Below are 55812 nucleotides of genomic sequence, written 5' to 3'. Positions count from 1 at the left end.
CTGCGACGCCCATGCCGACGGCGGCGATCCAGTTGCCGCGCACCGCGGTCTTCGGCCCGGTCAGGCCGGACAGACCGTAGATGAACAGCGCGAACGCCGCGATATAGAGCACATCGACGGCGTAGTCGACGTTCTGAGCGCTCACTTCGCGGCCTCCCTATCCGCTGCGGGTTTGCGCGACTTGAACATGCCCAGCATCCGGTCGGTCACCAGGAACCCACCGATGACGTTCAGCGTGCCGAAGACCAAGGCGACGAACGCGATGGCACGCACGCCCCAGCTGGCGTCGGCCGGCAACTCACCGAGAACCAGCAGCGCACCCAGCACCACGATGCCGTGGATGGCGTTGGTGCCCGACATCAGCGGCGTGTGCAAGGTGTTGGGCACCTTGGAGATCACCGCAAACCCGACGAACCCGGCGAGCACCAGGATCGCCAGGTTGGCCAACAGTTGGTCGTACATCTAGGAGTCCTCTCCGGGCTGATCACGCGTCACGCAGGACCCCGCAACGACCTCGTCGGAGAAGTCCGGTGCCAGCTTGCCGTCGGTGAGTAACAGGTCGAGCAGCGCGGTGATGTTCTTGCTGTACAGCTCGCTGGCGTGCTCGGGCATGGTGGCCGGCAGGTTCAGTGGCGAGGCGATCGTGACGTCATAGCGGACGACCGTCTGTCCCGGCTCGGTCAGCTCGCAGTTACCGCCGGTCTCGCCGGCCAGGTCGACGACCACGCTGCCGGGCTTCATGGCCTCGACCGCGGCGGCGGTCACCAGCTTGGGGGCCGGGCGGCCCGGGACCAGCGCGGTGGTGATGACGACATCGAAACCGCTGATCGCTTTCTCGAGCGCCTTCTGCTGCTGGGCGCGCTCTTCTTCGGTGAGCTCGCGCGCGTAACCACCCTCACCTGCGGCGTCGATACCCACGTCGAGCCACTGAGCGCCCACCGAGCGGACCTGGTCAGCCACCTCGGGGCGCACGTCGTAGCCGGTGGTCTTGCCGCCAAGGCGCTTGGCCGTCGCCAACGCCTGCAGACCCGCCACACCGACACCGAGCACCAGCACCGTCGCGGGCTTCACGGTGCCCGCCGCGGTGGTCAGCATCGGGAAAAACCGGGTCGACTCCGAAGCGGCCAACAACACCGCCTTGTAGCCCGCAACGTTGCCCTGCGACGACAACGCGTCCATGGCCTGCGCCCGGGAGATGCGTGGGATCGCTTCCAGCGCGAACGCCTGCACACCGGCGGCCTTGAGCGCGCCGATGGAGTTCTCGGCGTTTCGGGGCGCCAGGAAACCGATCAGCGTCTGCCCGCTTTTGAGTTTGCTCACCTCGTCGGCGGTGGGCGGCGCGACCTTGACGACGATGTCGGCCGACCAGGCATCTCCGATGGTCGCTCCGGCGTCGGTGTAGAGCGCGTCGGGAAGCAGCGCCCGCTCACCGGCGCCGGCTTCCACGACCACCGACACACCACTCTTGACCAGCGGCGCAATAGCCTTCGGAACCAAGGCAACCCGTCGTTCGTCGACGCCCGACTCGGCCACCACGCCGACCGTCGTCTGCGTATCTGTCATTTCCTACTCTCCGTAAGTCGGCAACAACCCTAGCCTGAGGCTGCGTGCCCGCTACCGCCGCTCCGCGCGGGCACGGGCTGCCGGTTACCAGAGCGGGAAGTCCTGCCCGTGCTCCTCGGCTGGTCTCGGGCCGAAGTAGCGGCGGTCGGACTCCTCGATCGCGACGTCGTTGATGCTTGCCTCGCGACGGGCCATCAAGCCATGCGCGTCGAATTCCCACAACTCGTTGCCGTAGCTGCGCCACCACTGGCCGTCGGCGTCGCGGCTTTCGTATTGGAATCGGACGGCAATGCGGTTGCCGTCGAAACTCCACAGGCCCTTGCGCAAGGAGTAGTCGAGTTCGCGTTCCCACTTGCGCGTCAGGAACGCCACGATCGCCTCGCGGCCGACGATGTGCTCGCCGCGGTTACGCCATTGCGAGTCAACGGTGTACGCCCGGCTCACCTTCTCGGGATCGCGAGTGTTCCAGGCGTCTTCGGCGGCCTGGACCTTCGTTAGAGCGGTCTCGAGCGTGAAGGGCGGCAAAGGCGGACGGGTCTCAGTCATGGCGTTCATCCTGCGCGCCACGACGGCCGGCGGCCACATCGCCCACACGTAAACTACGCACACTCACCTCGGCGAGTCGTGTGCGTGTTTCAAGTGTCGCAAGCGGGGTCGGATGGCGGTGGCCTAACGCCCTGCACGCGGGTGGCTTATCGTGACGGTCATGGACTTCGCAATGTCAGCCAAAGCCAGTGACTACCACAAGCGGCTGAGCGAGTTCATCACCGATTACGTCTTCCCCGCCGAAGCCGAGTACGACAAGTACCGCGAGGAGGCCGGGCCAAACGATCACACCGTTCCGCCGGTGATCGAGGAGTTGAAGACCAAGGCCAAGGCGGCCGGCCTGTGGAACCTGTTCCTGCCGTCGGAGTCCGGACTTAGCAACTTGGACTACGCGTCGCTCGCCGAGCTGACCGGCTGGAGCCTGGAGATCGCACCCGAGGCCACCAACTGCGCCGCGCCGGACACCGGGAACATGGAGACGCTGCACCTCTTCGCTACCGACGAGCAGCGCGAGAAGTGGCTCAAGCCGCTCCTCAACGGCGAGATCCGCAGCGGTTTCTCGATGACCGAGCCCGCCGTCGCCAGCAGCGACGCGCGCAACATCGAGACGTCGATCGTGCGGGACGGCAGCGACTACGTCATCAATGGCCGTAAGTGGTGGACGTCCGGCGCGGCCGACCCGCGCTGCAAGATCCTGATCGTCATGGGCCGCACCAACCCCGAGGCGGCCAGCCACCAGCAGCAGTCGATGGTGCTGGTCCCGATCGACACACCCGGTGTCACCGTCGTCCGCTCCACCACCGTGTTCGGCTACCAGGACCAGCCCGGGCACTGCGAGATCATCTACGACAACGTCCGCGTACCGGTGACCAACCTGCTCGGCGAAGAAGGTGGCGGCTTCGCGATCGCGCAGGCGCGACTCGGCCCGGGCCGTATCCACCACTGCATGCGTGCCCTCGGCGGCGCCGAGCGCGCGCTGGCGCTGATGGTGGACCGGGCCAACACCCGCATCGCATTCGGCAAGCCGCTCGCCGAGCAGGGGATGGTTCAGAACGCAATTGCGTTGTCGCGCAACGAGCTCGACCAGGCCCGGTTACTCTGCGAGAAGGCGGCGTGGACCATCGACCAGCACGGGAACCGGGCCGCCCATCTGCTGGTCTCCCAGATCAAGGCCGTGGCCCCGCAGATGGCATGCAACGTCATCGACCGTGCCATCCAGGTGCACGGTGCCGCCGGCGTCAGCGAGGACACGGTGCTGGCCCGGATGTACGCCTGGCAACGCGCGATGCGCATCTTCGACGGACCCGACGAGGTCCACTTGCGGACCGTCGCCCGGTACGAACTCGGCCGGGAGAAGAGCGCCTTCGCGGCGGCGGTCACTTAGCGTGGCGACCGGCGTACGGAATCTACAGGGCGCCTGGAATTTTCGCGACGTCGCCGACACCACTGGCGTGCTGCGGCCGGGTCGGCTGTTTCGGTCGGGTGAACTCAGTGGGCTTGCCGACGAAGGCCGAGACGAGTTGCGCCGGTTGGGTATCACCGATGTCGCCGATCTGCGTTCCCGCAGCGAAGTTCAGCGCCACGGGCCCGGGCTGGTTCCCGACGGCGTCGACATCCACCTGCTGCCGATCCCCGATCTGCCGCCCAGCGACGTCAACCCGGACGACGTGGCCCCGCACGAGCACGCGTTCAAGCGGCTGTTCGAGGAGAAGCCGGACGGTGAGTCGATCAGCGACGCCGCCAGTCGCTACATGGTTGAGGAATACAGCCGCTTCCCCACCTATCCCGGAGCCCGCGAGGCGCTGCACCGCATGGTGACCCTGCTTGGCGACGGGCGCACGATGCTGGCGCATTGTTTCGCCGGCAAGGACCGCACCGGCTTCACTGTCGCACTGGTGCTGGAGGCTGCGGGCGTCGACCGCGACGCGATCGTGGCGGACTTCCTGACCAGCAATCAAGCGGTGCCGTTGTTGCGCGAGCGCATCCTCGACGCACTTCGAGAGCGGGCCGACGTCGAGGTCACGCCGGAGTTGATCTCGACCACCGAGGCGAGACTCTCCGAAGAGGTGCTCGGCGTCCGCGCCGAATACCTCGACGCCGCGAGGCGGACGATCGACGAGAGCTTCGGCTCCCTCGACGACTACTTCCGCAGCGCCGGAATCACAGCCACCGACGTCCACCGGCTCCGCGACTCATTGATCGCCTGATTCGCGTCGTCTCCTAGACCGGACGTGCCGCGCCGGTGACACCTGAGATTCATGAGGTATCTGGGGCGACTCCGGAATCTTGGATGTGAAACTGAATTTTCACCTACGAAAACCTATGGATTTCTCAGACAAGCGCGCGGAAGAGGAGTAGAACATACGTCGAATACCTCCGCCGTCGCTGTCGTGAAAGGTCGCATAATGTCTGGTCGCAAGCTTCGTTTCACGGGTCTGGGAATGGTCGCGACGGCCGGCGCGGGGTTTCTCAGCTTGGCGGCGATGTTTAACCCCACTTCTGCGCATGCGGACGATATCGGCTTGGTGGTCGGCGGCAGCGGCACACCGATTCCCGGCTCGGACTACGTGGAGTCCGCAGCGCTGCACTACCTCTTCCCGACCTACGGCCCAGGCATCACGTTCTACCAAGCAACCCCGGAGAACCCTTTCGGCGAGGGCGTGTACACCCCGGAGGGTCTGTACCCGCTGACCGGCGTGCACACCCTGCCGTTCAACTACCCGTCCGGCGCCGACGGTTTCCCCGACCAAAGCACCTCGGTGGGCCAGGGCGACACCATTCTGCTCAACACCATCGAGTCCGAGATCCACAACGGCAACACCGCGACGGTGTTCGGCTACTCGCAGAGTTCCGTGATCGCCGGCAATGTCATGGAGCTGCTGAAGGCTGACGGCGTCCCCAACAACGAGGTGAACTTCCTCCTCGTCGCCGACGAGACCGCGCCGAACGGTGGATTGCTCTCCCGCTTCGACGGTTTCACCGATGTCGCGGGCAATACCCATTCGTTGCCGTTGAACCTGCCTAGCCTCGGCGTGGCCTTCGACGGCGCGACCCCAGCCAGCGACTACCCCACCCAGATCTACACGATCGAGTACGACGGGTTCGCCGACTTCCCGAAATACCCGATCAACCTGCTGTCCGACCTGAACGCGTTCCTGGGCATCGAGACGCTGCACGGCACATACCTGAATGGCGGCAACGGAACCGGTGGGCTCGGCGACGGCCCGTCGCTCGGTGACATCCAGAACGCGACGCCACTGCCCGTCTCCGACGCGGACACGATGACCAACTACTACATGATCACCACGCTCGGCGGCACCGACAGCGCGGCGGGAGAGCAGATCACCGCTCCGCTGGTGGCGATCCTGCCCAAGCCGCTGCAGGAATTGCTGGGCCCGGATCTGACCTACCTGATCAACCTGGGCTACGGCGACGGATCACAGGGTTGGGCGGACGGTCCCGCCGACGTGAACACCCCATTCGGCCTGTTCCCCGACGTCAGCATGTCCGATGTCTTCAGCCAGCTCTCCACCCTGACTCAGCAAGGCATCCAAAACCTGGCGACCGACACCGATCCCTACACGTCGGCGACGGCTTCTTCGGGGCAGAGCCTCGCCGAACTCGCGGCGGCGCTCCAGGCGGACCTCGCCAACCCGGCGGCGTCGTTCACCGATTTCGTCAACGCGATCACGACGGCTTCCTCGGCGGCATACTCCGCGCTTCTGCCAACGGCCGACATCATCAACGCGTTGGTGACCAGCATGCCGGCCTACGACCTGTCGCTGTTCTCGGCGAACATCGCGACGGGCGACTTGTCCGACGCGTTCGGCTTGCCGATCGCCGCCGACACGGCGCTGCTCACGCTGGCCGGCGGTTTCGAACTCGAGGTCGTCACCCAAGCGGTGTCGCAGATTCAGGACGCGTTCTCGGGTCTCTTCTAACGGGTTGGACAGGAAAGGCGCCGTCACCGCTAGCGCGGTACGGCGCCTTTCCTGTTGGTTAGGGCTCTAGTACGACTTTGCCGAACACTGCGCCGTCGGCCAGCGACTGCAACGCGTCACGGCCCTGCGACAGCGAATACCGTTGCGGTGGAGGCGGCTTCAATCCGGCTGCGACCAACTGGTTGAGGCCGAAGGAGAACAGCGACGCCGAACCGGGCACCTGGCGCAGATACTCGCCCCAGGCGACACCGAGCACGCCGGCATTGCGCAGCAGCAACCGGTTGACCTTCACGGTGGGAATCGAGCCGGCCGCGAAGCCGATCACCAGGAGTCTCCCGTCGACGGCCAACACTCGCACCGCATCGTCGAAAGCCTGTCCGCCGATCGGGTCGACAACGATGTCGACCCCGCGCCCACCCGTGTGCGCACGTACTTCCTGAGCCCAGCCGTCGGTCAACGGCAGCACTACGTCGGCACCCAGTGACTCGACGAAATCCATTGCGCCGGTGCGGTGCACGACCGCGATCACCGTGCCGGCCCCCGTCGCCCGCGCCACCTGGATGGCCGCGGTGCCCACGCCGCCTGCCGAGCCCAACACCAGCACGCTCTCACCTGGGCGCATTGCCGCCCGGCGGGTCAGCGCGAAATACATGGTGTTGTAGTTCACTAGCAGTGAGACCGCTTCTGCGTCGTCCAGTTCGGCGGGACTACGGGTCACATTGGCCGGCGGAGCCACCACCTGCTCTGCCCATCCACCGAGAATCCCGAATGCCGAAACCCGTTCGCCGACCCTGAATTCGGAGTCCTCCGGCGCCCACTCGACCATGCCGGAGGCCTCCATACCGGGGATGAACGGCGGTGGCAGCTTGAGCTGGTATTCGCCCCGGCTCATCAGCAGGTCGGGAAAGCAGACCCCGGCGGCGCGCACGTTGATGACCAGGACGTGCTCGTTGCCGGTAACGTCCTGGACATCGGTGTACTCGAGACCGTCTGGGCCTGAAAGCTCCTGTACTACACAGGCTTTCATGCGGCCGCGATCAGCGGATCGAGAAGTTCGCCGCCTTGGCGCCGGACAGGTCGTCGATTTCGCCCCAATGCGAGGCGATGTCGTCGACCGACGGTGGCTCTTTGAATGTGACGCCCTCATTCTGGAACAGCGCGGTGCGTTGCACCTTGCCGCCGCCGACGATGAAGATCGAGCCGCTGTCCGGCACCTCTTCGGTGACCAGGTAAGCCACCACCGGCGCCACGTACTCCGGCGTCAGGTTCTTCAGCACCTCGGGCGGCAGGATGTCCTCGGTCATCCGGGTGGCGGCGATCGGTGCCAGCGCGTTGGCCTTGATGTTGTACTTGGCGCCTTCCTGGGCCAGCGTGTTGATCAACCCGACCAGGCCGAGCTTCGCGGCGCCGTAGTTGGCTTGACCAAAGTTGCCGAATAGTCCGCTCGTCGAGGTAGCGACCAGAACACGGCCGAAGCTCTGCTCGCGGAAGTGCGGCCAGGCGGCGCGGATGACGTTGTACCCGCCGTAGAGGTGCACCTTGAGCACGGAATCCCAGTTCTCGAACGACATTTTGTGGAAGGTGCCGTCGCGCAGGATGCCGGCGTTGCTCACCACGCCGTCGATTTTCCCGAACTCGTCGAGCGCGGTCTTGACGATGTTCTCGGCGCCTTCGGGCTCGGCCACGCTGTCGTAGTTGGCGACCGCGCGTCCGCCGGCGTCCTTGATCTCTTTGACGACCTCGTCGGCCATGTTGTGTCCGGCGCCGGTCCCGTCGCGCGCACCACCGAGGTCGTTGACGACGACGCTGGCGCCTTCCTTGGCAAGGGTCAGCGCGTACTCGCGCCCCAACCCACCACCGGCTCCGGTGACGACGACAACGCGATCCTGCACTCCGGGCATGAACTTCCTATCTCTCGATCTTCGTTGACCTGCAAGGGAATTAGGCGAAGCTAGAATAGCCGCCGGGCCAGCTTCCACGCCTTCTCGGTGTACGGCGGGTAGATGAAGCTGGCGATGTCCGGGCGGGTCGGTTTGGTCAGCACCGACTTGCGGTGACTGAACTCTTCGAATCCGAACTTGCCATGGTAGGCACCCAGACCCGACGGCCCAACGCCACCGAACGGCAGCTTGTGGGTGGCGAAGTGGAACAGCAGGTGGTTGATCACCATGCCGCCGGCCGGTACTTCTTTGATCACCCGTTCGCGAACGGCTTTGGCCTTGGTGAACAGGTAGGCGGCCAGTGGCTTGGGCCGCGAGTTCACGAAGGTGATTGCCTCGTCGAGGTTTTGGACGGTCAGCACCGGCAGGATCGGACCGAAGATCTCGTCGGTCATCAGCGGCTCGTCGGTCGCGGGATCCACGACGACGGTCGGCTGGATGTTCAGCTTCGACGGATCCGAACCACCACCGATCGCGACCTTGCCCTGCGTCGCGGCGAGCGCGGTGGTGAGCCGGTTGAAGTGCCGCTCGTTGACGATTCGCTTTCCGCCACTTGCGTTTTGGGATTCGAAGGTAGTGACCGCCTTGCGGATCTCGTCGACCAACTGGTCGCGGATCGGCGCCTCGGCCAGCACGTAGTCCGGGGCGATGCAGATCTGGCCGGAGTTGATCAGCTTGGTCCAGGCGATCCGCTTCGCTGCGACCTTGATGTCGGCGTCCTTCGACACGATCACCGGGCTCTTGCCGCCCAATTCGAGGGTCACCGGCGTCAGATGCTTGGCAGCGCCCTCGTAGACCTTGCGGCCGATCTCGGTGCCGCCGGTGAAGATCAAGTGATCGAAGCCCTGCGCGATCAATTCCTGACTGACCGGACCGTCACCCTCAATGACCGCGATCGCGTCGTTGTCCAGGTAGCGCGGCACCAGCTCGGCCATCAACGCCGACGACGCCGGGGCCACTTCAGAAGGCTTGAGCACCACTGTGTTTCCGGCGGCGATCGCACCGGCGGCCGGGCCAAGGGTCAACGCGAACGGGAAGTTCCAGGCGCCGATGATCAGCACCGTGCCGTACGGCTCGTACTCGACGAAGCCGCGACCGGGCAGCTGCGACATCTCCAACAGCCGGTGCTTGCGCTTGGCCCACTTGCCGACGTTCTTCGCGGCGTAGGCGGCCTCACCGGCGGTGCTGGCGACGTCGGCCAGCCACGCCTCGAACGGTGAACGGCCCAGGTCTTTTTCCAGCGCCGCGGCGACCTTGTCCTCGTTTTCCGTCATCAGTCGCTCGAGCGCGCGCAATTGAAGTTTGCGCCACTCCACACTTCGCGTGCGCCCGGTTGCGAACGTCTGACGCAACCGCGCGACGGTCTGGGCAATGTCCGGACCGGATGATGGCGTCGTAGGCGCAACTGGAGCAGTGATCTCGGTGGTCATCGGGATTCCCTTCCTCGACCGGCAGGATCACAATCCTAATCAACCGCTGGGTTGGGCAACAGGGTCCCCTGACTGGGCCCGATTGCTGCGCTCGCCCCTCGCCGTTACGCGGCGGCGAGGTACCCCTACCTCATCGCCCTACGGGCTCTGCATCGTCGTCCGGGCGGGCCCGACTGCCCGGCTCCTCCTCATCGCCCTGCGGGCTCTGCATCGTCGCCCGGGCGGCCCCTAGACGCGTTCGGCGGTCACGAACTGCGAGAACGCTTGCTTGTCGTCTGCCAACGGCACGCCTTCGACCCAGCGGTTCAGCCGCCGCATCTCGTCGTCGCAGCTTTGCGCGGTCGCCCGCCAGCCGTGCTCGTTGAGCCAGGTGGCCACGTCCGCGCGCGCGTCGTCGCGATACATCAGGTCCTGAATGTCGACGTTCCGCTCGATGCCGAGCTGCTCCGCCACCCGGTCAAGGCGCTCTCGCATTTCCTGACGGCGCTCGTCGGCGTGGTTAGCCGCGGTCTCGGCGGCGACTCGGCTGCCGGTGGCGCTCAGCTCGGTGATCTGAGTGAACAGCCGGTCCTGGGCATCGGCGGGCAGGTACATCAGCAGCCCCTCGGCCAGCCACGCGGTGGGCGCCTTCGGGTCGAAGCCTTCGGCGATCAAGGCCGCCGGCCAGTCCTGACGAAGGTCGACGGCCACCTCGTGGCGGTCGGCCGACGGCGTGGCGTCGTGCGCAGCCAACGTCGCCGACTTGTATTCCAGCACCTTGGGCTGATCAATCTCGTAGACCGTGGTGCCGGTCGGCCAATTCAGACGGTACGCCCGCGAGTCGAGACCGGAGGCCAGGATCACCACCTGCCGGATGCCCGCGGCTGCGGCCGCGGTGAAGTAGGCGTCGAAGAAGTGGGTGCGCACCGCCTGGTAACCGCGCATGTGCTCGAAGATCGCCGCGGCCTCGGCGTCGATCTCGGCCACCTTGTCCACCAGCGAGCTGTCCAGCATCTTTTCCCAGACGCCGGTGCCCGCCTCGCTGACCAGGATCCTCGCGAACGGATCGCGGATCAGCGGGTCCGGCTTGTCGGTTTCAGCGGCCCGGGCGGCGGCGACCATCACCGCGGTGCTTCCGACGCTTTCGGTGATGTCCCAGGTGTCGTCTTGAGTACGCAGGGCGCTCATCGCAGCTCCTCATCGTTGTCGTTGTGCTCGCCACCGAGTTCGGCGCGAAGCAGGGTGGTGGTTAAGGCCTCGTGGGTCAGGTCGGCCGGGATTTCGCGGCCCAGCCGCGCCATCTCATCGGCGTTGCTAATGGCCTCGACGTGCCAGCCGTGCTCGGTCAGCCAGTCCGCGGCGTCGGCGCGGCCGCCTTCCTGGTAAGTCAAGGTTTCGACGTTGATGTCCAGGCCGAGCCGCTGACGCATCCGGTCGAACCGGGCCCGGCGCGCGACGCGACGGGCTTCGGCGTCGGCCGCGCCGAGGCTGAACGCCTCGACCGCGACGCGGCTGCCCGGGGCGCTCAATCCAGTCAGGATCTCGAACAGCCGGTCCTGGGCTTCGGCCGGCAGGTAGGGCAGCAGCCCCTCCGCCAGCCAGGCAGTCGGCTGGCCGGCGTCGAAGCCGGCCGCGGTCAGGGCCGCCGCCCAGTCGTCACGCAGGTCGACCTGAACGGTCCGCCGCTGTGCGGTGGGCGCCGCGCCAGCCGCCTCCAACGTCTTGGTTTTGTACGCGACCACTTGCGGCTGGTCGATCTCGTAGACCGTGGTACCGGCCGGCCAGTCCAGCCGGAACGCCCGGGAATCGAGCCCGGCGGCGAGAATGACCGCCTGCCGGATACCGCCGGCGACGGCGTCGGCGAAGTACGAGTCGAAGAAGTGCGTGCGCACGGCCTGATAGTCGACGGCCAGACGGTGGGCCCGTCGCCCGTGCTCGTCGTCGCCGATCCAGTCCAACGAACTGGCCAAACGCTCCCACGGTTGCCCCGCCGTGGACACCAACAGGTAGGCGAACTGGTCGCGAATCAGCGGGCTTTCGGAAGCGGTTTCGACGGCGCGGGCTGCGGCCACGCTCAGGGCGGTGGCACCAACGCTTTCGGTGATGTCCCAGCTATCGCCTTCGGAACGAACGGAAGTCACGTCGGATACATCAGACATAGCAGAGTCATATTACCCAATAACTTAGGCAATCTATGTGCTCGTGTGCGCTACATCACTCCATCGAGGGCTGGGCCAAGCTGCGGGCCAGCAACACGTGCAACTGGTCGGTGATGACGTCGAATTCGTCGCGGCTACCGACAAATCCGGCGTAGAAGCCCACTCCCAAGAGCACGGCGAGCAACATTTCGGTGAGCGCCGAGGCATTGGTGTCGGGGGAGAGCTCGCCGCTGTGGATGCCGTCGTTGATCGCCCACAGCAGAAATGCCCGAGTGGTGTTCACCGAGTCGCTACCCGGCCGGCCCAGTTCAGGGTGGCGCTGCGACTCCAGCGTCGCCGCGATCAAGAACGCCGACGCGGCATGGTTTTCGAGTTCTGCCTCGGCGGCACCCTGGATGAAGGCCGATACCCGGGCGGTCAGCGTGGTCTCGTTCCGCGCCCGCTGAGCGCTGGCGACGACCATGGCGTTGTTGGTCTCCTCCAGCACCTGCCAGTACAGCACCCGTTTATTTGCGAAGTAGTGGTTGATAGCGGGGCGGGTCAGGTCGGCGCGTATTGCGATCGCCTGGAAGGTAGCGGCGTCGTATCCGCGTTCGCTGAAGACTTCTCGAGCAGCACGCAAGATGCGTTTACGTGTTTCGGCCGCCTTTGCCGCGGGTGGGCGACCCGGTCCGCGACTCGCTGGCTGAACCACTCCGTAATTGTGCCATAGATCACACCTAACGCCGCTATAAAATTGACCGAAGTGTTAGCTGGCGGGTCGGTGCGGCATCAAGCCGTCGGGCGGGACGCTGCCGAATTTGCCGGCCTGGAAGTCCTCCAGCGCCTGGACCACTTCGGCCTTCGTGTTCATTACGAACGGGCCGTAGTGGAACACCGGCTCGCGGATCGGCTGCCCACCCAGGATCAAGACCTCCATCGCCGGGATCCGTGAATCCTGCGACGGTGCGGCATCGACGGTGATCCGGTCACCGGGGCCCAGGACCACCAGCTGACCCTGTTGGATCGGATGGGATACCGGCCCGACCGAGCCGCGACCGGCCAACACGTACACCAACGCGTTGTAGTCACGGTTCCATGGCATGTTCAGCCGAGCACCCGGTTGAATCGTCGCATGCGCCATGGTGATTGGCGTATGCGTGACGCCGGGACCGCGGTGGCCGTCGAGTTCGCCGGCGATGATGCGGATCAATGCGCCGCCGTCGTCGGACGACAGCAGCGCGACGTCGTTGCCCTCGATGGCCTGGTAGCGGGGAGTAGCGAATTTGTCTGCCTTCGGCAGGTTGACCCACAGCTGAATGCCGTGGAACAGCCCGCCGCTCTCGACCAGTTCCGCCGGTGGGGTCTCGATGTGCAGGATGCCCGCGCCGGCGGTCATCCATTGCGTGGCGCCGTCGGCGATCAAACCTCCGCCGCCGTGCGAGTCCTGGTGGGCAAAGCGGCCGTCGATAATGTAGGTGACCGTCTCGAATCCGCGATGGGGATGCCAGTCGGTGCCTCGTGGCTCGCCGGGTTGGTACTCAACTTCGCCCATCTGGTCCATATGGATGAACGGGTCGAGTGCGGCGCTGCTCACCCCGGCGAACGCGCGGACCACGGGGAAGCCTTCTCCCTCGAAGCCGCGCGGGCCGGTGGTGATCGAACGGACTGGCCGTTCGGTGTCGGTCGGCCCTGCCGCGGCTACCCGCGGCAAGGTCAGGGTGTCTGCGGTGATCGCGGGCATCTCGGGCCTCCTTGAATCGGATACCCGCTATAACCGGACCGCGGTCCGATTATTCCTGCCCGCGATCACCCCCGACTCAGCGTGCGGTGTCGGCCGCACCCTTCTCGGTCGAGTTGCCCTCGTGAGCCAAGCTGCCGCCGGCGTTCTCGAGATGCGCTCGCACGAACCACTGGAACTTCTCCAACTCGGCGGCGTGCGCAATGAGGATGTCCTGGGTGACCGGGTCGAGTTCTTCGGTTTCGCGGATGCCCTTGCGGGTGTCCTCGATGACGCCGTTGTAGACCAGGTCGAGAGCTGCGAGGTGTGCCTGCACCGTGTCCCGGCCGAGCGAATAGTCGTCCCAGGTGCGGTCTTTCAGAATGGCGCCGGGTGTGCCCTGCGGCGATCCGCCGAGGGTGGCGATTCGCTCGGCCACTTCGTCGGCGTAGCCACGGACCAGTTCGACTTGCGGGTCGATCATCTCGTGCACCCCAATGAAGTTGGGGCCGACGACATTCCAGTGGACGTGCTTGAGTGTCAGGTGGACGTCGTTGTATGTGCTCAGTTGCTTTTGCAGCAGGTCAGCTAGCTTGGCGCCTTGCTGGTCAGTCAGTCCGGGAACAGTGAATTGAGTCATGGGCGGCGCATACCCGATGGCTGCGGGCCGTAACCCAGGGTTGCGTCACAGCCCCCGGATGTCCTGTAACGGCAGCCGTGCGCCTCGCCGCGGCTCGTACGCCAGTCCGCTGGCTTCCAGCAGACGCACCACCCGGTGGCGGTGCGGTCGCATGGGCTCGAGGAGTTCGACCATCTCCTCATCGTTGCCCGGGCGCCCCAAGAAGGTCCAGCCAATCATCTTGGGGACGTGGTAATCGCCCACCGACAGCGCGTCGGGATCACCGAACGCTCGCTGCGCCGTCTCGGCCGCTGTCCAGATCCCCACTCCCGGCAGCGACATCAGCGCCTCCCGGGCCTTCTCGGTCGGCCAGGACGTCAACCGCTCCAGCGACGAAGCCCGCTGGGCGCACCCGACGATGGTGCGTGCCCGACCCGGATCGACGTTGGCGCGATGGAACTCCCACGACGGGATACGCCGCCAGACCTCGGCCGGCGGCGGGACCCGCATCCGCGCCGGGGCTGGTCCCGGGGCCGGGGTTCCGTATTTGGTCACCAGCAGGCGCCAAGCCCGGAACGCATCTTTACCTGGCACGCGCTGCTCGAGCACGGCGGGAATCAACGCCTCCAGCACCCGACCGGTGCGGCCCAGCCGCAAATGGGGCACGCGCCGATGCGCCTCGACGACGATCGGGTCGATCGGCTCGAACCCAGACAGGTCGTCATGGGCACCGAGGAGGGCTGGGAGCCCGTCGAGAAACTCGTCGGCGCCGGGTCCCCACGCCGTGGCGTCGACCGCGTCGACGGCGGCGCGGCTGATCCGCGCGGTGACGGATCCGCTAGGTAACAAGCTGGTTCGCCAGATGGCGCCGTCGACGTCGACGCGGAAGCACGGGTCTCCGGGCCCGCGTCGAAGCGGAAACAAGGTGCTTCGAGGGCTGACCGCACCGGGGAATGTCACCGTGCGAGCGCTACCGTCCATGTGCTCCCACCGCTGCTCGACCGAATCGATCATAGGGCCGGCCCGCGACGGGCGTGGGGATCGGCGACGTCATTGACCGCCGACTGGCTCTCGCGTCAGGATGGCGGGATGACTACGCCGTTCGACGATCCGTCTGCGGAATTGGCGTGGATGTTCCTTCAGTGCCTGTCGGAGGACGCCGATGTCGACGAATGCTTCGACCTGCTCAGCGACGACTTCACCTACTGGAACATCGCGACCCGCCACTCGGTCGACAAGGCGCAGTTTCGTACCGAGGTCGAACGACGTAAGCAGCACCTCGAATTGAACTTGGACTTTCTGCAGTGCTTCAACGACGGCGAAAGCGTGGTCATCGAGGCCGAAGCCGACGGCGAGACACGTGACGGCGTCCACTACAACAGCCCGGCCGTCTTCATCGTCGAAACGCGCGATGGCCTGATCACCTCGCTACGCGAATACAGCGACACCCGGCTCACCGCGCACGTCTTCGGACTTGCTACCGCCTAGCCGACCGCTATCGCCGCCTTGTCGGGGTAGAACGCCACGTGCCCGGCGATGGCAGCCACGGCCGGATAAGGCTTTTCGTAGAACCAGATCGCGTCGTCGACGGTCCGGCCGCCGGTCGTCACGCTGTAATATCCGGCCTCGCCCTTGAACGGGCAATAGGTGCTCGTGTCGGTCCGCGTAAGCGTCTCCTGCTTGACATCCGCAATCGGAATGTATTGCACGGCAGGATAAGCCGCTTCCTGGAGTTGCAGAGCGTCGTTGGTGTCGGCGACGATCTCGCCGTTGACGCGGACGACGACCCGTTTACCGGTCGGGCCGATGGTGATCGGATGCTCGGCGGTGGGCTCCAAAACGGGACGATTGGTCATGACGAGGTCTCCTCACGTACGAATAGCTTTTTCAACACTGCCGGTCGCACAAGATTCCCGAGCCGCTTCAGCCCGCCGGGGCGAGCATGTCCTTCCAGCCGTTGTCACCGGTGTGGCGGGAGTCCTCCAGTAGGTACTTGGCGCCGTCCGGACCCACCACTTCGCCGCTCGACGGCAAGTAGATCGCGCTGGGACCGGCCGGTGTGTAGGTGCACGGATTGGGTTGCTGCCCGTTACAGCGGACCGAGCCCGAGCCCGGCCGCTGCAGCGGATCGGTCACCGGAGGCGCGGGCGGCGGCAGCCGGTCGGCCGGCACCGGGTTCATGCCATTGTTCACCGACGGCGCCGGTATCACCCTGCCGGGGTCGACCGGCTGATCGCAGCGCGCGCCCGGCGCCGGGCAATTCCGGATCTGGTTCGGGTCGCCGTACCAAGGGTTGGTGCCCAGTGGAACGTACGGCTTGTCGTCCCGACATTCCCGCGGCGTCGCCCTGCGCTTGCCCGGCACGTCGACGCAGGGATAGTTGCGTGCGCCACGCACGTCGTTGGCCTGAGTGTCTTGCGGGATCTTGCAATAGGTGCCGGTCGGCAGCGGCGCGACGCTGGTGTCCGCGGGTGAGCGCCATTCGGAGGCGGGCAGGAAACCGGTCAGACACGGTGGAGGATTGTTCAGCGAGAGATTCAGGGTCAACAGCACCGCGCCCGGTGCCGACGCGATCAACGTCTGTGCGACCGAGCCGATCTCGGGCAAAAACACCAGTAACTGCTCGAGTCCGGCGTTGTATCGCTTCAGCATGTCCGCGACGACTTCGAGATTGGCGACGGTCTGCGGCAGGGATTCGCGGACATCGCCGAACACCCTGTCGACTTGCTCGGCGGTCGGGCCTCCGTTGGTCAGGAGGTTCTGTAGGTGCGGATCGTTTTTCGCGATCTGCGCGGTGAGGTCTTTGAGGTTCCGCGACCACTGCGCGATGGAGTCACCCGAATCCACCTGGCTGTCCAAGATCGATGCCGCGTTGTCGATGATGTCGTCGACATCGGACAGGTTGGCTTCGAAGTCGCCGACGATGGACTGGGTCGAGTCGACGAGCCGTTGCAGCGCGGGACCCAATCCGCCGACGGCGAGCGACGTTTCGTCGAGCAGCGATGCGATCTTGTGTTTGGGCAGCACTGACAGCGCCCGGTTGGCGGCGTCGAGCGCGGGACCTATCTCGCTGGGCACAGTGCCTTTGGTGATCGTCTGGCCGGGCGAGAAGAATTGGCCGGGGTCGCCGGTGGAGACCAGGTCGACGTATTGCTCACCGATCGCCGACACCGAGTGCACGTTTGCCGATGCGTCGATAGGAATCTTGTAGCGGTCGTCGATGCTGAGGGTCGCCCGGACACCGTGTTTCGTCGGCTCTACCTTGGTGACCTTGCCGATCTGGATACCCCGGTAGGTGACGTTCGACGTGCGGTAAAGGCCGCCCGACGCCGGCAACTCGGCGATCAAACGATATTGGCCGACCCCGAGTTGGCTCGGGATGCGCAAGTAGAACCAGCCGAGCGCGACGAGCGCGGTCAGGGTCAACGCGGCGAACACGATCAGCTGAGTGCGGATGAAGCGGGTCAGCATCACTCGCCCCGCTCCACCGGCGCGTCGGCCGGGTTGGGTGTGAATCGAATATCGGGAACCATCGTCGAGAGATCGCGACCCCAGGATTGTTCGAGGGCGCGCAGCGCTCCGGAGAATCCGGTCCCGGTGAAGATCGCGTTGTCGACGGTGCTCAGCGTGAGGTCCAGTGCACCCGAGACGTTGATGTAGTCGCCGCGAACGATTTTCGGCACGCTGTCGATGGAGAATGGCGGTGACAGCAGGAGTGTCAGGGCATCGACCAGATACGGTGCGGCGCGTCCGAGCTGTTTGAGCGGACGCTGCAGGTCTTGCAGATCTTGGTGCAGGTCGCCCCGCGAGGTGGTGAACGTCTGGTCGGTGACGTTGCTGATCCGGCCCACCGCTTCGACGGTGTCCGCGAATAGATTGCGTTGCCTGTCGAAATGCTCGACCAGTGGCGGAAATTCAGTCAGCGCGCGGTCGAGCGTGCCTGCCCGTCTCGCCGCGTGGCCCAGCAAGCGACCGGTGGACTCGATCGCCTGGTGGATGTCTTCGCGCTGGCTATTCACCTCGCGGGCGAAGGTGTCGAGCTTGCCCAAGAAGTCGCGGATCTGTTGAGCCCGACCGGCGAGGATGTTGTACACCTCGTTCTGGATAACCTCGAGGTTGGGCACTCCTCCGCCGCGCAGCACCATGGCCAAACTGGCCAGGGTCTGCTCGGTCGACGGATAGGTCGAGGCGCTGTTGAGCCCAATGGTGTCGCCGGCGTTGAGTAGTTGCGGGGACGGGTTGGGTGGCGCGGCCAACTCCACGTGCTGTGAACCGAGCAGGCTGGTCTGGCCGATCTTCGCGGTCGCGTTCTTCGGGAGGCGGACACCCTTGTCCAGGTCGACGGTCAGCGTGGCGATCCAGTTCTTCAGGTCGATGGATCGCACCGTGCCGACGAAGACGTCGGCCACCAGGACTCGGCTGTTTCCGTTGAGCGCCATGGTGTTCGGCATCTGGACGAAGATCTGGTACGAGCCTTGCCCGCTGCCGGGACCACCGGGCAACGGCACATTGGCGATGCCCCGCCAGCTTGCGCACGAGCTCAACACCACGACGGCGGTCACGGTGGCCAGTACCTGCGATAGCCTTCGGCCGATCGGCCGCGCCGCCCTCATCGGTGCGGCTCCGGCGCACCGAATTCCGCGGCGCCGAGCGGCGGACCGGATGTCGGTGGGGGCGGCCCCGGTGATGGCAGCGGTTGCGGATACCACGGCGGTGGCAGCGGATTGTTCTCGTCGTAGGCATTGGGCGGACCGGTCATGGTGTGTCCGGCAGGCGGTGGCGCAACGTCGGGTCCGCCCATCAATTCCGCGAGCGATGCCGCGGTCAGCAGGTTCCGGGTGGCCGGCTGGACCTGAATCCCCTGCATGCCGGGCGCGACGACCCAGCCAGGCTCCGAATTACGATGTGACCATTGGGTATCCGGCGAGAAGATGCCCGGGACGGTGGTGTCTTTATAGCCGGGTGGTGGCTGCAGTCGCGGCTCGGAGTAGGCGACGTTCTTGGGTAGCGTGTCGGCGGTACTGAACAAGTTGATGCCGTACGGGAAATAGTTGAACTTGATCGCATCCAAGATCGGCGCCAGGTACTGCGCGCAGAGTTCCGCCGAGTCTTGATACCCGAGTCGACTGCCGGCCTGAATTACGCTGCAAATGAACTCCATTGGGTTCGCGAAGTTGGTGAACGCCGCGACGCCGCTGAGACTGCCATGCGCGGGTTCGTAGATGCCCAGCACGTTTGCCGCCATGTTGGGCAGGATGTGCAGCGCGGTCTCCAAGCCGTCGCGCGGCTCCGGTTGCATGATCGTCGTGGTCAGCTCGCCCAGGTTGTTCACATCGTGAGTCAGGGCGTCGCGGTTCTCGGCGAGGAATTTCTGGGCGGTGGACAGCAGGCTGTCGGTGTCGCGAATGGCGTTGGCCGCGGACTGATCCGAGCTGACGAGGCTGTCGGAAAGTTGTTCGAGGTCCTTGTTTAGCGCGACGAACTGTTGATCGTCTTGGTGCAGGGCATTGACGAACATCGCCAGGCTCTTCAATACCGCGAAGAAATCGCCGCGACCGTCGTCGAGGGTGCTCAGCGCATTGGACAGGCTGTTGAGCGTGGTGTTGATCTGTTGACCCTTGCCTTCGAGCCCGTTGGCGAACGCTTCGATGACCTCTCCGAAAGGTCCCGCGGGTTGGTCTTTGCTCGGCCCGAATTTGTCGATGATGTGAGTCACGCTGTTGCGCAGCTCATCCCACTCGACCGGCACCTGGGTGCGCTCGATGGGGATCACCGCGCCGTCAGCTAACACCGGCCCGCCTTTGTAGGGTGGCTCCAGCTGAATGCTGCGCGACGCCACCAGTGTCGGGTTGAGTACTACCGCCGACGCGTTGGCGGGAACCTTGTAGGTGTTGCGGTAGTGGAATGTCACCTTCATCCGGTCGCCGGTGGGCTCGATCTTGTCGATCGCTCCGACTTGGATTCCCATGATCTGAACCTTGTCCCCGGTGTAGAGGGCGTTGACGGCAGGGAAGTACGCCACGACCGTGTTGTTGGTCAGTTTCTGATAGAGCTGCCAACCCGCCAGTCCCGCAACGATACTCAACGCCAAGCCAAGTGAGCCGAGAATCACCGCGGCCTTCGACAGGTACGGCAACCGCGGCTTGCGGATATCGAAGATGGTGCTCATCTACCCGCTATCCCCCGTCCCCGCCAGGTGTGAGGAACGGAGCCGGCAATTGCGGCCCTGGCCCCGGTGGTGGCGGTGGTGCGGGCGGGACCGGCGGCGGGAGCGCTGGCGCCCCAGGGGCAATCAGGCTCTCTCGTCGCGCGCCGGGCGGAGGGTTCGCCGGCAATGGCACCGGTGTTCCGGGCGCGTTGGGTGCCGGCTGACCAGGGACGCCGGCGTCGGGCACGCCGGGTGACGGTGGCGGTCCGTGCGGATTGGGCGGTGACGAAAGCACATCGGGCAGGGCCGGATACGGCCCGTTCGGACCGAATGGGCCCTGAGTCTGGTCGACACCGGCGCAGGGCATCGGGTTGCCGGGGCGCGGTGACATCTCGGGCGGCGGCGCGTAGGAGCATGGCGAGCCGGGCGCGACGGCCGGACCGGGATGATCCGGAGTTCCTTCGAGCACTCGTGGCGCCGGGGGCGGCGCACCGTTGGCGAATCGGGTGCCATTGGGATCGGGATATCGGAAAGCCGGTAATCCCGCGCTGCGCCAGAAGCTTTCGGGATCGATGCCGCGCTTCTTGAACGCCGCATCGACCCAGGGCTGCAGGATCTGGTACGGCAGCAGGTTCCCGATCATCACTTTGAAGTAGGGCCCGGAACCCACCGCTTCGCTGAGCGCCGCGGTGTAGCTGCGCAGCGTATTCAGAACGGAGGCAAGGTCGTTCTTGTGCTGGGTCAGAACGTCGGTGACCCCGCGCAGCTGCTCGAGCAGATGATGCAGGTTCGGGTTGTCGTTGATGAGGCCCGTCACCTGGTTGGAGAATGCGGACACGTTCCTCAGTAGCGCCGCGATTGCCCGGCCGCGTTCGTTGAACGCCGCGAGCAGGGTCTGGGTATTGCGGAGCAGCGCGTTGATCTGCTTGCTGCGGTCACCGAGAACACCGGCCACCTTGCGCGCCTCGGCCAGCAGGTGTTTGAGATCGTCGTCGCGTTTGCCGATGATGTCGGAGAACTTGGCCACCCCGTCGAGCGCGGCGCTCAGGTGTGGATAGGTCTGGTTGATGGTGCGCGACAACACCGTCAGCGATTCCTTGACGGTGTCGATGTTCCACCCGGCGGCGGCCTTGGTGACGTCGAAGAAGGCGTCGTACACCTGATACGGGGTGGTGCTTTGCCCGAGCGGCAGCACGCCGTTGGGACGCAGTATTTTTGTCCCCCGCGGTTCGACCTCGAGTACCTTTTTCCCGAGCAGCGTGTCGGTGCGGATGGACACCCGGCTCTCCGTGCCGATGGTGTGAGTGCCGGTGGTGAACTTCACCAGGATGTGGTCGCCGTCGATCGACATGTCCTGCACGGTGCCGACATCGAGGCCGACGATGCGCACCTTGTCGCCCTTGCTCATGCCGGCGGAGTCGGTGAACTGCGCGTAGTAGCTTGCGGTCGCGAAGAGCACGGGTAGGCTGCTGAAACTCTGTCCCACACCGACGACGAGCGCCACGACGGCGATAGCCAGGGCTCCGACTCGTACCCGGTTGGGCGGTTGCAACGTTCTCATTGCAGGGTGCACCTACCCGATGGCTGGGTGAGGAGTTTGACCGACCGAACCGGCCCGCCCGGCTGAAGGCCGTTGACTTTCAGCGAGAGGTCGCACAGGTAGAAGTTGAAGAAGTCGCCGTAGATACCACTCGCGCGGCCGATGATGTTGAACGCGGCGGGCACCTTGCCGACCAGATCGCCGACCCGGTCGCCTTGATCGTTGAGCGGACCGGCCAGGGTCTCCAGGTGGGTGACCGCGTTACGCACCAGGGCCCGGTTGTCGGCCAGTAGGTCTGCGATCGTCCCGGCCGCGTTGCTGATGTGTGCGGATCCGTCGGCAAGGGGGCCGGCTCGGTCCTTCAGCCCGGTGATCAGCCCTTCGAATTTATCGATGGTGGAGTCGAGTTGGTCGTGATGACGTTCGGTGGTGTCCAGCACGACATTCAGGTTGTGGACGACCTCGCCGATGGTCTGGTCACTCTCGGCCAGCCGGTCGGTGAGCTGCGCGGTTTGGTCGAGGATGTCGCTGATGGTCCCGCCTTCGCCCTGGAAGACGGTGATGATCGAGGAGGCAATCGAGTTCACCTTCTGGGGGTCCAGCGCGCGGAACAGCGGCTTGAAGCCACCGATGAGCGCGTCCAGGTCCAGGGCCGGCCGGGTGCGTGACAAGGGAATGAATCCACCTGGCGGCAAGGTGGTTTCGGCGTTCTGGCCATTGCCTCGGCTGATCTCGAGGTAGCGGTTGCCGATCAGATCCTGGTAGCGGATCTGTGCGGTCGTCGATTGGTACAACCGCACCGAGCGGTCGACCGCGAACTGCACCTGGATCCGCTTGTCTCCGTCGACGAGGTCCACTTTCTTGACCTTGCCGACTTCCACGCCCGATGCGCGGACGAACTGTCCCGCCCGCAATCCGCTGGCGTTGCTGAATTCCGCGAAATACGTGTTGGTGCGGTCGAATCTGATCTGGCCGAAAACGATGACAATCACTGCGGTGAAGAACAATTGGACAGACACGACGGCGGCAAGCCGGGTCACGGTTCCGGTGATTCTCATGGATTGATCGTGTACTCCCCGTACTGGCGGCCCCACACGTATTCGTTGGCCAGCGGCTGCCCCAACTCGAAGTGGTTGTACGGGGCGATGCTGTTACCGGAGTCCATCACCAGATACGGCGCCGGCCACAGCTCGCGCGTAATCGGCTGCCAGCAGCCCGGTTTGCCGTATGGTCCGCCCCGGCCGTTGATCCTCGGCAAGTTGTCCGGGTAGACGTACGGGTTTTCCGCGCCGGTGATCGCGACACCGAGTTGGGCCGCGTAGTGGTTGCCGCTCTCCAGCTGGGCAACTTTGGGGGCGACATCGGCGAAGTTACGGATGGTGCAGAAGGCTTGCGGGCTGTACGTGTCGAGCAGGTGTGCCGTCGGCTTCAGGTCGGCGAGCAGGCGCTGCAGAAACGGCTTCGCACGGGTGAAGATGTCGTTGCCGGTGTTGGCGAACCCGAGCGCGGCCAGTAGGGCCGCGTCCAGTTGGGCCTGGTGGCGGTTGAGGGTGTGCGCGATGGTGACGGCGTTGTCGATCGCATCGAACAGATCGGGGGCCGCGTTGGCGTAGACCTCGCTGAGCGCCGCGAGTTGGTGAATGTCGTGGCGGATCGTCGGCATTCGCGGGTTGACGCGGTCCAGGATCCGGTTGCCGTTGAGAATCGACTGGCCGAACTTGTCGCCCAACCCGGTCAGCGCCTGCGCGGCCGCACTGAGGGTGAGGTTCACCTTGACCGGGTCGACGTTGTCGGCCAGTTCCACCAGCGTTTGGAATACAGTGTTGAATTCGGTCGTGACCGACGTGGCGTCGATCACGGCTGCCGGTGTAATCGACTGTGGCGAAGCATTTTTCGGCGACGTCAGCGACACGTATTTGTTGCCGAATACCGTGGTCGCCTGGATTTTGGCGATCACGTTGCTGGGAATCAAGTCGACATACCGCGGGTCGACGTCGAGGGTGAAACGCGCCGCCGGTGTGCCGTGATGGTCGACCTCGGTGATCCCGGCGACTCGGCCGATGCTGACCCCGTTGTAGGTGACTTTCGAACCGCGATCCATCACCAGGCCTGCCCGAGCGGCCAGCATCGTCAGCGTGGTCTTGGGGGTGAAGGCACCGCGAAACTGGCCGTATATCAACGCAAGAACCACCGCGCAGGCGAGAATCAGGCCAAGGCCCGCGGCGGTGTCCGGCCACGTCCGGGTCGTGCGTTCCTTCGGCGTCGTCACCGGCTAGACCGTCAGGTTGAAGTTCGGGTCGACACCGTAGAGCGCCAGCGACGTCAACAGGACGACGATCACCGTGGACACCAGGGAGAAGCGCATCGACCGGCCGACCGCTTCGCCGACTCCGACCGGTCCGCCGCTGGCGGTGTAGCCGTAGTAGCAGTGGGTGATCATCACGATCACCGCCATCACGATGACCTCGCCGCCGGACCAGAACACGTCCTCGGTGCGCAGGAACGTCCGAAAGTAGTGCTCGTAGGTGCCCGCCGACTGTCCGTAGAACAGCGTGGTGACGACCTGCCCGGACAGGAACGACATCACCAGCGCCATGGCGTAGAGCGGGACGACCACCACCAGACCGGCCATCAAGCGCGTCGACACCAGGAAAGCCACCGATTTGATGCCCATCACCTCGAGTGCGTCGATCTCCTCGCTGATCCGCATCGCCCCGAGTTCGGCTGTCGCACCGGCGCCGACCGTCGCTGCCAGCGCAACGCCCGTCACCACCGCGGTGACTACCCGGACGTTGGCCAACGCGGCGAAGAAGCCGGTGAACGCCTCAACCCCGATGTTGCCTAACGAGGCGAATCCCTGGATGGCGATCAGGGAGCCGCCGGACAGCGTCACGAAACCGACAATCGCGGCGGTTCCACCGACTACGGCCATCGCGCCGGTGCCCATGCCGATCTGGGCGATCAGTCGCAGTGTCTCCCTGCGGTATCGGCGGATCGCCCAGCCGGTCGACCACGCGCTGCTGAGCGAGAATCTGGTGAGTTGCCCCGCCCGGTTGATGCTCCGGACAGCGCTGCCGCCATAGTGATTGACGCCGGCAACCGCTCGCGGAAAGCGCGCTCGAACGACGGCGGCGGTCGACATCTCAACGACCCGTTCCGAACCGGACGCCGATCGTCGTCAGCACCACGTTGACCGCGAACAGCGACAGCACACAGAGCACCAGCGTCTCGTTGACAGCCACCCCGACTCCCTTCGGGCCACCCTTGGTGGTCAGACCCCGGTAGCACCCCACCAGGCCCGCGATGGTTCCGAAGATGGCCGCCTTGACCGTCGCGATGACCACCTCGGGCAGGCCGGTGACCAACGTCAGCGTCGCCAGATATGCCCCGCCCGAGACGTTTTGCAGCTTGACGCCGAACAGGAAGCCGCCCACCAGCCCGATCGTGATCACCGTCCCGTTGAGCAGGGTGGCCACCACCGTCGCTGCAGCCACCCGCGGTACCACCAATCGATGGACGGGGTCGATGCCGAGCACCTCGAGGGCGTCGATCTCTTCACGGATCGTACGGGCGCCCAGATCGGCGCAGATTGCGGTCGATCCAGCACCGGCCACCACCAGCACGGTGGTCAACGGTCCGAGTTGGGTGACAGCCCCCAGTGCCGCCCCCGCACCCGAAATGTCCGCCGCACCAAAGGCGGCCAGCAGAGTGTTGAGGGTGAACACGATCAGCACGGTCAGCGGGATCGACACCGCGATCGTCGGCAGCAGGGCCACCCTGGTGATGAACCACGTTTGGACGATGAACTCGGTCCAATGAAAAGGCCTTCGGAACAACGCTTTTCCGGCCAGTACACACATCTGGGCGAAACCGCCGACCGTCGCCAACGGCGGCCCGATCTGGTCACGCAGATAGCCGAGGAGTCCGACCGGCGTTGTCGTCGTCATCGCGGTCTCGTCCGCTCACGCAGCACGGGCGCGCGCCGGACACGGTGACAAGCGTCAGCGCAATGGCACCACGACTTCACCATGGGTCACACTATGTAACAAAAGTTACTTCAGTTACATGAGACACGCGGATAACCGGTACCGGAAGTTACGGGCGATTCTGGGTCATTCCGACGACGCGGTCTTGCTGTTTCGCTTGGCATTCTTGATGTCGGCCCAGAAACGCGCGGCCTCTCGGATCGATTCTTCGACCGGCCTTGGCTCCCAGCCTAATTCGCGAGTTGCTTTGCTGTGGTCGACCGGAGCTTCGGCGCGCATCATTCGCACCGACTGCATGCTGAGCTCGGCATCCTTGCCGGTCAACCGTGCTCGGAGGCTGCCCAGCGCGCCCATCGCGTACAGCACGGGCACCGAGATGGCCCGCCGCGGCGCCGGCACACCGGCCTCGTCGGCGGCGATCTTGACCACGTCTTTGAGCGAGATCATCCGCTCGGAAACGATGTATCGCTCGCCGTTGCGGCCCCGCTCGGCGGCTAACAACATCGCCTTCGCCGCGTCGTCGACACCGACGACCTCGAGCTCGATGCCGTTCATCAGGAACGGCAATTTCCCGAAAACGGCGCCCGCGATGAATGCGCCGTGCGGGGTGCGGCCCCAGTCGCCGTCGCCGTAAGTGGTCGACACGCACATGGCGACGGCAGGCAGGCCCTTGTCCGCCGCGTACTTCAACACCAAATCCTCTGCCTGCACCCGTGATTCGACGTAGGGCGTTAGGTTACGGCGATCGATCTGCTCGTCCTCGGTCGCGACGTGTCCGTGCCGGCGAGCCATGGTCGCGTAGGTGCTGGTGAACACGAACCGCTGCAGCGTCGACGAAATCGGTTCGCTGACAGCAACATCAAGTACGCTGCGCAGCCCTTCGACGTTGGTGCGAAACAGCGGAGACGGATCCTGCAGCCAGGCTCGGGTGTCGACCACACAGTAGTACACCTGGTCGCAACCCTGCATTGCGTCGCGGACGGTCGCGGTGTCGAAGACGTCGCCACGAAAGCGGGTGACGTCGAGATCGTCGATGCTGCGGGTGTTCGCATTCGGCCGAACCATGACGCGGACGTCGGCGCCCGTCGCGACGAGTTGCTTGGTGACGTGCGAACCGAGAAATCCGTTGCCGCCGATGACCAGTTTCGGAACGCTCATTGCCTGCCCCCGTAGGTCTGCAGCCAGCGAGCCGCGTCATCATCAATGGTGCCAAGCTCTTTCGCCTTCTTGCACCACTTGACACCGGCCTGCAGGAAGCGCAGCGGATTGTAGATGTCCTCTTGGCGCGACCACGTGCCGTCCCCAGCGTAAGTGACGATCGAGATGTTGGTCGCGCTGATGATGGTGCCGTCACCTGGATCGCGCATCGGGTTGTCGAGCTCGCAGATGACCCGACCGGTCGACTCGTCGATCACCGACCACAGCGACGAAAACGCCGTCATGTGACTGCCCGGAAAGGTGGACATCGTCTCGCGGATCCAGGTGCGTACCTCGTCACGGCCCTTCATGGTGCCGGCGGCGTGCTCGATGTAGTCGACGTCGGGGGTGTAGTGCTCCACCCATTCGTCCCAGTTCTTGGTCTCGGCGGCATGCGCGACGGTCCGCTCGAACGTGGCGAATGCAGCCGCCAGTTCGTCACGGGTAAAAAGCTGCTTCACGCAAGAAACTAGAACACGTTCTACTGCGATTTGTCGAGCATATGGATAATCGAAGAGATGACGGACTACAGCAAGGCAATCCTGGCCGGCGGCTGCTTCTGGGGCATGCAGGACCTGATCCGCAAGCAGCCCGGCGTGGTATCGACCCGGGTCGGCTATACCGGCGATCCAAGCGTCCCCAACGCCACCTACCGTAATCACGGCAACCACGCCGAGGCCATCGAGATCATCTACGACCCAGCGAAGACGGACTTCCGCAACATCCTGGAGTTCTTCTTCCAGATCCACGACCCCACCACCAAGAACCGCCAGGGCAACGACATCGGGCCCAGCTACCGGTCAGCGATCTTCTACACCGACGAAGAGCAGCGTCGCGTCGCGCTGGACACCATCGCCGACGTCGAGGCGTCCGGTTTGTGGCCCGGCAAGGTCGTCACCGAGGTGAGCCCGGCGGGCGATTTCTGGCAGGCCGAACCCGAGCACCAGGACTACCTGCAGCGCTATCCGAACGGCTACACCTGCCACTTCATTCGGCCCGGCTGGAAGTTGCCGCGCCGGGCCGCCGTCGAGAGTTAGGCGCTCGAGCAGCAACGCGGTCGGCTATTTTCCGATGGCGCGTAGCTGATAGAGGCCGCGGGTGGTCGCAACGGTCTTGCCGTCGGCGTCGACGACCGTCGCCTCGAGCTCGAAGTCGACCTTGCCGCGATCGGCGGCCTCGGCATCGATCCGGGCGATCGTCTCGTCGTCCAGACTGGCCTCGGCCCGCAACTCGGACTTGGCCATCGCGACGAATGAGATGTCGATGTTTTTGACCAAGGGGAAGTATTTGGAACTGTCGAATGTGGTCAAACTGATGATGCCGCCGAGAATTTCCGCCACGGTGAACTGCACACCGGCGTAGATGACGCCGAAGTGGTTGCCGTTGCCCTCGACCGGGACGGTGGCCGCGGCGTAACCGCGCCGGGCCTCCACGACTTGCACGCCCATGTTCTTCGCGGTCGGGATCGTCGATCCCAGCGTCGCGTTCATCATCTCGACCAGCTCGTCAGCCACGATCGCAGATCTTAGCGCCGGCGGACCACGATCTTGCCGCCGTCCTTCGGGGTGTAGGCCACACCGCGGGCATGGATCTTCTCCCCTGGCGCGTCCGTGGCTTCGATCGTGAAGTGGCGCAATACCGTTCGCAACACGATATCCATCTCGACATTGGCGAAGACCGCCCCCACACAGCGCCGGGTGCCGCCACCGTAGGGGATCCACGCGAAGCTGGGCGGCTTGGTCCCGACAAAGCGCTGGGGGTCGAAGCGGTCCGGCTCGGGGAACAGCTCCGGGTCGTTGTGCAGCCGCGAAATGCTGACGATGATGGTGTGCCCGGTCGGGACCGACCAGGCGCCGAGGGCATATGCCGGCGCGTAGACGTGCCGACCGACGGCGTCGATAACCGTTCTGCTGCGCTGACTCTCGAGGATCGTGGCCTGGCGCAGCTCGTTGTCGTCGGTGTCCGCCTCGGCAGCCAGCCCAGTCAGAACCTCTGGATGCCGGCTGACCCGTTCGAAAGTCCACGCCAGCGTGGAGGCGGTGGTCTCGTGACCGGCCGCCAGTAGGGTGAGCAACTCGTCGCCGATGTCTTCGCGCGACATGACAGACCCGTCTTCATAGGTGCTGCGGAGCATCAGCGCCAGCACGTCGGTGCGGTCGTCGAAGCCCGGGTCGCGGCGCTCGTCGTCGATGAGCTTGTCGACGATCGCGTCATAGCGGGCTCGCCACTCGATCAGCCGTCCCCACGGCGTGTAACGGCCATACGTGCGAGGCGGTTTGGGCAGGGTGGCCAGCCGCGATCCCAACGTGACCCACGGCGGGATAATCCTGCGGAGCTCGTCGAGTTCGGCTCCCTCGGCACCGAATACGGCACGCAGAATCGCGTTGAGCGTGATGCGCATGGTCGACGGAAGCGTGGCCATCGGAGTTCCCTGCGGCCAGTTGGCAATCTCGCGCAGCGTCTCCTCTTCGATGATCGTCTCGTAGTTCTTGACGCTCTTGCCGTGGAAAGGCGGCGCCAGAAGGCGGCGACGCTGACGGTGGTCCTCACGGTCCAGCGCGAACACCGATCCCGCACCGAGCAGCCGGCTCAGGTTGGGCTGGATGTTGCCGAGCACGTCCGGACTGGTGGTGAACACCTGTTTCGCCAGCTGCGAGTTGGCCACCACCACCATCGGACCGTAGATCGGCACGTGACAGGAGAAGACGTCACCGTAGCGGTGCGCCATCTGGTCCACGAACTGGCGCCGAAATAGCGCAAAAGTCAAGCCCTGCAACGCTTTCGGCATCCGCGGACCCGGCGGCAGCCTGACGACGGATGCGGGCGAGGCCAGCCCCGATTCGACGGTGCTCATAGGCGTTGCACTCCCAACGTCGCTGCGGTACTGCTACGTACCACGGTTCTGTCCGGTACGGTACCTTCCGGTACCAAAGGCTGGCAAGGGTGAAGTCGAAGGAGGCGCGGTGGCGGCGACCGTCGTTGGGGAGCCCGCGTCCGCCGCCGTCGATCCGTATCGGCAGCGACTGCTCGACGGTCTGGCTGCCGCAATCGACGAACGCGGTTACCGCGCAAGCACCGTCGCCGACATCGTCCGGCATGCCCGCACCTCGAAACGCACGTTCTACGACCAGTTCTCTAGCAAGGAACAGTGTTTTCACGAGCTCCTACACGCCAGCACTGAGCTGCTCGGCGAGCGCATCACCGCCGCAGTCGACCCGAAGGCGAACTGGCAGAACCAGATTCGGCAGGCCGTCGAGGCCTACGTGAAGCACATCGAGTCGACGCCAGGCCTCACGCTGGCATGGATCCGAGAACTGCCGGCGCTCGACGCGGCAGCACGGCCGTCGCAGCGGCGAAACACCCAGCTGCTGACCAACCTGCTGGTGAGCCTCAGCGACACTCCCGCGATGCGAGACGCCGACCTGCCGCCGCTGACCCCGGCGAAGGCCGTGATCCTGGTCGGCGGCCTACGTGAGCTGACGGCTCAAGTGGTCGAAGACGGGCACAGCCCACGCGAGATCATCGAGCCCGCGGTGCAGGCCTCGATCGCGATGCTCGGCTACCGCCACTGAGCTAGGCAGCCAGTAACGTCTCCGATAACGAACGACTCGAGAGTGCAACTAGCGACGCATTTCTCGAGTGGACCTGTCGTTAGTTGCACTCTCGCGGCGTGGCGCGGTGATGCAGCAGATCAGGCTGCGACGAGGTCACGTTCCTTCTGCTTGACGTTGCCGCGGTCCTTGGGCGGCATGGCCAGCTTGACGATCTTGCGCACGACGGTGCCGAACTGCTTGGGCAGTGATCCGGCGTTGTACGGGATGCCGTAGCGCTTGCACACCTCCTGCACCTCGCCGGCGATCTCGGCGTAGCGATGCGCCGGCATGTCCGGGAACAGGTGGTGTTCGATCTGGTGGGACAGGTGCCCGGACAGGATGTGGAACAGCTTGCCGCCGGTCAGGTTCGCCGAACCCAGGATCTGGCGGAAGTACCACATGCCGCGCGATTCCCCTTGGGTTTCCTCGACCGTGAATTCCTGCGTGCCGTCCGGGAAGTGGCCGCAGAAGATGATCATGTACGACCACACGTTGCGCATCAGATTAGCGGTCAGGTTGCCGGTGAACACAAACGGCGCAAAAGGCCCCGCCAGGAGTGGGAAGGCGACGTAGTCCTTGAGCACCTGCTTGCGGGTCTTGCGCCAGATCTCCTGCAGGATCTTCTTTTTGTCCGCGAGCCGGATCTCCCCGGAGCGGATGCGTTCGGTTTCCAGTTCGTGCAGTGCCACCCCGTATTGGAACAGCACCATCAACAGGAACGCATAGACCGGGTTGCCGTAGAAGTAGGGGCTCCATTTTTGGTCCTCGCTCATCCGCAGCACGCCGTAGCCGATGTCGCGGTCCATCCCCACGATGTTGGTGTGGGTGTGGTGCATGTAGTTGTGCGAGTGCCGCCACTGGTCGGCCGGGCATGCGGTGTCCCACTCGAACTCCTGGCCCCGGATCGACGGGTCACGCATCCAGTCGTACTGGCCGTGCATGATGTTGTGGCCGATCTCCATGTTGTCCAAGATCTTCGAGATCCCCAGCATGGCGGTGCCGGCCAGCCAGGCGGGCGGGAGAATGCCGGCCATCAGCAGTGCGCGGCCACCGACTTCAAGGCCGCGCTGGGCCTTGATGACCTTGCGGATGTAGTCGGCGTCGCGCTGACCGAGGTCGGCCATCACGCGTTCCTTGATCGCGTCGAGTTCGGCGCCGAATGCGTCGGCCTGCTCGGGGGTCAGGGTGATTTTGGACTGGGCTGTCTGCGTCATGTCAAGCCTCTCATCTGTTTAGAGCGCGATGTCGACGTCGCCGACGGGAACGGACACACAGATCTGCACGTCCTCGTCCGGGGCGGTCGACACCGCGCCGCTGGTCAGGTTGCGCACGACGCCGCTGGTCTTACGGCGAGTGCAGGTGTGACAGATGCCTATCCGGCATCCGTTGGCGGGGCTCAGTCCGGCCGACTCGGCCTGCTCGAGCAACGAGCGACCGTCGTCGGTGACTTCAATAGCGCTGTCGGCGAATGTGACTCGCCCTCCGGACGGCTTGGCGGGCAGGTCGAGGGTGGGTGGTACGAAGCTTTCCGATTGCGCAGTCGGGCAGTGCTCACGCACTGCATCAACCAAAGCCGCCGGGCCGCAGACGAACACGGCATCGGGCTGGGGCATGGCAGCCGCGAGGTGCTCGGCGCCGAACCGGCCGTCGAGGTCGCCGTCGTTGGAACGGGTGTACCCGTGCAGCACCCGCACATTCGGCAGCTTGGACAGCTCGTCGTGGTAGCACGCCTCGGCCCGCGTGCGGGCGTAGTGCACAAACGCGACCTCGCCAGCGTGACCTTCGTCGACCAGCGTGCGCACCATCGCCATCACGGGGGTGATGCCGCTACCGCCCGAGACGAACAGGATGCAGCGGGGCCGCTGCGCCGGCAGGACGAAGTCGCCGCCCACACCGGTGAGCCCGACGACCATGCCGCGTCGCGCATGGTCACGCAGGAAGGTCGAGACAAGGCCTCCGTCATGCTGGCCGATGGTCAACTCGAGGTGCTCGGCACCCTCCGCGTTGGCCGGGGAGTAGCACCGGGTGTGCCGGCGGCCGTCGATCTCGACGGCGACATTGACGTACTGCCCGGCCCGGAAAGCGCGGGCGGTGTCGGTGAACGCTTGATTCGGTGCGAGCAGCAGAGTGACGCTACGAGGCGTGGTGCGACGGACGTCGACGACCTTGGCGCGACCCTCGGCGCGTGTCCACGCGGGGTCCACCACCTCGGTGTACCGGTCGACGCCATGCGGACCGGTGAGCAGGTTGACCAGGTCGGAACCTAGCACCCGCTGCTTCAAAGTTTGAGTGAACATATGTACACGGTGCGCGACGATGCTGCAGTTCGTCAAGGGTTTCCGCAGGTCTGTGTTACGGTTCACACGGTGAACAGTCGTGCGCCTAGCTCACGGCCGAGCCGGTCAAGCCGGTCACGTAGCCGTGAAGGACAGTCCCGCGAAGAGCGCAAGGAAGCTACTCGGCGGGCGATCGTCGCCGCCGCGCTCAAGCTTCTCGACGAGCGCAGTTTCAGCGGCCTGAGCCTGCGCGAAGTCACCCGCGAGGCAGGCATCGTGCCCGGGGCGTTCTATCGCCACTTCGAGTCGATGGAAGCACTGGGGCTGGTTCTGATCGACGAGTCGTTCCGGACGCTACGCGACATGCTCCGTGGCGCCCGGGCCGGCAAGCTCGACCCCAACCGGGTCATCGAGTCGTCGGTCGAGATCGTCGTCGCCAGCGTCACCGAGCGCCGCGAGCACTGGCGCTTCATCGGCCGCGAACGCTCCAGCGGCGTCACCGTGCTGCGGTACGCCATCCGGACGGAGTTCCGGCTCGTCACCTCCGAGTTGGCCACCGACCTCGCGCGCTTCCCAGGATTGAACACGTGGAGCACCGACGACCTCAACGTGCTGGCACAGCTGTTCGTGAACTCCATGATCGTGATCGCCGAGGCGCTCGAAGACGCGCAGAGCCCGGAAGCGATCGACGAGATCCGCCAGACGGCGGTCAAACAGCTACGAATGATCGTGATCGGCATCAACGGCTGGCGCAGCAAACCGTAAACACCGGCAGCGCCGGGGTGATGCTCTCGACACTAAGCGAGAAGGGGTAGGCCCCCGCGCAGTTGAACTGCGCCGGACAGGTCGAAGTCGCGGTGCCCCTTGCGAATCTCATGGTCATTGATTGCGATGGCGCCGTTAACGGTGCAGGTGCCGGTTTCGATCGTGGTCAGCCGACCATGACTGACCACAGCGCGCAGCGTGGCGATCGTGAAGGCGAGACTGACCTTAACTTCGAGCGTGCCGGCCGATCTGCCATCGACAAACACCTCAACCTGACACGGTTCGCTCAACGCAATCCGGTGTGTGGCGAGTGTGACCTTTTCCTCGGTTCCTGGCTTGCCGCGGGTGCGGCGAGCCGCGTCGACTAGCGCGTCGTATTTTTTCCATCCCGCGACGAGAGCATCGGTCAGGTCCAGGGAGAGAAGCTTGTCCATTTCCCCGGCAACTTCGCGTTCGGCGAGAGACAGAACGCCGGGGCAGCGCACCGCGAGGGTGTTCGCGGCGTGCTGCTGGTGCAGCGCTTCCGCGAGCGTATTGGCAGCTTCCTCGGGATTCTCACCGAACAGCACTTCGCGTGCTGTCGCGGTCTCATTCAGTGAAGCTGCGGTCATGATGCACCTCGTCGACGGTCAGGATCTGCTGTTGCGGACGGGTTTCTAGCCGTAGGGCGAAAGTCGACTCGCCGGCACGCGCCATCTCCTGCGCAGTGACGCGGGGTGGGCCGCGAAGACGCGAGACGGCGTGGACGGCTGGGGGTGCGCGTCGCCGATCGTGGATGTGGGAGGCAGCCCCGATCAGCACCACGGCGGCGGCGACCAAGACCAGCACCCACCAATAGGACGCCAGGTCGACGGTTTTCACTGCAGTGGTCACCGAGGGGTTCTGCGTCGAGACGATCACCGGGGCGGTTTTCGTGCTAGGGGTCTGCGGAGTATTGGTGCCCGCCGGGGCGGTGGTCTGCGTGGTTTGCACGACGGGGGTGCTGTCTGTCGTGACCGTTACCGGTGTGGTCACGGTAAACGTTTTCTCGTCGGTCACGCCGGGATGCGCATGGCATGCGGCGACGATGGTGTGGGCGCCGACCGGGACGGTCGCGGGGATGGTGACCTGCTGGATGAATCTGCCGGATGAACCGCGGCCCAGCACTTCGCCGGAATCCAGCTTCAGGTCGACTATGTCACTGCCGTCGCTGCATACGAATCCGGTGCCGGTGAGCTCGACGTTCGAGCCGGGGGGCCCGCTGTCGGGATCGATTGCGAGCGAGGGTTTTTCGACGACGGTGTACCGAGCTGACGCATAGACGTCTCCGTTGCATGTCGCGCTGACTCTGTGGGGGCCGGCGCTGGCGGTCGGGGGTACGGTCATATTCGCTGTCGCTGAGTGGGATTCGTGGTTTGTAACGGCGGGCACCGGTGAATCACCGTCCCATTGAACGGCGATCACCACTGATCGGCACGGCACTGTTCCTGTTGCGGTGGCTGTGAACGTGGTGCCGGGGGCGCCGTGATCGATCGACAATGCGAGCGCGGGCGGTTCGATCGACGGCGCTTCCGGGGGTTCGCTGGTCGTCGTCGCCCCTACCGAGCCGGTGACCAGCGGGGGTGGCAGAGGAAGCGCCGACCCCCCCTTCTCGGTGGCGGCGAGGAGGTGGCTACCGATGGCGCGGGTGTAGCGGAGGGATCGGCCTGGGCTGGACAAGTGCCGAAGCCCAGTGATGGGAACACGATTGCACCAACCACCGTCAGCACGATGATTCCGCTCGATCGACGCTGGACGCGCTGAGACACAGGTTTTTTCGTAACGCCCGCGGCAAGAGCCGAGTAGGCCACACGTAGAAAAGAGCGCCCGGTCTGCGGGCGCCACAATGTGTGAGGTGCGTTCACGGGCGGATCGCCTTTCACCAACGATGCGTGAAGGCGACGCTAGGGTCTTCAACATCTGAACGCGCGAGTAGTCCGTTACTCGAATTTTGAGTAGTCGTGGCAGGATTGCGAACAGCTAGCGCGGGCCCATGATGGCTATTGCCTCTATTTCCACCAGCTGATCCGGGTAGCCGAGTGCCGTAACGCCGACCAAAGTGCTTGGCGGGCCCTCGTTGCCGAATATGGCGGCGACTTCAGTCCACGCCGCAGCCAGATCGTCGCGGCTGCTGGTCGCCACGAAGATGGTCGTCTTGAGCACGTCGGACATTGCGGCGCCGGCGTCTTCCAACGCAATCAGTAGGTTGTCGAGCGCCTTTCGCGTCTGGACGGCGATATCGTCCGAAGGAATTACCCGACCCTGGTCGTCGATCGGGCAGGCACCCGCCGTCACGATGAGTCCCGTGTCAAGGTCTCTGGCGGCGTGTGCATAAGGCAATCCCTCGAATAGACGCGTACTGCGGACTAGGTGCGGTGGCATGCAACGAGTGTGACAACGATGCACCGGGTCGCTCATTCGAAGCGACGGAAGCTGATGCCGTGATCTTGCGCGACGATCCCGAAATCGATTCAGCGATTCCTCAAATCAGGTAGTTCGGTACTCACGCTCCTCGTGTGTCGCCGCCTGACACTGGTCAACGCGATTGATCGGCGAGCCCGCCGATGCCACATCGTGTCCATCACGAGAACAGGAGTGACTTTCATGCCGAACGAACCTGCCATCCCCGATCTTGACTTTGCCCTGCTCGATAGCGAGTCGGTCACCCGTACCTCAACAGATCACTCCGCGGAGAAGTCGTTGAAGCCTCTGCAGTTCGCTGCCGACTCCCGGAGTCACAGCGCGACGGAAGACACCGTCGACATCGAGCGAAAGAAGTAGCGCCATGCCATGGTTCGAGTTCAAGAACAACTACAGCAAGCTGGTGGCGGTCGCCGTCATGAAGCGCGATCAGGACGCGTGCGGGCAGGACGGCGGTTGGGCGACACACGGATGGTGGAATCTCAACCCCGGTGAAACCAAGACCGTGATTTACAGCTCGAATCGCTACCTCTACTTCTATGCCCATGCCGGCGACGGCAGGTGGTGGGGCGACAGCAATGGACCTCGGGTCTATGTGAAACCGATCGAAAAGTTTGACGGCTGTTTGTTGATCGGGACTTCGACATGGGATGTCGTCAACATGGCCCGGGCGGATGGCGGCTCGTTCTTGGGCAACCATCACACCACGAACCTGAACGCGTGACTGGAGCCAGCCCGGGCCATGCGCGCGTTTTCGCCGCTGATTCGTCGACGGCGTGGGTAGGGCTCGGCGCGCGAGCAGACAAGTGCCGCCGCCGGGTCCTACCGAAACACGACGCGCCGATCCGACGTCGAGCCCTGTGTTTGACGTGTGTGATGTACATCGAGAATCAGTCGAAACCTGTTGTCGGGCAGGAAGCTCCCACTGCGATTCGACGAACCAAGCCGGTCACAGTGACTCTCGCACCGGCGCTCAACCAGGAGGCCGCCAAAGTCGAGTAATGCGCTACTCACGTAGTCCTGAACGGGCGAGCGCAGGATGTCGGGGAGTAGCTCACCACGTGTCGGCGGCCCGGATCGCGGGCGCACCGCGTTATGGAAGGGGTCAAGCTCATGTCGGTTGTGCGGGCGAACAACAACGTGATCGTGGTCAGCGCCTACGGCGGTGACGCCAAGACGCTGCTGGCATTCGACCTTGTTGCCGAGTCGGCGCGAACCGGGCTGGCGGGCTTCACGATTGAGGTGCACCCGCCGGGCGGCCCGTCGTACTTTGTCGAGAATAACCTGCGGCTGGCGGACCCGTCCAAGCACGTCCAGGTCGCCGGCGAGTCCGCCTTTTCGAGCGTGAACGCGCCGATCCACAAGTTCCGCTGGGTGCATGTGCCCGGTCTGGTGCACCAAGGCGGGACCCCGGTGTTCGGCGCCTACACCTATGTGGTGACACCGCGGTATTTCTCTGCCGCCGGGGTGTTGCAGGCTTTGGACAGCTCGACCAGCGTGTCGGTGAACGTCGACGTCGGACCGTTCATCAAAGGGGCGCTACGCGTTGCCTTCACCCGCGGCTACGTTCAATCGCAGGCTTTCGTCCGGCATTTCGGCCCGTCAGCGCACATCCGTCCGGCCGGTGACGATTTGATCTTCGATACATCAGCCCCCGCCGGGACTAACACCGCCGGGCACAGTTTCACCTACGCCCAGGAGTACGACTGGATGGGATTCACCGCGCGTGAGCAGGTGTTCGACATTCTGCGCGAGGTGGACGCCGACCCGTCGTTGCGCCTCGACGTATTCGCCTACGACCTCAACGAGCCCGACGTGTGCGCCCTGCTGCTCAAGCTGGGGAAGACCCACCCGGTGCGAATCATCCTCGATGATGCCAAGCTGCACCACACCACCGACAATCCCACCCCTGAGGACCATTTCGAGCAGAAATTCAACGCAGAGGCCGGTCGGGACGCGGCGATCAAGCGCGGTCACTTCGGCCGCTACGCCCACGACAAGGTTTTCATCGTCACCGATCAGCAGGGGCCGCGCTCGGTGCTGACCGGCTCCACGAACTTCTCGGTGACCGGACTGTACGTCAACGCCAACCATGTCTTGGTGTTTGACGACCGCCAGGTCGCCAACACCTACGCCGATGTCTTCGCCGAGGCTTGGAAGACTGATGTCAAGACCGCGCCGTTCGCCGCGTCGAAGTGGGCGGCGGGACCGATCACTTTCGGCGGGAACGGTCAGGCCCTGCCGAGCACCTCGATTACCTTCTCGCCGCATTCTGCGCAGGTCGCACAGACGATCCTGACCGGTCTGGTCGATCGCATCAACAGTGAAGGAGCGGTTACCGGCACCCCCGTCGGGACGGTGTTCTTCGCGGTCATGGAGCTCAACGGTGCGAGCGCCAATCCGGTCTACACCGCCCTGAACGCGGTGCACAGCGACCCAAATACGTTCAGCTTCGGCATATCTGACGCGCCCGGGGGCGTGTCGTTGTATCCGGTCGGCGCGAAAACCGGTGTGCTGGTGACTGGTAAACCCGGGACGACGACGCTTCCGCCGCCGTTCAACCAGGTACCCGGCATCGCCGGCCACGAGATCCACCACAAATTCGTGGTGTGCGGCTTTAATGGGGTAGACCCGGTGGTGTACTGCGGATCGTCAAACCTGGCGCTGGGCGGCGAACAAGCCAACGGTGACAACCTGTTGGCGATCCATGACGCCGACGTCGCCACCGCGTTCACCATCGAGGCGCTGCTGCTGGTCGATCACTACAACTTCTTGGACAGCGTCGGCAAGAAGGCGACGTCCACTGGGGCGCCGGCGGGACCTCCCCAAGCTGACCGTCAGGCGGCTGCGGTAGCCGCCGGCTGGTTCCTGGGCACCACCGATCAGTGGGCTGAGAAGTACTTCGATCCCAACGATCTGCATTCCGTGGATCGGCGGCTCTTCGGCGACGGCCCGGCCGTCCCAGCGACCGCCACAGCTTCGAGCGTCAGCCGATCCGGCCCCGCTTAAGCGATCCACCTGTACCACCCAACCGGCAAACAGAGGACGAAAACACATGCATCCGGTGACCTGGCTCGACAAGCCCGAAGACCACGACTTTCCCGCCGCCGCTGACTATCTGGACCTGCTAGCCGACGCGCAGACCGTCGCGAACCTGACGGACCGACTGCGCGGCGGTACTGTCGTGCACAAGAAAGCGAAAGACCTGCTGCGGGCGGCGCAGCTTCCGCTGCTGCCTGAGGACAACCCGCACGTCGCGGCAGATCTAGCCAAAGTCAAGAAACGCAAGGCGCTTTCGCCGATCTTGGGGGTGCGCGGCGACCTGCACAGCGGGTGCGCGTTGCAAATCGCCGACGGCTACCACCGCGTCTGCGCCAGCTATCACATCGACGAAAACACCGATATCCCGGTCATTCTCGCCGCCCGCAGTTGACCACTATCGCAGCTATACAAATTGCCGGCGCGAGCTGCGCCGCGAACAATTACCACCACGATGAAAGGCGGTAAAGATGGCTGGGCTTGACTCCATTGACCACGTAATCGTGCTAATGCTGGAGAACCGTTCGTTCGACCACATGCTGGGCTACCTCTACCCCAAACGCGCCGACTTCGATGGACTCGACGGCACGGAGTCCAACCGCGACGCCGCCGGTCACTCGGTGTCCGTCTTTCCGGTCACGCCAGACAAGGAGAATGCCTACTACTACCCGTTGGCCAACCCTGCCGAGGGGTTCACCGCGACCAACGAGCAACTGTTCAACTCCCCCGTTTCCCCCGCAGATGGGAAAGCGACCAACGGCGGCTTCGTGACCAGCTTCGCCGCCGAGCTCGCCCATCCCGCCCATCCGCTCGACCCCAAACTTGTTGGGGCCGAATCATCCTCGATCATGGGCATGTATTCGCCGGAAACGCTGCCTGTGCTGTCCGGGCTGGCCAAAGGCTTCGCCGTCTGTGACCGCTGGTTCGCGTCGGTGCCGACGCAGACTTTTCCCAACCGGGCCTTCGCGGTTGCCGGTACGTCGCTGGGCTACGTCGACAACTCCGCGCGCGGCGTACCGGCGTTCGATACACCGTCGGTGTTCGGCCGGCTCTCCGACGCCGGCCAGACCTGGAAGATCTACGGCTACTCCGGCCGTCCCCTGACCGCCAACGACTATCCCGACACCGTGAAGCCCGGCCCGGGATGCACGGTGGAAGCGGGGTTTGAGAAGTTCCAAAACGACGCGGCCAGTGGGCAGTTGGCGGCGCTGAGCTACCTCGAACCCGAATGGGCGAAGTATTCCCGCCGCAAGGGCGCGCACAGCAACGACCACAATTTTCAGGTGCAGAACGATCAGCATCCCGTGTCGAACCTAGCGGTGGGCGAAAAGTTCATCTACGACGTCTACACGGCGCTGCGCGGCAACCGGGCAATCTGGGAGAAGAGCTTGCTGATCATCACGTACGACGAGCACGGCGGCAACTATGACCATGTGGCCCCCGAGACCGGCGCCACCCCGCCTGACGACATCGTCGGCGCGTCAGGCTTCGACTTCACCCGCTTCGGAGTCCGCGTCCCGGCGGTCATCGTCTCCCCGCTGATTCCCCCTGGAACCATCCTGCGCGCCCCGGCCGGCGGCCCACCGTACGACCACACGTCGATCATCGCGACCCTGCGAGCCCGCTTCCATCTGGGCGCGCTCGGCAAGCGGGACGCTGTCGCGCCGCATCTGGGCCCCATCCTCACCCTGCCCCAGCCGCGCACCGACGACCCTCTATCCGGCGTCACGGTGCCTACAGCCGCCAATCCCGTTCTGCAGCCGGGATCCCCGTCGATCGGGGAGGCCCCTAGCTCGTTCCTCGAGGCGAAGGCGATCGCCGCAGCCCAGCTGCCCGTGGCCGCCGAGCCGATCGAGAACCCGGAGCAGACCGTCGCCGCACTCTCCACCGCCGCAGAGCAATATGCCTTCATCCAAAATCGGCTCCACGCTTGGGAAGCGGCCGGCAAACCGCTGAACAACGTATCTAGCTGAGGTCGCGGACCCCGTTGCTTCAGCGGGGCGGGGCTGGAAAGGCTCGCTCGGTTAACGCGGCGAGTAGTGGCCTGACCGTGCTGGGAACCTGAGACTCATGCCACCGGCAGGTTCGGGTACGGGCGCCGTCGCTGAGGGTCAACTCGTAGCTGAACCCGTCCGGTGCCGCGACTGATGAGTCCTCGACGGCGGGGCCGTTAGCGAGGAGATCGGCGATGAGTGCGCTGTCTCCGGGAGCCAGCTCTTGACTGTCGACGCTCGCCGCCATGTCGATGCCCGCCAGTCCGCCCGACCTGCGGTAGTCGATCCGGACTGGAGCGGACATGTTGGCAGTTTAGATGGCTTCCAGGGTCAGCGGACTGGGACTTTGACGTCGTCCCAGCCGGCGCTGACAGCGTCGGCTTCGGCGCTGGTCGCGCCGTAGCGGATGCGCGCCTGATTGAGGGTCACGGCGGCGAACGCGGCGAAGGTCGCGTTGGGTTGCAAGCGAGGGTTGGTCAACGCGTCGTACCAGATGGTGCCCGCCGTCTTCCACGCTGGGCCTCCGAGTTTGCTCGCCACGACGTAGAACGCGCGGTTAGGGATTCCCGAGTTGATGTGAACACCGCCGTTATCAGAGGTGGTCTGCACGTAGTGGTCCATATCCGCGGGCTGGTTGTCATGCGGGTTAGCGGTACCGGGAGCCTTCATCGATCGCAACGACGGCTTCAGCAATGACCCGACAATGTCGGCGCCGATCAGCCAATCAGCCTGCGCAGCAGTCTGATTGAGGTGATATTGCTTGATCAGCGAACCGAACACATCCGAGATTGATTCGTTGAGAGCACCGGATTGCCCGGAATACACGAGGTTGGCGGTGTGCTGCGTGACGCCGTGGGTGAGCTCGTGTCCGATGACGTCGAGGCCCTTGGTCGTGTCGGTAAGCAGCCGACCATCACCGTCGCCGAAAAACATCTGGCTCTGGCCATCCCAGAACGCGTTGTCGTACTTACTTCCGAAGTGGACCAGACCGGAAATCGTCATGCCCTGCCCGTCAATAGAGTCGCGCGCGAACACATCCCAATAGAATTGATAGGTAGAACCGAAGTTGTCGTATGCGGCGTTCACTGAAGCATCGGCGACTGGAGGGTCGCCTTCAGAGCGAGCCAGCGTCCCCGCAACCCTGTCTGACGAGTTGTTCTGGTCGTAAATCATCCGATGCGGTGCGCCGCCGGCCGGAACGGCCGCCAGCGCGGCCTGAGAAACGCCCGTCTGCCGTGCGGCGACCTCCGCGCGAGATTGGCGGAAACTATGGTCGTACTCGATCGTTGATAAGATCGCCTGGAGATCCTCCGGCGCCGCATCTCGCGCCACCGACACCAGCAGGTCGGGAGAAAGAATGCAGTTCAACGGCTTTCGCATGGCACCTTCTCGATTCTTCATCACTGAAAACTCAGTTGGTATTGACAAGGGATTGCCGGTCGGCCATCAGTTGACCGAGACGATGGATACGCGCGGACGGGTGGCCCGCTCGATATTGAAGGCCTGGCACAACTCAAATCTCTGACTATTACGGCATTTCCACGTGTGAACGCTATCGGGCTGCGGCGAATTCGGCATGAGTAGTTCACTACTCGATTCAGAATGACCACCCGCAATGTGTTGAGTTAGGGTCGAGGGCAAGGTGTTTCGGGCATACTTGCGATATGGCGACGACAGCGGCAGTGCTTCCCCCGATCCCGACGGTCACGACGATCGACGAGGTCGTCGACGCGATCGAGTCGATCATTGATTGGTCCATCTCGCAATCGAGCCGGCTGGGGTATTTCGCCGCGATGTACAAGCGGATCACGATCGCGATTGGCGCCGCAGTGTCGCAAGGCATGTTCGAGGACGGGCCGCGGTTGCAGCGCTTCGACGCCATCTTCGCGACGCGCTACTTCGACGCACTCAATGGGCTTTTCCATCCCGCCAAATTCCCAGCGCCGACGCGTTCCTGGCACGCCACGTTCGACGCGGCAATTCGGCCGGAACCAATCATCGCTCAGCACTTGTTGGCGGGCGTGAATGCACATATCGACCTCGACCTCGGCATCGCCGCTCGGTCGACGGCACCCGGAGCCGATCTGCCGGCATTGCACAACGACTTCAACACCGTCAACGCCGTCTTAGCCAGCCAGGTCCGCGGGGTGGTCACCCAACTCGATGAGGTGTCACCGGTGCTGGCCGACATCTACCATGTCCTGAGCGACAACGAGATATTCGTCATCAACGAGGTCGTCAAGAATTTGCGCGACAGCGCATGGACATTCGCCGAAGTCCTCAACCTCGAACCGAAAATCGCGCGGCCGATCACGATTTCGGCTCGCGATCTCCAAGTGTCTGCGCAAGGGGATCTGATCTACGATCCGCCCGGATTGATCGGTCTGCTCAGGCAGGCAGTCGCCGCCATTGCGGCGCGCGAGAGCCGAGATGTGGTCGCCAACATCCGAGCGCTCGATGAGATCGCGGCGACTCCCGCGCCGATCACGTCAGAGTTGTGAGGGCCACGGTAATCGACATGAGCGCGCTGCAGCCAGCAGCGTAGGGCTGTTTCCTCGGCGCGGCGCTCAGTCCCGAAAGAGCTATCAGCAGGGCGGCCTAGCTAGGCGTTCTCGTGATCGCCACGGCCATCTTCTGCGCAAACCCACTCTAGGACTGATGATCACGGGTCCCGTTCGTCGGTTACGTCGCAGTGGAGCGGATGATACGCAGCAGCGAATCGGGCAACGATGCCTCAGCTATACGGTTGGTCCCACCGACCTTCGTGGCCTTCAGCTCAGGCTGCTCGTGCAACTCCAGCGCTCCTAGCTGGTTCGGGTGCGGAGCGACTAGCGGGACAGGGCTGTCCAACTTGACGACGTTCAGGCTCAAACTCGACGGGTCGATGCCCCGAATTTCGCGAGTCGGAACCCGCACCACCAGATCGTATGCCTCCGGGAGATAGACGTGATGCTCGCTCGGGCCGCCTGGCCCCGGCTCGCTGAACGATCGACTGATCCCAGCGTCTGGGTGCGACGCCACCGAAACACGGCGGTCACCCACCCACAACTCGGTAACCAGACCAGCAGTCAGGGTGTCTGGCTCGACCAGAGCCCCCGGCACTTCGCGGGCGTCGGTGATCTGCGGCTCCCCGCGATCCATCCGGACCAACATCCGGACATAGGTTTCGCCTGCGGCCACGTCGGCTACCTCCTGACCGGTGAGACCGCGAGGAGCGATCTGACTAGACATCGTTGAAGCACAGACCGGGCAGAAGGCTGGGTCATTACTGCGCATCCGACAGTCCACTACGGGTCGGTAGATACCCGTAGTGAACGATCCGCCGCCACCCTCGAATAGTCCGACGTCTTGATTGTCATCCCAGCCTGCGGGTTTGGGTGCGGTGTAGTCATCGCCGCCAGTGGGGATCGGGACACCAGCGTGCAGGAACGGCGCCCATTTCAAAGTTTGCCGGTTCGTGTTTTTGGTGAGGTTGGGCGCCGTAGGTTCACCGTCGGTGTAGGTCTTCGAGTCCTGGTGGTACTCGTCCCCAAGGCCGCCCAGCGCGTGCCCCAACTCATGGGCGAATGTGGACCAGGTCACTCCCAGCGGCAAGGTCGCCACACCGCCTCCCCCGCAACCACCGAACCCGGGGTTGTTGAGCAAAACGATGACCTCACGGTGATCAGGAGCCCAGATCGACAGGACCTTATTCAACCGCTCTTGGGTTTGCGGGCCGAATTCCACCCAGCAGTGCGCCCAGTCGCCGTTGTAATAAGCACCCAATGCCGTGTTTCGATCGACTTGACTGGTGACTTTTCCCGCGGCGTTATAGGTCTTGGTGCCGACACCCGAATCGATCGACACCAGGTTTATCCGCAACAGGTTGAACGCCGATTTGTGCGTGGCGTAGAAGTCGTGGGTAAACATCCCGCTGGTCAGCAGATTGTCCACCGCCGTATTGAAGGCAGCCTGATCATTGGCCGCGAACCCGTCGCCGACCACCACGACGGTAACCTTCGCGCCTAGGCCGCCGTTCTTGAACAGAATCTGCAACGAGTCGCCCATCCACGGCACCGTTGCCTCCCCCGCGGCCGACCGCATCCATCGCCGCATGCTTGCCGTATGCGCCGCGTGCATTGGCCCGCGGACCCCGCCGACAAGGTGCTTACTAGTGGTAAAAGCTCTGGCACTGAGCATTTCGGTTTCCTTCGCGCTCGTCACCGTGGACTAACGAAGACGCGAACCATGCCGCGACCCGATTCCAGCGACGTCAGCGCCTTACCGATCACTGCGCCGAATGCCCGGGTGTTCTCGGTGGCCCGCTGACAATGCCCGGGGGTAATCGAGGTCGTCAGTAGATCTCCCGGTCGGATCGATGCCCTTGCTGCCTCGGCGTAGCACCACACGGTCCCCATCAGTGCCACCGGCGCGCTGTTGGCATGACGGTCCAGGACGATTGCCGGCTTGACGCCACGGGCCCCGGAGACGATCCCGGCTACCGCCGTGTCGTATTCCTTTCTGCACGGACGTAATTCGCCGTTGGTGTCGAACACCACCACCACACCAGGCGCCACTTCGTCGTCGGTAGTGGTCAGGGCCTCGGCGTAGTCCGCGCCCTGCAGGATGACGTCTCCGGTGACCACTACGTTGCCGTCGAACCATCCGGCTGGTCCACCTCCCTTGCTGTACCCGGCGACCGCCGCGGAACCAGAATGGCTTTCACCGTGCACACCTTCGCCGCCGTGTGGACCGCCGATACCCCACAGACCCGGCCCGTTATTGGTGTTGTAGCCGGCCACGGCGGCATAACCAGAATGGCTTTCGCCGTGCACACCTTCACCTGCGGTCGCGCCACCAATACCCCAGACGCCAGGACCAGTGCTCTTGTTGTAACCGGCCACCGCGGCGTAACCGGAATTGCTCTCGCCGTGCACACCTTCACCTGCGGTCGCGCCACCAATACCCCAGACGCCAGGACCAGTGCTCTTGTTGTAGCCACCGACCCCTGCCCACCCGGAGTGGCTGACTCCGTTGACACCTTCCCCGCCCTTGGGCCCGCCGATGCCCGCCACTCCATGCCAGCTGGCCGTGTTCTCGCCAAGGACACCGGCCGCTGCGCTTTTCCCGTATACACCAACACCAGCCTGCGGAGTGGTGTTGGTGTTGGTCCCAGTGACGCCCGCTTGGAAAGCTGCGTCGGACGTTCCCGTCAGTGGATTGCTCATCGCGATTTGCCCTTTCCCATGTCGAGTTTGTGGAGCGCGATAACCGTTTCCTCGAAACACTCGCGCATTCGAATTCTCGAATGAACGACTGGGAAGTGCGTAGGTAGACGACTACCCAATTTGTCGGCTCCGGTCGAAGATGCCATTGAACTCACCCGTCGACACGGGGTCAGTTTTCAGGCGACGCCGACATCCCGCCCACCGCGTCTGCCGGTGCTGAATCGTCAGTCAATGAGCTGCGTCCGCACGATGTCTTCGCGTACCGTGTTGCGGGCTTGTTCTGCTGCACCCGCATCGGGAGAAAAGGCGCTGACCGAGACCCAGGTGTTGCCCTGTTGCGGGACGGCCGTCACCTGGACGATGACTTCGCCTTTACGGCCGACAATCATGTAGTCACCGTCGCCTTGGCCAAAAATCTCATATCCGCGCCGGCGGAACGAGTCTTGTCCGAACGACAAGCATGTGCCCCAGTTGTTCGGTTTGGTGAAAGATCCCCATTGAGCGTTCATTTCGTCGTCCTGTTCTGTCTTCGGTGTAAGCGTCGAGCCCAAATGAACTGCGCTACCAATGCACGCTAAATATCATTGCCGCCGGCAGCGCGAGTAGCCCACTACCCGATTTCCGCAGGGGTAGCCCCAGCTTTGGGTGGCCGCGCAGTGAGGGGCGGACTATCGGGCAGACCAGCTGTCGAGATTTCTGGCGGATATGCCTGCGCCTCAACGGATTTTCAGCCAACTGCTGCGAAACGGAAGAGACCGGCTAATCGCCCGGCCGACCCCGGCACTTACCCTTCCCGATCAAGGCGGGTAACCGACTACTCGACTCCGAACGCCGTGGCGGGTCGACAATAAGTCCATGGTCGGTGATGTCATCGATGCGTACGAGGCGGCACTGCGCAGACTGCCCGAGGCTCATTCGCTGGCGCTGCGATTGACCGCTGCCGGGGTCGCTCCCGAGGTGGTGTGCGGGTACCTTCGCGTCGAGCCTGAGGGTCTGGACACGTTACTGCGGATCGCGGCGGAGAAGCTGTACGCGGAGCTACGCAAGGATTGATGTCCGGTTTGTCAGCCGAACGATCTACGCAAGCGGAAATTTCCTTCCCTCGCATAGCGATCTTGATCTACCATGTCCGCCATGTTGGCCTGGCCGCTGACGGGCCGCTCCGAGGAACTCGCCGTCATCGATGACGTGTTCCGCGCCGACGGATCCGACGCGGGTGTGGTAATCGCTGGCGCCGCGGGTGTAGGGAAGACGCGCCTGGCTCGCGAGGCGATGATGGCTGCCCGCGACCGCGGCTGGACGACCCGTTGGGCATCGGGAACGGCTGCCGCACAGTCGATCCCGCTCGGTGCATTTGCTCAATGGACCGATCGACTCGAGGGTGACCCTCTGCAGCTTGTCGCGGGTGCGATCACCGCAATCACCAGCTCGCCCGAGGATGCGCCAGTACTGGTAGTAGTCGACGACGCCCGTCTGCTCGACAACTTGTCCGCTTTCGTGCTGCTTCAACTCGTCCAGCGGCGCGCGGCCACGGTGATCGCCACCATCCGCAGCGGCGCGCCGGCACCTAGCGAAGTGACCGCATTGTGGAAAGACGCGCATCTGCGGCGCCTCGATTTACAACCGCTGTCGCACAACTAATCTGATGAATTGCTCGAAAAGGTTCTGGGCGGCCCGGTGTGCGGGACGTGCAGTGAACGGATGTGGGATCTGACGCGCGGCAACGTATTATTTCTGCGTCACCTGGTCACCCAGGAAAGCCACGCCGGACGTCTGGTCAGCCGCAATGGCCGCTGGCGGTGGGAAGGCACCATGCAGGTGTCCCCGTCGCTGGCCGATTTGGTGGATTCCCGCATTGGTGAGGCACCTGAGCCGGTGTTGCAGGTGCTCGACCTGGTCGCGGTGTCTGAGCCGCTAGAGCTGCCGTTGCTGACGTCGCTGGCCGATCCCTCTGCTATCGAGGACGCCGAGCGGCGCGGCCTCATCGCGGTGTCTCATGGCCCACCCAGTAGTGTTGCGCGCCTGGGACATCCGCTCTACGGCGAGGTTCGGCAGACGCACGCCGGCCGGGCGCGGCTAGAACGGCTGCGCGGCCGGGTAGCTCGCGCGATGTCCGCGGCCGCCGGCAGTCCCGGTGCGCCTGACCCGGTGCGGCTGGCGTTGTTGTGGCTGCAGTCGGATCTGGCGCCTGATCGCGAGTTGTTCGCGCAGGCCGCCCAGACGGCGTTCAACGGTTTGGATATGGCGCTCGCCGAGCGATTCGCCGCCGCCGCCGCGGCGGCCGGCGCCGGGGTGGACAGCGAGCTGTTGCGCGCTAATACGTTGACGTTGTTGAGCCGGGGCCGCGAGGCCGAAGAACTCCTTCGATCGATGTCCGAACGCGCACTGCCCGAGCCGACCTGGTCGACGGTGGTGACTCTTCGTAGCGTCAACCTGCTCTGGCAGCTCGGTCAATTGGAGAAATCCCGCACCGTCATCGACGACGCCATCGCCGGTGCGACGGAACTAGCTGCTCAGCGCCTGCTGGCGTTTCGGGCGGTGCAGCTCGCGGTCGAGGCACGTCCGGACGACGCGCTGCGAGTCTGCGAATCCGTCGAACGCGCCAATCTCGGGGCGTTGCCGACGTTGGTGATGACCTGGGCCTACATCATCACCCTCGGTGATCTCGGACGCCCTAGATCCGCCGCGGCCGTTGCCGCAGAGACGACTCCGCTCGCGGCGTCCTCACCAGGCACGGCCTATTACCAAGCAGTCATCCTGGTCTCCTACCTCACTGAGGCGTTTGTGCTCGGGGGATGCCTTGCCGATGCGCTCGACTTGTCGAACCGTACCTTTCGGCATTGCGTCGATGCGGCAGGCCGGACGCAGTCGTTCGCGGTCGCCGTCCGCGGCCGTACCGCGCTGGCTTACGGGGATCTGCGCACCGCAGTCGACTGTCTTCGGTCTGCGGTCGCCGATTTCGCGGACGACGATGACGGGGCCGCTTACACCTTCGGAATCGACTACGCCGAAGCGCTGGCGCGCGCAGGTGATGTCGAGGCCGGCAGCGAAGCGCTGGCCGAAATGCGCCGACGGCATCATCCCGCACACACTTACCGCGAGGCCGACAGCCTGGTGGCCAGCGCGTGGCTGCTGTCTGCACGGGGGTATACCTCGCAGGCCCGTGACCTGGCACTCCAGGCAGCAGACCTCGCCCAGGCACGCGGTCAGCATGCTCGCGAGGTGCTAAGTCTGCAAGCCGCTATCCAATTCGGTGAACAACGCGTTGCCGCGCGGTTGGCGCGCCTCGCCGAGGTGATGGACGCTCCTCGAGCGGCGGTAGTGGCTCGGTGGGCCGCCGCGGTGGGCGATCACTGTGGTGACGTGCTGCTGACGGTCTCACGCGATCTCGAGGCGATGGGTGACCGTATTGCCGCGGCCGACGCCGCCGCGCACGCCGCGCTGGCCTACCGCCGGGAGCAGCGGATCGGCCCGGGCCTGACCGCAAGCGGCCGCGCCGAGCGATTGATCAGCGAGTGTGGGGCCACCACCCCGGCGACTCGATCGGCTCGCATCTCCCTGCCGCTCACCGAACGCGAGCGAGAGATCGCTGTGCTGATTTCACAGGGTCTGTCCAACAACGAGATCGCCGAGGCCCTCACGCTGTCGGTGCGCACCATTGAGGGGCACATCTACCGGGCCTGCACCCGGGTGGAGGCAGCGGGCAGAACCCAATTGGCGGAGATGCTCGCGGAATTCACGCCGGGCCGCCAGCCGATACCGGCTCGGAACCTCCAGCAACACTGAGGTGAACACGGATCACGCCTCGCCGCTATCGGCGAAGTAGCGCTTAGGTAATGGCCGCGTCGACCTGTGCCTGAAGCTGTTCGACGGGGGAACCCTTCTTTCCGTTCGGGAGCGTCACCGGGTTGGTGCCTGGCCGCCAGGCGCGGGTGTTGATCGTCAGCGCGATGTCGAAGTCGCCGCGCGTCCACACGAACGTCGAAGCACCCGGGGTCGAGCCTTCCCGTGCGCTGTTCGCGCGCGGACCGTTGCCCCACGCGGCGTGCAGGTGCGCGAACTGCGCCAGCGCGTGCGCCGAGGCGCCCAATCCGTCGTTGCCCACACCCACTTCGTTGATCTCGCCGTCACCGCCGTACACCGCCGGCACAAGGTCCGAGACGGCTGGGTTGAGGACGTTCTGACCGATACCGGGGTCCTCGGCGATCGCCTCTCCGCTGTTGCGACCCGCAGCGGCAGTGGAGATGACTTCGACTTCGGTGATCCCGGCCGGGTCGAGCAGGGTTTTCTTCAGATACGTCCAGTAGTCGCCAGTACCGCCGTGCTTGTCGACCAGCGCAGCAAGCATCAGGTAGCCGAAGTTGGAGTAGGCGTTGGTGGTGCCGGGGGCATGCTGCAGCGGTTGGCCGTACATGTATTTGCAGATGTCCAGCCTCGTCGGGTGCGTGATTCCAAGGCTGTTGGCGATCTGCCCCATCGAGTAGGTGGGGTCGAAGAAAGGCGAAATGCTGTCGTCGTAGCCCGATGTGTGATCGAGCAGCTCCTGCACCGTGATCTTGTCGTGGTCGGTGACGTGTCCGGGATTCGAGATGCCGAGCTTGGCGAACGCCGCGTCACCCGGGTGCAGGATGTTGGCGTCGTAGAGCGACTGAATTGCCGCTTCGCAGAACATCTTGCTGCAGCTGGCAAGCAGGAACCGGTCACTGGGCTGAGTGATCTTGTATCCCGGTTCGGCCCAGGTGTAGCCGCGGTTGAACACCGTGGTGCCGTTCTTGACGACGGCCACTTGGGCCGCCCGGACCGCCTGCTTCTGCATGAACGTCTGGAAGAGGTGATCGACTTGTTGATACGCCGCGACCGGCTGCCCGGTAGCCGTCCATTGACGGGCTTGCGGCACATCGTTTTTGGCGAACACCGCCGCGTACCGCGTGTTGGCGCCGCTGCCGCCACCCTGCACGCAGATCGGGTACCGGCCCGCCTTCTTCTGACTGTCGAACTCGGTCTGATACTGGGCTGCGGGGAGGCCATGCCGGGCATACCAGCTGTCGACGACGTCGTCGCTGTACACCGAGCAGTAGGTCTGATCCTCGGACACCGCGACGTAGGCCGGCCGCCACGCGTTGAGCGTGTACCCCGGCAGCTGGGTGCACAGATCGAAGGTGTGTTGGTATGAGCCGACCGGATCACCCTGGTTCACCATCCATTTGACCCAGTCGGTGTTCGGCCACCACACGCCTGCGTAGAGCCGCGATCCGGCGTCACCGTAGATGGTCACCGAGTGCGGGCGCAGACCGCTGTTCATGGCCGAGTCGTTGACGGCTTGGAACTGGGTGGCGTTAAGGCCGTGGTGTGCTGACCATCCGGCGGCCACGCCTTTGGTCATCACTGCGGCGAAAATCGCGGACCCGCCTGAGCCGGTCGCGGACACCAGCGATGCGCCGAACCCGTTCTTGACGTTGGTGTTGAACCATGTTTGGTAGTCATTGCCGTTGACTCCGTGAATAGCCGACCACTGCGGCATCGGGCGGTTGACCCATACCGCCGCGTACTGCGCGTTGCCGGGATCGCCGTAGACGCTGAGCGAGATCATGCTGTAGCCGGCCTTGGACAGGTCGGTCACGTGCTGCTGGTGTGTCGCCGCGTTCACGCCGTGATACGCCTGAAACTCCATCTCCTTTGGCCCCTCTTCCGTTGCACGTCCGGTGCAGAGAATGTCCAGCCGGTCGACTGGGCGCACCTCGGTGGTGCGACGCCAGCTTCACCCCGGCGGGTCACGAAGTCGCGAGTAGCCGACTACTCGAAAAAACCCGGCGGGGAGAGTCCGCGCGTCTTGTGTCCGGCGTTCGCTTAAATGTCGGCCCGACAGAACGGCGCCACCCGCGATATCGCCAGCCCTCTGCTGCTACCAGGCCAGCACAGGGCAAACCGGAGAGTCGGGCTCGTCAGGCGAGTCGCTGCTCGGATCATCGGCGGCCGCGCGGATTGGCCGCTCCGCGCAATCAGGCGCAACGCCGTCGATGATCCAGAGCCGTCGCCGCCCGTTGCCTGATGTCGGCCGCCCGCGGGCCGGCATCAAACACTCGGGATGATGAGGACCTGGCCCACGCCGATCGCGTTGGCGTCGCTGATGCCATTCACCTTGGCGATGAACCGGAATAGCGAGCCATTCCCGTAGAACTGCTGCGCGATGTTGAACAACGTCTCGCCCGCGGACACAGTGTGGGTGTGCGACACGTCCGGGACAATCAGCAGCTGTCCGACGTGGATCAGGTTGGGGTTGGCAATAGCGTTGACCGCCGCGAGCATCGCCACCCGGCCGGCGTTTCCGTAGAAGTGCGTGGAGATGCTCGAGAGTGTGTCCCCGGCGGCAACGGTATAGGCGCGCGACAGATCGGGGATGATCAGCACCTGCCCGACATTGATCAGGTTGGGGTTGGCAATGTCGTTTACCGCCGCCAGGGTCGCTACGTGCGTTGCGTCGCCGTAGAACTGCGAAGAGATGCCGGACAACGTATCCCCGGCGACCACTGTGTACGTCGTCAGAAGGTCAGGGTTGCCCACAACGACCGGAATGGCGTCATTGGGAATCAGGGTTGCCACCGACACGTGCGGCCACGACAACCCGTTGAAGTTGAGCAGCACGGTCTGGCTGTACTGGATCTGCGTATACGTAACACTGACTTCGGTGGGCTCGTTGACCGCGGTTGTCGAGCGGACGCTGAAGGTGGCGACGGGCTGACCAGCCGCCGCGCTGCCCTGGACGGTGGTGGGCGTATTTGCAGCCAGGGGCGGCACGGAGATTTTTTCGACCACTGTCTCGATGCAGAACGTGGCCGTCATCTCGACGGCATTAGCGTTCGGTTTGGCCGCTTGGGGGTCGCCCTGAAGAAAGGCGATGTTGGCGGTTCCGCCGCCGAAGAGCGGATCCGAGGGGTTGTCTGGCGCCGGCCGCGTCGTGTCGACGGTAATGATGGTCGTGGATGTGATGTTTTGGCTGTTTACCCGGTTCTGCAGGATCGAGTTCGGGTTGTCCAGCATGGCCTGGGTGATGGTGCCAGCCGCGATGAACGGCGAAAGATCCTGTGGCAAGCGGAAAGTCGCGTTGTCGTTTGCCTGCTGGCTGGGGAACGTGTTGGTGAGTCTGTTTTGTGGAGAACCGATAGGGAACGGTGTGATGTCGACCGGTTGAAACGTGGGACGACCGTTCACCTGCGTTGCGGTGCCTTCAGCGTCGATGGTCGTGCCGTGCGGGATGGAAGCCATCCGAACAACGGTCGCTGCCTCGGCCGGGTTCGTTGTGGCCGGCACGCTCAACCAGACGCCCGGCTCGAAGTGGATGCCCACCGGGTTGTCGGGGTCGTTGACATCGTTGATTTTCTGCACGTATGGGATGCCGTTGAGAGAGATGTCGCCCTGTACAAAACCCCGGTTGGGGATGTCTCCCAGGGGAGTTGAGAAGTCCAACGTCTCTTCGGTCAGGTTCAACTCGAGGACGTTGTCGTTGGGACCGTGCGCCGGCTTGTCCAACGGAGTCGGTGACAGCGCAAAGTTCTGCGGCCTGAAAATGGTGTTGAAGCCGGCCCCCCTGAACTTGCCAGTAAAGCCAGCGAGAGGGCCCAGACTCGCAGGAACGGTGTCCGGGATGATCGTCGGATGCTGGCGTTCCGAGGGCACCTGACCCCACCGGAATCCCTGAGTCATGTCGATGGTGGGCTCGGTCTCGAGAGCTTTTGTCATGGTTGCCTTCTCGGGTCGCTGGTGAGCAAGCGTCGGTGTGGGTTGCTTGCACTGCTAGAACCTAGGTCCGCATCCAGCGGTTGGCTTGAGTAGTCGACTACCTGACATCCGGAATGGGACGCCACTCCTTGTTTCGGGACGACTCATCCGCGGTTGCGCCTGTACACCGTCTCGTCGGTCCATTCCGCGCCATAGTGGACGGATGGGCATCAGGATGCGAGATCTGCTCGACGACGCCGTGAGTTCGTTGCGCTACGAACCCACCGCCAAACGGCTCCGGCTGTACGTGGATGGTGAGCTGGTCGGCGACACCGTCGACGGGTTGCTGGTGTGGGAGCCGCGGCGACTGGTCCCGACCTACGCGATCCCCGTCGCCGACTTCGTGGCCACCCTGACATCGGCTGGCCGGGTCAGGGAGATCGCTGATCTGCCCGTGCTGGTCCCGACGAATCCCTTTGCCGCCCATAGCACTACCGGCGAGATGTTCGACGTGACGGTCGGCGGGCGGCGACGCGAACTGGCGGCATTCAAGCCCGACGATCCCGATCTGACCGGCTATGTCACCGTCGACTTCAGCGCCTTCGAATGGCGCGAAGAAGACGAGCCGATCGTCTCGCATCCGCATGACCCGTTCAAGCGCATCGACATCCTTGCCAGCAAGCGTCACGTCCGGATCGAATCCGACGGGCGGCTGTTGGCCGAGTCGTCACGGCCGCTACTTCTGTTCGAAACGGGCCTACCGACCCGGTTCTACCTACGGCCCACCGACGTCGTCGTCGACCTCGAACGAACCGACACCGTCAGCGACTGTGCCTACAAGGGCCGCGCGTCGTATTTCGCTGTGCCGGATGGACCAAGCGACATCGCCTGGACGTATCGCCACCCACTCCGCGAGGCGGAGCCGGTCCGGGACCACATCGCGTTCTTCAACGAACGCGTCGACATCACCGTCGACGGCCAGCGACTCGAGCGGCCCATCACACCGTTCTCGTAGCTGCGGCACAACGCTATTCGTCAACCACCTCATACAGCGAGTCACCGTCTTCGGGCGTTCCGTCGACCTGACCGCGATGTGCACGGGTCGGTCGAGGGTCGCCGGCATCCAGGTCGTCTACATCATCGACGTCGTTTAGCACGTCAGGCTCTTCCTCGGCGAGCCGCTGGTCCAGGGACTCGCCTTCCCTTTCCTCACGCGGCGTGACCCCGAATTTGTTCGCCTCACTCCAACCTTCGGGCGGGTCCACGACGATGTCGCCGTCGTCGTTGCGAAGTTCGTCGGAGTCGGTCGACTCGCTGGGATTCAACGTGTCCTCGGGTCCGCCCTCTTCGGGGAAGTCGGGATTGTCGGTAGCCATAGGCCTTCGATTGCCCTGGGGCTTCGACGGCTAAACGCACCCGTGGCCGGGTTCACCATTAGCCCGGCGACCGGCTCCGCGAGAACAAAAATGCGTGATTCAGCAAAATGCGTGTGCTTGCCTGTTCAAAATAAGCGGCGGGGGCGACGAGAGGAAACGAGCATGAAAAGAGCGTTCGCCGCCATCATGGGTGCGGCTGCGATGGCGTCGGCGGGCCTGGGGCTGGCAACGGCTCACGCCGACACGATGGAGCCCCACCGCTGGTGTCCGGGCAACCCCAAGAACATGCCCTACGTCGTGAACGATCAGATCGACTGGGATTGGAACGTCTGCCACACCTGGTATCCCACCAACTACGGCATGGGCAACGTGACCATGCAGGGCCGCCCGACGTCGATTTGGGACGGTGACAACCCGCCCATCGAGGCGATTACGCGCCGACAGTGCCCGCCGATCGCGTTCATGTGCCCCTGAACGCTTAGGTCTCGGTCCTGCTCACCGCGGGGCCCGCCACATCGGCCACAGCGTCGGGCCGCCGGGGATGACGAGTTCGCCCGTCACCTCGAACCCGAATCGCTGATAGTAGGGGACGTTTTCGGCCTTGCTGGATTCCAGGTAAGCGGGCGCGTGCTCGGCGTCCACCCGGTCGAGACGCGATTG

At 64.4% G+C, this 55812-nt stretch carries 58 protein-coding genes (2 of these 58 cut by a window edge); 18 read left to right on the top strand and 40 right to left on the bottom strand.

Going from position 1 to position 55812, the window contains the following annotated elements; all coding sequences use genetic code 11:
* From MKK62_RS11165 to MKK62_RS11150, 4 genes are all read right to left on the bottom strand, one after another.
* On the bottom strand, nt 1–145 hold the start of the coding sequence (locus MKK62_RS11165; RefSeq protein WP_240261016.1) for an NAD(P)(+) transhydrogenase (Re/Si-specific) subunit beta. It extends 1298 nt beyond the left edge of the window; the window shows 145 of its 1443 coding nt (coding positions 1–145); it begins with the start codon at nt 143–145; its stop codon lies off the left edge, out of view.
* Nucleotides 142–462: an NAD(P) transhydrogenase subunit alpha part 2 gene (locus MKK62_RS11160; RefSeq protein ID WP_240261017.1), complete on the bottom strand. Its 321-nt coding sequence runs from the start codon at nt 460–462 to the stop codon at nt 142–144. Before MKK62_RS11160 ends, MKK62_RS11165 begins: the two co-directional genes overlap by 4 nt.
* Complete coding sequence (locus MKK62_RS11155) at nt 463–1563, bottom strand: Re/Si-specific NAD(P)(+) transhydrogenase subunit alpha (protein ID WP_240261018.1); 1101 nt, start codon at nt 1561–1563, stop codon at nt 463–465. It abuts the gene before it with no gap.
* Nucleotides 1564–1647: 84 nt separating this feature from the next.
* Entirely contained in the window at nt 1648–2109 is a 462-nt protein-coding gene (locus tag MKK62_RS11150; protein WP_240261019.1) for a nuclear transport factor 2 family protein, read from the bottom strand.
* 172 nt (nt 2110–2281) lie between these two features.
* Here MKK62_RS11150 and MKK62_RS11145 point away from each other — a divergent pair, with 172 nt between their 5' ends.
* The 3 genes from MKK62_RS11145 (at nt 2282) to MKK62_RS11135 (ending at nt 6050) form a co-directional block, all read left to right on the top strand.
* On the top strand, nt 2282–3493 hold the full coding sequence (locus tag MKK62_RS11145; protein WP_240264204.1) for an acyl-CoA dehydrogenase family protein: 1212 nt from the start codon (nt 2282–2284) through the stop codon (nt 3491–3493).
* Nucleotide 3494: 1 nt separating this feature from the next.
* Nucleotides 3495–4316, top strand: coding sequence for a tyrosine-protein phosphatase (locus MKK62_RS11140; RefSeq protein WP_240261020.1), 822 nt, complete (start codon nt 3495–3497; stop codon nt 4314–4316).
* 198 nt (nt 4317–4514) lie between these two features.
* Entirely contained in the window at nt 4515–6050 is a 1536-nt protein-coding gene (locus MKK62_RS11135; protein WP_240261021.1) for a PE-PPE domain-containing protein, read from the top strand.
* A gap of 58 nt (nt 6051–6108) precedes the next feature.
* Here MKK62_RS11135 and MKK62_RS11130 read toward each other — a convergent pair whose 3' ends face one another.
* From MKK62_RS11130 to MKK62_RS11090, 9 genes are all read right to left on the bottom strand, one after another.
* On the bottom strand, nt 6109–7077 hold the full coding sequence (locus MKK62_RS11130) for an NADPH:quinone oxidoreductase family protein (RefSeq protein WP_240261022.1): 969 nt from the start codon (nt 7075–7077) through the stop codon (nt 6109–6111).
* 10 nt (nt 7078–7087) lie between these two features.
* Nucleotides 7088–7951 carry an SDR family oxidoreductase gene (locus MKK62_RS11125; RefSeq protein ID WP_240261023.1) on the bottom strand — a complete coding sequence of 288 codons (864 nt, stop codon included), beginning with the start codon at nt 7949–7951 and terminating at the stop codon, nt 7088–7090.
* A 50-nt stretch (nt 7952–8001) separates the two neighbouring features.
* Complete coding sequence (locus MKK62_RS11120; protein WP_240261024.1) at nt 8002–9420, bottom strand: aldehyde dehydrogenase family protein; 1419 nt, start codon at nt 9418–9420, stop codon at nt 8002–8004.
* Nucleotides 9421–9648: 228 nt separating this feature from the next.
* Nucleotides 9649–10587, bottom strand: a complete 939-nt coding sequence (locus tag MKK62_RS11115) for a class I SAM-dependent methyltransferase (protein ID WP_240261025.1) — start codon at nt 10585–10587, stop codon at nt 9649–9651.
* Entirely contained in the window at nt 10584–11558 is a 975-nt protein-coding gene (locus tag MKK62_RS11110; protein WP_240261026.1) for a class I SAM-dependent methyltransferase, read from the bottom strand. Before MKK62_RS11110 ends, MKK62_RS11115 begins: the two co-directional genes overlap by 4 nt.
* 55 nt (nt 11559–11613) lie before the next feature.
* Nucleotides 11614–12252 (bottom strand): TetR/AcrR family transcriptional regulator, encoded by a 639-nt coding sequence (locus tag MKK62_RS11105; RefSeq protein ID WP_240261027.1) that lies wholly within the window; start codon nt 12250–12252, stop codon nt 11614–11616.
* A gap of 54 nt (nt 12253–12306) precedes the next feature.
* Complete coding sequence (locus tag MKK62_RS11100; RefSeq protein ID WP_240261028.1) at nt 12307–13281, bottom strand: pirin family protein; 975 nt, start codon at nt 13279–13281, stop codon at nt 12307–12309.
* A gap of 76 nt (nt 13282–13357) precedes the next feature.
* Entirely contained in the window at nt 13358–13897 is a 540-nt protein-coding gene (locus tag MKK62_RS11095; RefSeq protein ID WP_240261029.1) for a Dps family protein, read from the bottom strand.
* 45 nt (nt 13898–13942) lie between these two features.
* Nucleotides 13943–14857 (bottom strand): DNA-3-methyladenine glycosylase family protein, encoded by a 915-nt coding sequence (locus MKK62_RS11090; protein WP_240264205.1) that lies wholly within the window; start codon nt 14855–14857, stop codon nt 13943–13945.
* A gap of 108 nt (nt 14858–14965) precedes the next feature.
* Between MKK62_RS11090 and MKK62_RS11085 the strand changes: the two genes are divergently transcribed.
* Nucleotides 14966–15364 carry a nuclear transport factor 2 family protein gene (locus MKK62_RS11085; RefSeq protein ID WP_240261030.1) on the top strand — a complete coding sequence of 133 codons (399 nt, stop codon included), beginning with the start codon at nt 14966–14968 and terminating at the stop codon, nt 15362–15364.
* On the opposite strand, the gene MKK62_RS11080 is transcribed toward MKK62_RS11085, so the two are convergent.
* From MKK62_RS11080 to MKK62_RS11030, 11 genes are all read right to left on the bottom strand, one after another.
* Entirely contained in the window at nt 15361–15732 is a 372-nt protein-coding gene (locus tag MKK62_RS11080) for a DUF427 domain-containing protein (RefSeq protein WP_240261031.1), read from the bottom strand. The two genes, MKK62_RS11085 and MKK62_RS11080, sit on opposite strands and share 4 nt — an antisense overlap.
* A gap of 67 nt (nt 15733–15799) precedes the next feature.
* Nucleotides 15800–17347, bottom strand: a complete 1548-nt coding sequence (locus tag MKK62_RS11075) for an MCE family protein (RefSeq protein ID WP_240264206.1) — start codon at nt 17345–17347, stop codon at nt 15800–15802.
* Nucleotides 17347–18489, bottom strand: a complete 1143-nt coding sequence (locus tag MKK62_RS11070) for an MCE family protein (RefSeq protein WP_240261032.1) — start codon at nt 18487–18489, stop codon at nt 17347–17349. Before MKK62_RS11070 ends, MKK62_RS11075 begins: the two co-directional genes overlap by 1 nt.
* Nucleotides 18486–20045 carry a virulence factor Mce family protein gene (locus MKK62_RS11065; protein ID WP_240261033.1) on the bottom strand — a complete coding sequence of 520 codons (1560 nt, stop codon included), beginning with the start codon at nt 20043–20045 and terminating at the stop codon, nt 18486–18488. Before MKK62_RS11065 ends, MKK62_RS11070 begins: the two co-directional genes overlap by 4 nt.
* Nucleotides 20046–20052: 7 nt before the next feature.
* A complete protein-coding gene (locus tag MKK62_RS11060; RefSeq protein ID WP_240261034.1) occupies nt 20053–21585 on the bottom strand; it encodes an MCE family protein in 1533 nt (510 codons plus the stop codon).
* Nucleotides 21582–22622: an MCE family protein gene (locus tag MKK62_RS11055; RefSeq protein ID WP_240261035.1), complete on the bottom strand. Its 1041-nt coding sequence runs from the start codon at nt 22620–22622 to the stop codon at nt 21582–21584. The genes MKK62_RS11060 and MKK62_RS11055 overlap by 4 nt, the downstream gene beginning before the upstream one ends.
* Nucleotides 22619–23833 carry an MCE family protein gene (locus MKK62_RS11050; protein WP_240261036.1) on the bottom strand — a complete coding sequence of 405 codons (1215 nt, stop codon included), beginning with the start codon at nt 23831–23833 and terminating at the stop codon, nt 22619–22621. Before MKK62_RS11050 ends, MKK62_RS11055 begins: the two co-directional genes overlap by 4 nt.
* A gap of 3 nt (nt 23834–23836) precedes the next feature.
* Nucleotides 23837–24706 (bottom strand): MlaE family ABC transporter permease, encoded by an 870-nt coding sequence (locus tag MKK62_RS11045; RefSeq protein ID WP_240261037.1) that lies wholly within the window; start codon nt 24704–24706, stop codon nt 23837–23839.
* Between the two features lies 1 nt (nt 24707).
* Complete coding sequence (locus tag MKK62_RS11040; RefSeq protein ID WP_240261038.1) at nt 24708–25511, bottom strand: MlaE family ABC transporter permease; 804 nt, start codon at nt 25509–25511, stop codon at nt 24708–24710.
* Nucleotides 25512–25676: 165 nt separating this feature from the next.
* Nucleotides 25677–26708, bottom strand: coding sequence for an NAD-dependent epimerase/dehydratase family protein (locus MKK62_RS11035; protein WP_240261039.1), 1032 nt, complete (start codon nt 26706–26708; stop codon nt 25677–25679).
* Nucleotides 26705–27208 (bottom strand): nuclear transport factor 2 family protein, encoded by a 504-nt coding sequence (locus tag MKK62_RS11030; RefSeq protein ID WP_240261040.1) that lies wholly within the window; start codon nt 27206–27208, stop codon nt 26705–26707. The genes MKK62_RS11035 and MKK62_RS11030 overlap by 4 nt, the downstream gene beginning before the upstream one ends.
* A gap of 57 nt (nt 27209–27265) precedes the next feature.
* Between MKK62_RS11030 and msrA the strand changes: the two genes are divergently transcribed.
* Nucleotides 27266–27784: a peptide-methionine (S)-S-oxide reductase MsrA gene (gene msrA, locus MKK62_RS11025; RefSeq protein WP_240261041.1), complete on the top strand. Its 519-nt coding sequence runs from the start codon at nt 27266–27268 to the stop codon at nt 27782–27784.
* A gap of 24 nt (nt 27785–27808) precedes the next feature.
* Here msrA and MKK62_RS11020 read toward each other — a convergent pair whose 3' ends face one another.
* Together MKK62_RS11020 and MKK62_RS11015 are read right to left on the bottom strand one after the other, a co-directional pair.
* Nucleotides 27809–28261, bottom strand: a complete 453-nt coding sequence (locus MKK62_RS11020; RefSeq protein WP_350355755.1) for a PaaI family thioesterase — start codon at nt 28259–28261, stop codon at nt 27809–27811.
* Between the two features lie 11 nt (nt 28262–28272).
* On the bottom strand, nt 28273–29601 hold the full coding sequence (locus tag MKK62_RS11015; protein ID WP_240261042.1) for a cytochrome P450: 1329 nt from the start codon (nt 29599–29601) through the stop codon (nt 28273–28275).
* A 109-nt stretch (nt 29602–29710) separates the two neighbouring features.
* Between MKK62_RS11015 and MKK62_RS11010 the strand changes: the two genes are divergently transcribed.
* Nucleotides 29711–30319 (top strand): TetR/AcrR family transcriptional regulator, encoded by a 609-nt coding sequence (locus tag MKK62_RS11010; protein WP_240261043.1) that lies wholly within the window; start codon nt 29711–29713, stop codon nt 30317–30319.
* A 119-nt stretch (nt 30320–30438) separates the two neighbouring features.
* Here the strand turns inward: MKK62_RS11010 and MKK62_RS11005 are convergent, their stop codons facing one another.
* Both MKK62_RS11005 and MKK62_RS11000 read right to left on the bottom strand, forming a co-directional pair.
* On the bottom strand, nt 30439–31554 hold the full coding sequence (locus MKK62_RS11005) for a fatty acid desaturase family protein (RefSeq protein WP_240261044.1): 1116 nt from the start codon (nt 31552–31554) through the stop codon (nt 30439–30441).
* Nucleotides 31555–31572: 18 nt separating this feature from the next.
* Nucleotides 31573–32637, bottom strand: coding sequence for a ferredoxin reductase (locus MKK62_RS11000; protein ID WP_240261045.1), 1065 nt, complete (start codon nt 32635–32637; stop codon nt 31573–31575).
* A 69-nt stretch (nt 32638–32706) separates the two neighbouring features.
* Here MKK62_RS11000 and MKK62_RS10995 point away from each other — a divergent pair, with 69 nt between their 5' ends.
* On the top strand, nt 32707–33381 hold the full coding sequence (locus MKK62_RS10995) for a TetR family transcriptional regulator (RefSeq protein ID WP_240261046.1): 675 nt from the start codon (nt 32707–32709) through the stop codon (nt 33379–33381).
* Nucleotides 33382–33413: 32 nt separating this feature from the next.
* On the opposite strand, the gene MKK62_RS10990 is transcribed toward MKK62_RS10995, so the two are convergent.
* The 3 genes from MKK62_RS10990 to MKK62_RS10980 all read right to left on the bottom strand — a co-directional run bounded on the left by MKK62_RS10990 (nt 33414) and on the right by MKK62_RS10980 (nt 35694).
* On the bottom strand, nt 33414–33992 hold the full coding sequence (locus tag MKK62_RS10990) for a hypothetical protein (protein WP_240261047.1): 579 nt from the start codon (nt 33990–33992) through the stop codon (nt 33414–33416).
* Nucleotides 33970–34746: a hypothetical protein gene (locus MKK62_RS10985; protein WP_240261048.1), complete on the bottom strand. Its 777-nt coding sequence runs from the start codon at nt 34744–34746 to the stop codon at nt 33970–33972. Before MKK62_RS10985 ends, MKK62_RS10990 begins: the two co-directional genes overlap by 23 nt.
* Before the next feature lie 633 nt (nt 34747–35379).
* Nucleotides 35380–35694, bottom strand: coding sequence for a RidA family protein (locus MKK62_RS10980; protein ID WP_240261049.1), 315 nt, complete (start codon nt 35692–35694; stop codon nt 35380–35382).
* Nucleotides 35695–36003: 309 nt separating this feature from the next.
* Between MKK62_RS10980 and MKK62_RS10975 the strand changes: the two genes are divergently transcribed.
* From MKK62_RS10975 to MKK62_RS10955, 5 genes are all read left to right on the top strand, one after another.
* On the top strand, nt 36004–36180 hold the full coding sequence (locus MKK62_RS10975) for a hypothetical protein (RefSeq protein WP_240261050.1): 177 nt from the start codon (nt 36004–36006) through the stop codon (nt 36178–36180).
* A gap of 4 nt (nt 36181–36184) precedes the next feature.
* Nucleotides 36185–36544 (top strand): DUF1036 domain-containing protein, encoded by a 360-nt coding sequence (locus tag MKK62_RS10970; protein ID WP_240261051.1) that lies wholly within the window; start codon nt 36185–36187, stop codon nt 36542–36544.
* Between the two features lie 389 nt (nt 36545–36933).
* A complete protein-coding gene (locus tag MKK62_RS10965; protein ID WP_240261052.1) occupies nt 36934–38829 on the top strand; it encodes a phospholipase D-like domain-containing protein in 1896 nt (631 codons plus the stop codon).
* 46 nt (nt 38830–38875) lie between these two features.
* A complete protein-coding gene (locus MKK62_RS10960) occupies nt 38876–39253 on the top strand; it encodes a hypothetical protein (protein WP_240261053.1) in 378 nt (125 codons plus the stop codon).
* A 76-nt stretch (nt 39254–39329) separates the two neighbouring features.
* Nucleotides 39330–40832, top strand: coding sequence for an alkaline phosphatase family protein (locus MKK62_RS10955; RefSeq protein WP_240261054.1), 1503 nt, complete (start codon nt 39330–39332; stop codon nt 40830–40832).
* Nucleotides 40833–40851: 19 nt separating this feature from the next.
* Here the strand turns inward: MKK62_RS10955 and MKK62_RS10950 are convergent, their stop codons facing one another.
* Nucleotides 40852–41157, bottom strand: coding sequence for a protealysin inhibitor emfourin (locus MKK62_RS10950; RefSeq protein ID WP_240261055.1), 306 nt, complete (start codon nt 41155–41157; stop codon nt 40852–40854).
* Between the two features lie 26 nt (nt 41158–41183).
* Nucleotides 41184–42233 (bottom strand): M4 family metallopeptidase, encoded by a 1050-nt coding sequence (locus tag MKK62_RS10945; protein WP_240261056.1) that lies wholly within the window; start codon nt 42231–42233, stop codon nt 41184–41186.
* Nucleotides 42234–42517: 284 nt separating this feature from the next.
* On the opposite strand from MKK62_RS10945, the gene MKK62_RS10940 reads away from it, so the two are divergent.
* Nucleotides 42518–43354: a DUF5995 family protein gene (locus MKK62_RS10940; RefSeq protein WP_240261057.1), complete on the top strand. Its 837-nt coding sequence runs from the start codon at nt 42518–42520 to the stop codon at nt 43352–43354.
* Between the two features lie 181 nt (nt 43355–43535).
* On the opposite strand, the gene MKK62_RS10935 is transcribed toward MKK62_RS10940, so the two are convergent.
* From MKK62_RS10935 to MKK62_RS10925, 3 genes are all read right to left on the bottom strand, one after another.
* Nucleotides 43536–44948 carry a M64 family metallopeptidase gene (locus MKK62_RS10935; RefSeq protein ID WP_260060481.1) on the bottom strand — a complete coding sequence of 471 codons (1413 nt, stop codon included), beginning with the start codon at nt 44946–44948 and terminating at the stop codon, nt 43536–43538.
* 104 nt (nt 44949–45052) lie between these two features.
* Nucleotides 45053–46060, bottom strand: a complete 1008-nt coding sequence (locus MKK62_RS10930) for a hypothetical protein (protein ID WP_240261059.1) — start codon at nt 46058–46060, stop codon at nt 45053–45055.
* Nucleotides 46061–46284: 224 nt separating this feature from the next.
* On the bottom strand, nt 46285–46611 hold the full coding sequence (locus MKK62_RS10925; RefSeq protein ID WP_240261060.1) for a hypothetical protein: 327 nt from the start codon (nt 46609–46611) through the stop codon (nt 46285–46287).
* 304 nt (nt 46612–46915) lie between these two features.
* On the opposite strand from MKK62_RS10925, the gene MKK62_RS10920 reads away from it, so the two are divergent.
* The 3 genes from MKK62_RS10920 (at nt 46916) to MKK62_RS10910 (ending at nt 49846) form a co-directional block, all read left to right on the top strand.
* Complete coding sequence (locus MKK62_RS10920; RefSeq protein WP_240261061.1) at nt 46916–47113, top strand: hypothetical protein; 198 nt, start codon at nt 46916–46918, stop codon at nt 47111–47113.
* A gap of 81 nt (nt 47114–47194) precedes the next feature.
* On the top strand, nt 47195–47701 hold the full coding sequence (locus MKK62_RS10915) for an ATP-binding protein (RefSeq protein ID WP_240261062.1): 507 nt from the start codon (nt 47195–47197) through the stop codon (nt 47699–47701).
* A 9-nt stretch (nt 47702–47710) separates the two neighbouring features.
* Nucleotides 47711–49846: a LuxR family transcriptional regulator gene (locus MKK62_RS10910; protein WP_240261063.1), complete on the top strand. Its 2136-nt coding sequence runs from the start codon at nt 47711–47713 to the stop codon at nt 49844–49846.
* A gap of 43 nt (nt 49847–49889) precedes the next feature.
* Here MKK62_RS10910 and MKK62_RS10905 read toward each other — a convergent pair whose 3' ends face one another.
* Together MKK62_RS10905 and MKK62_RS10900 are read right to left on the bottom strand one after the other, a co-directional pair.
* Nucleotides 49890–51731 (bottom strand): serine hydrolase, encoded by a 1842-nt coding sequence (locus MKK62_RS10905; protein ID WP_240261064.1) that lies wholly within the window; start codon nt 51729–51731, stop codon nt 49890–49892.
* Nucleotides 51732–52132: 401 nt separating this feature from the next.
* Nucleotides 52133–53734 (bottom strand): heme-binding protein, encoded by a 1602-nt coding sequence (locus MKK62_RS10900; protein ID WP_260060480.1) that lies wholly within the window; start codon nt 53732–53734, stop codon nt 52133–52135.
* Nucleotides 53735–53999: 265 nt separating this feature from the next.
* Between MKK62_RS10900 and MKK62_RS10895 the strand changes: the two genes are divergently transcribed.
* Nucleotides 54000–54791, top strand: a complete 792-nt coding sequence (locus MKK62_RS10895; RefSeq protein ID WP_240261065.1) for a DUF427 domain-containing protein — start codon at nt 54000–54002, stop codon at nt 54789–54791.
* 13 nt (nt 54792–54804) lie between these two features.
* Here the strand turns inward: MKK62_RS10895 and MKK62_RS10890 are convergent, their stop codons facing one another.
* Complete coding sequence (locus MKK62_RS10890) at nt 54805–55152, bottom strand: hypothetical protein (protein ID WP_240261066.1); 348 nt, start codon at nt 55150–55152, stop codon at nt 54805–54807.
* Nucleotides 55153–55314: 162 nt separating this feature from the next.
* Here MKK62_RS10890 and MKK62_RS10885 point away from each other — a divergent pair, with 162 nt between their 5' ends.
* Entirely contained in the window at nt 55315–55626 is a 312-nt protein-coding gene (locus MKK62_RS10885) for a hypothetical protein (protein WP_240261067.1), read from the top strand.
* 21 nt (nt 55627–55647) lie between these two features.
* Here the strand turns inward: MKK62_RS10885 and MKK62_RS10880 are convergent, their stop codons facing one another.
* Nucleotides 55648–55812 carry the final stretch of a GNAT family N-acetyltransferase gene (locus MKK62_RS10880; RefSeq protein ID WP_240261068.1) on the bottom strand. Its footprint extends 447 nt past the window's final position, so only the last 165 of its 612 coding nucleotides appear in the window; the start codon falls outside the window, past its right edge; the stop codon is at nt 55648–55650.

Origin of the sequence: Mycobacterium paraterrae (genome assembly GCF_022430545.2) — a bacterium.
In the GTDB taxonomy this organism is placed as follows: domain Bacteria; phylum Actinomycetota; class Actinomycetes; order Mycobacteriales; family Mycobacteriaceae; genus Mycobacterium; species Mycobacterium paraterrae.
Note: the sequence above shows the minus strand (reverse complement) of the source record. Positions and strands in the feature narration are given on the sequence as shown.

Excerpts from the sequence above, each read along its gene's own strand:
- MKK62_RS11160 (WP_240261017.1), bottom strand. The coding sequence starts at position 462 with ATGTACGACCAACTGTTGGCCAACCTGGCGATCCTGGTGCTCGCCGGG.
- MKK62_RS11155 (WP_240261018.1), bottom strand. The coding sequence starts at position 1,563 with ATGACAGATACGCAGACGACGGTCGGCGTGGTGGCCGAGTCGGGCGTC.
- MKK62_RS11150 (WP_240261019.1), bottom strand. The coding sequence starts at position 2,109 with ATGACTGAGACCCGTCCGCCTTTGCCGCCCTTCACGCTCGAGACCGCT.
- MKK62_RS11145 (WP_240264204.1), top strand. The coding sequence starts at position 2,282 with ATGTCAGCCAAAGCCAGTGACTACCACAAGCGGCTGAGCGAGTTCATC.
- MKK62_RS11135 (WP_240261021.1), top strand. The coding sequence starts at position 4,515 with ATGTCTGGTCGCAAGCTTCGTTTCACGGGTCTGGGAATGGTCGCGACG.
- MKK62_RS11130 (WP_240261022.1), bottom strand. The coding sequence starts at position 7,077 with ATGAAAGCCTGTGTAGTACAGGAGCTTTCAGGCCCAGACGGTCTCGAG.
- MKK62_RS11125 (WP_240261023.1), bottom strand. The coding sequence starts at position 7,951 with ATGCCCGGAGTGCAGGATCGCGTTGTCGTCGTCACCGGAGCCGGTGGT.
- MKK62_RS11120 (WP_240261024.1), bottom strand. The coding sequence starts at position 9,420 with ATGACCACCGAGATCACTGCTCCAGTTGCGCCTACGACGCCATCATCC.
- MKK62_RS11115 (WP_240261025.1), bottom strand. The coding sequence starts at position 10,587 with ATGAGCGCCCTGCGTACTCAAGACGACACCTGGGACATCACCGAAAGC.
- MKK62_RS11110 (WP_240261026.1), bottom strand. The coding sequence starts at position 11,558 with ATGTCTGATGTATCCGACGTGACTTCCGTTCGTTCCGAAGGCGATAGC.
- MKK62_RS11100 (WP_240261028.1), bottom strand. The coding sequence starts at position 13,281 with ATGCCCGCGATCACCGCAGACACCCTGACCTTGCCGCGGGTAGCCGCG.
- MKK62_RS11095 (WP_240261029.1), bottom strand. The coding sequence starts at position 13,897 with ATGACTCAATTCACTGTTCCCGGACTGACTGACCAGCAAGGCGCCAAG.
- MKK62_RS11090 (WP_240264205.1), bottom strand. The coding sequence starts at position 14,857 with ATGGACGGTAGCGCTCGCACGGTGACATTCCCCGGTGCGGTCAGCCCT.
- MKK62_RS11085 (WP_240261030.1), top strand. The coding sequence starts at position 14,966 with ATGACTACGCCGTTCGACGATCCGTCTGCGGAATTGGCGTGGATGTTC.
- MKK62_RS11080 (WP_240261031.1), bottom strand. The coding sequence starts at position 15,732 with ATGACCAATCGTCCCGTTTTGGAGCCCACCGCCGAGCATCCGATCACC.
- MKK62_RS11075 (WP_240264206.1), bottom strand. The coding sequence starts at position 17,347 with ATGCTGACCCGCTTCATCCGCACTCAGCTGATCGTGTTCGCCGCGTTG.
- MKK62_RS11070 (WP_240261032.1), bottom strand. The coding sequence starts at position 18,489 with ATGAGGGCGGCGCGGCCGATCGGCCGAAGGCTATCGCAGGTACTGGCC.
- MKK62_RS11065 (WP_240261033.1), bottom strand. The coding sequence starts at position 20,045 with ATGAGCACCATCTTCGATATCCGCAAGCCGCGGTTGCCGTACCTGTCG.
- MKK62_RS11060 (WP_240261034.1), bottom strand. The coding sequence starts at position 21,585 with ATGAGAACGTTGCAACCGCCCAACCGGGTACGAGTCGGAGCCCTGGCT.
- MKK62_RS11055 (WP_240261035.1), bottom strand. The coding sequence starts at position 22,622 with ATGAGAATCACCGGAACCGTGACCCGGCTTGCCGCCGTCGTGTCTGTC.
- MKK62_RS11045 (WP_240261037.1), bottom strand. The coding sequence starts at position 24,706 with ATGTCGACCGCCGCCGTCGTTCGAGCGCGCTTTCCGCGAGCGGTTGCC.
- MKK62_RS11040 (WP_240261038.1), bottom strand. The coding sequence starts at position 25,511 with ATGACGACGACAACGCCGGTCGGACTCCTCGGCTATCTGCGTGACCAG.
- MKK62_RS11035 (WP_240261039.1), bottom strand. The coding sequence starts at position 26,708 with ATGAGCGTTCCGAAACTGGTCATCGGCGGCAACGGATTTCTCGGTTCG.
- msrA (WP_240261041.1), top strand. The coding sequence starts at position 27,266 with ATGACGGACTACAGCAAGGCAATCCTGGCCGGCGGCTGCTTCTGGGGC.
- MKK62_RS11015 (WP_240261042.1), bottom strand. The coding sequence starts at position 29,601 with ATGAGCACCGTCGAATCGGGGCTGGCCTCGCCCGCATCCGTCGTCAGG.
- MKK62_RS11005 (WP_240261044.1), bottom strand. The coding sequence starts at position 31,554 with ATGACGCAGACAGCCCAGTCCAAAATCACCCTGACCCCCGAGCAGGCC.
- MKK62_RS11000 (WP_240261045.1), bottom strand. The coding sequence starts at position 32,637 with ATGTTCACTCAAACTTTGAAGCAGCGGGTGCTAGGTTCCGACCTGGTC.
- MKK62_RS10990 (WP_240261047.1), bottom strand. The coding sequence starts at position 33,992 with ATGACCGCAGCTTCACTGAATGAGACCGCGACAGCACGCGAAGTGCTG.
- MKK62_RS10985 (WP_240261048.1), bottom strand. The coding sequence starts at position 34,746 with ATGACCGTACCCCCGACCGCCAGCGCCGGCCCCCACAGAGTCAGCGCG.
- MKK62_RS10975 (WP_240261050.1), top strand. The coding sequence starts at position 36,004 with ATGCCGAACGAACCTGCCATCCCCGATCTTGACTTTGCCCTGCTCGAT.
- MKK62_RS10970 (WP_240261051.1), top strand. The coding sequence starts at position 36,185 with ATGCCATGGTTCGAGTTCAAGAACAACTACAGCAAGCTGGTGGCGGTC.
- MKK62_RS10965 (WP_240261052.1), top strand. The coding sequence starts at position 36,934 with ATGTCGGTTGTGCGGGCGAACAACAACGTGATCGTGGTCAGCGCCTAC.
- MKK62_RS10960 (WP_240261053.1), top strand. The coding sequence starts at position 38,876 with ATGCATCCGGTGACCTGGCTCGACAAGCCCGAAGACCACGACTTTCCC.
- MKK62_RS10955 (WP_240261054.1), top strand. The coding sequence starts at position 39,330 with ATGGCTGGGCTTGACTCCATTGACCACGTAATCGTGCTAATGCTGGAG.
- MKK62_RS10950 (WP_240261055.1), bottom strand. The coding sequence starts at position 41,157 with ATGTCCGCTCCAGTCCGGATCGACTACCGCAGGTCGGGCGGACTGGCG.
- MKK62_RS10945 (WP_240261056.1), bottom strand. The coding sequence starts at position 42,233 with ATGCGAAAGCCGTTGAACTGCATTCTTTCTCCCGACCTGCTGGTGTCG.
- MKK62_RS10940 (WP_240261057.1), top strand. The coding sequence starts at position 42,518 with ATGGCGACGACAGCGGCAGTGCTTCCCCCGATCCCGACGGTCACGACG.
- MKK62_RS10935 (WP_260060481.1), bottom strand. The coding sequence starts at position 44,948 with ATGCGGCGATGGATGCGGTCGGCCGCGGGGGAGGCAACGGTGCCGTGG.
- MKK62_RS10930 (WP_240261059.1), bottom strand. The coding sequence starts at position 46,060 with ATGAGCAATCCACTGACGGGAACGTCCGACGCAGCTTTCCAAGCGGGC.
- MKK62_RS10920 (WP_240261061.1), top strand. The coding sequence starts at position 46,916 with ATGGTCGGTGATGTCATCGATGCGTACGAGGCGGCACTGCGCAGACTG.
- MKK62_RS10915 (WP_240261062.1), top strand. The coding sequence starts at position 47,195 with ATGTTGGCCTGGCCGCTGACGGGCCGCTCCGAGGAACTCGCCGTCATC.
- MKK62_RS10905 (WP_240261064.1), bottom strand. The coding sequence starts at position 51,731 with ATGGAGTTTCAGGCGTATCACGGCGTGAACGCGGCGACACACCAGCAG.
- MKK62_RS10895 (WP_240261065.1), top strand. The coding sequence starts at position 54,000 with ATGGGCATCAGGATGCGAGATCTGCTCGACGACGCCGTGAGTTCGTTG.
- MKK62_RS10890 (WP_240261066.1), bottom strand. The coding sequence starts at position 55,152 with ATGGCTACCGACAATCCCGACTTCCCCGAAGAGGGCGGACCCGAGGAC.
- MKK62_RS10885 (WP_240261067.1), top strand. The coding sequence starts at position 55,315 with ATGAAAAGAGCGTTCGCCGCCATCATGGGTGCGGCTGCGATGGCGTCG.